Annotated in this window: 40 protein-coding genes, 1 pseudogene and 1 riboswitch (2 of these 42 running past the window's edge); of the genes and pseudogenes, 31 read left to right on the top strand and 10 right to left on the bottom strand. The window is 72.0% G+C overall.

Features of this window, described 5'->3' with window-relative positions; all coding sequences use genetic code 11:
* From AMK22_RS12575 to AMK22_RS12550, 6 genes are all read left to right on the top strand, one after another.
* Positions 1–599 carry the 3' end of an ABC transporter substrate-binding protein gene (locus AMK22_RS12575; protein WP_073784353.1) on the top strand. The gene continues 1,006 nt to the left of window position 1, outside the view, so the window shows 599 of its 1,605 coding nt (coding positions 1,007–1,605); the start codon falls outside the window, past its left edge; its stop codon occupies positions 597–599.
* A 23-nt stretch (positions 600–622) separates the two neighbouring features.
* Positions 623–1,588 carry an ABC transporter permease gene (locus AMK22_RS12570; protein ID WP_199883205.1) on the top strand — a complete coding sequence of 322 codons (966 nt, stop codon included), beginning with the start codon at positions 623–625 and terminating at the stop codon, positions 1,586–1,588.
* Positions 1,581–2,438, top strand: a complete 858-nt coding sequence (locus tag AMK22_RS12565) for an ABC transporter permease (RefSeq protein WP_073784349.1) — start codon at positions 1,581–1,583, stop codon at positions 2,436–2,438. The genes AMK22_RS12570 and AMK22_RS12565 overlap by 8 nt, the downstream gene beginning before the upstream one ends.
* 92 nt (positions 2,439–2,530) lie before the next feature.
* Positions 2,531–3,448 carry an oligopeptide/dipeptide ABC transporter ATP-binding protein gene (locus AMK22_RS12560; protein WP_079186123.1) on the top strand — a complete coding sequence of 306 codons (918 nt, stop codon included), beginning with the start codon at positions 2,531–2,533 and terminating at the stop codon, positions 3,446–3,448.
* Positions 3,441–4,145: an ABC transporter ATP-binding protein gene (locus tag AMK22_RS12555; protein WP_073784345.1), complete on the top strand. Its 705-nt coding sequence runs from the start codon at positions 3,441–3,443 to the stop codon at positions 4,143–4,145. The genes AMK22_RS12560 and AMK22_RS12555 overlap by 8 nt, the downstream gene beginning before the upstream one ends.
* Before the next feature lie 328 nt (positions 4,146–4,473).
* The gene (locus tag AMK22_RS12550; protein ID WP_073784343.1) at positions 4,474–4,668 is read left to right on the top strand and encodes a hypothetical protein; all 195 of its coding nucleotides are present in this window, start codon (positions 4,474–4,476) and stop codon (positions 4,666–4,668) included.
* 67 nt (positions 4,669–4,735) lie between these two features.
* On the opposite strand, the gene AMK22_RS12545 is transcribed toward AMK22_RS12550, so the two are convergent.
* A complete protein-coding gene (locus AMK22_RS12545) occupies positions 4,736–5,746 on the bottom strand; it encodes an alpha/beta fold hydrolase (protein WP_073784485.1) in 1,011 nt (336 codons plus the stop codon).
* 173 nt (positions 5,747–5,919) lie between these two features.
* The gene (locus AMK22_RS12540) at positions 5,920–6,258 is read right to left on the bottom strand and encodes a DUF779 domain-containing protein (protein ID WP_079186122.1); all 339 of its coding nucleotides are present in this window, start codon (positions 6,256–6,258) and stop codon (positions 5,920–5,922) included.
* Between the two features lie 670 nt (positions 6,259–6,928).
* Between AMK22_RS12540 and AMK22_RS12535 the strand changes: the two genes are divergently transcribed.
* The 7 genes from AMK22_RS12535 (at position 6,929) to AMK22_RS12505 (ending at position 18,483) form a co-directional block, all read left to right on the top strand.
* Positions 6,929–7,963 carry a pyridoxal-phosphate dependent enzyme gene (locus AMK22_RS12535; protein ID WP_073784342.1) on the top strand — a complete coding sequence of 345 codons (1,035 nt, stop codon included), beginning with the start codon at positions 6,929–6,931 and terminating at the stop codon, positions 7,961–7,963.
* A gap of 2 nt (positions 7,964–7,965) precedes the next feature.
* Entirely contained in the window at positions 7,966–9,195 is a 1,230-nt protein-coding gene (locus tag AMK22_RS12530) for an MFS transporter (protein ID WP_073784340.1), read from the top strand.
* Positions 9,196–9,256: 61 nt separating this feature from the next.
* Positions 9,257–10,330, top strand: coding sequence for an ornithine cyclodeaminase family protein (locus AMK22_RS12525; protein WP_073784338.1), 1,074 nt, complete (start codon positions 9,257–9,259; stop codon positions 10,328–10,330).
* A gap of 11 nt (positions 10,331–10,341) precedes the next feature.
* On the top strand, positions 10,342–11,157 hold the full coding sequence (locus AMK22_RS12520; RefSeq protein ID WP_073784336.1) for a class I SAM-dependent methyltransferase: 816 nt from the start codon (positions 10,342–10,344) through the stop codon (positions 11,155–11,157).
* Between the two features lie 5 nt (positions 11,158–11,162).
* A complete protein-coding gene (locus tag AMK22_RS12515; RefSeq protein ID WP_242433957.1) occupies positions 11,163–14,462 on the top strand; it encodes an amino acid adenylation domain-containing protein in 3,300 nt (1,099 codons plus the stop codon).
* Positions 14,459–16,213, top strand: a complete 1,755-nt coding sequence (locus AMK22_RS12510; protein WP_073784332.1) for a non-ribosomal peptide synthetase — start codon at positions 14,459–14,461, stop codon at positions 16,211–16,213. Before AMK22_RS12515 ends, AMK22_RS12510 begins: the two co-directional genes overlap by 4 nt.
* On the top strand, positions 16,210–18,483 hold the full coding sequence (locus tag AMK22_RS12505; protein WP_073784330.1) for a M20/M25/M40 family metallo-hydrolase: 2,274 nt from the start codon (positions 16,210–16,212) through the stop codon (positions 18,481–18,483). Before AMK22_RS12510 ends, AMK22_RS12505 begins: the two co-directional genes overlap by 4 nt.
* An 84-nt stretch (positions 18,484–18,567) precedes the next feature.
* Here AMK22_RS12505 and AMK22_RS37455 read toward each other — a convergent pair.
* A pseudogene (locus tag AMK22_RS37455) lies at positions 18,568–18,804 on the bottom strand (hypothetical protein); the annotation flags it as partial.
* Positions 18,805–18,825: 21 nt separating this feature from the next.
* Positions 18,826–19,671, bottom strand: a complete 846-nt coding sequence (locus tag AMK22_RS12500) for an MIP/aquaporin family protein (protein ID WP_073784328.1) — start codon at positions 19,669–19,671, stop codon at positions 18,826–18,828.
* Positions 19,672–20,020: 349 nt separating this feature from the next.
* On the opposite strand from AMK22_RS12500, the gene AMK22_RS40025 reads away from it, so the two are divergent.
* Entirely contained in the window at positions 20,021–20,236 is a 216-nt protein-coding gene (locus AMK22_RS40025; RefSeq protein WP_199883200.1) for a hypothetical protein, read from the top strand.
* A 331-nt stretch (positions 20,237–20,567) separates the two neighbouring features.
* Positions 20,568–20,747, top strand: a riboswitch (cyclic di-AMP (ydaO/yuaA leader).
* A gap of 2 nt (positions 20,748–20,749) precedes the next feature.
* Complete coding sequence (locus tag AMK22_RS12490; RefSeq protein WP_073784324.1) at positions 20,750–21,499, top strand: transglycosylase SLT domain-containing protein; 750 nt, start codon at positions 20,750–20,752, stop codon at positions 21,497–21,499.
* Between the two features lie 151 nt (positions 21,500–21,650).
* Here AMK22_RS12490 and AMK22_RS12485 read toward each other — a convergent pair whose 3' ends face one another.
* Complete coding sequence (locus AMK22_RS12485) at positions 21,651–21,968, bottom strand: hypothetical protein (protein ID WP_073784322.1); 318 nt, start codon at positions 21,966–21,968, stop codon at positions 21,651–21,653.
* Positions 21,969–22,502: 534 nt separating this feature from the next.
* Here AMK22_RS12485 and AMK22_RS12480 point away from each other — a divergent pair.
* Complete coding sequence (locus AMK22_RS12480; protein ID WP_073784320.1) at positions 22,503–23,900, top strand: APC family permease; 1,398 nt, start codon at positions 22,503–22,505, stop codon at positions 23,898–23,900.
* 254 nt (positions 23,901–24,154) lie between these two features.
* A complete protein-coding gene (locus AMK22_RS12475) occupies positions 24,155–25,054 on the top strand; it encodes a DMT family transporter (RefSeq protein ID WP_073784318.1) in 900 nt (299 codons plus the stop codon).
* 123 nt (positions 25,055–25,177) lie between these two features.
* Here AMK22_RS12475 and AMK22_RS12470 read toward each other — a convergent pair whose 3' ends face one another.
* Positions 25,178–25,768, bottom strand: a complete 591-nt coding sequence (locus AMK22_RS12470) for a lytic polysaccharide monooxygenase auxiliary activity family 9 protein (protein ID WP_073784316.1) — start codon at positions 25,766–25,768, stop codon at positions 25,178–25,180.
* A gap of 345 nt (positions 25,769–26,113) precedes the next feature.
* Here AMK22_RS12470 and AMK22_RS12465 point away from each other — a divergent pair, with 345 nt between their 5' ends.
* The 9 genes from AMK22_RS12465 to AMK22_RS12425 all read left to right on the top strand — a co-directional run bounded on the left by AMK22_RS12465 (position 26,114) and on the right by AMK22_RS12425 (position 46,819).
* Positions 26,114–27,439 carry a HEAT repeat domain-containing protein gene (locus AMK22_RS12465; protein WP_073784314.1) on the top strand — a complete coding sequence of 442 codons (1,326 nt, stop codon included), beginning with the start codon at positions 26,114–26,116 and terminating at the stop codon, positions 27,437–27,439.
* A gap of 164 nt (positions 27,440–27,603) precedes the next feature.
* Entirely contained in the window at positions 27,604–28,371 is a 768-nt protein-coding gene (locus tag AMK22_RS12460; RefSeq protein WP_073784312.1) for an SMI1/KNR4 family protein, read from the top strand.
* Positions 28,372–28,503: 132 nt separating this feature from the next.
* Complete coding sequence (locus tag AMK22_RS12455; RefSeq protein WP_073784310.1) at positions 28,504–29,364, top strand: Gfo/Idh/MocA family protein; 861 nt, start codon at positions 28,504–28,506, stop codon at positions 29,362–29,364.
* A gap of 1,059 nt (positions 29,365–30,423) precedes the next feature.
* The gene (locus tag AMK22_RS12450; protein WP_079186107.1) at positions 30,424–31,365 is read left to right on the top strand and encodes a sterol desaturase family protein; all 942 of its coding nucleotides are present in this window, start codon (positions 30,424–30,426) and stop codon (positions 31,363–31,365) included.
* A gap of 81 nt (positions 31,366–31,446) precedes the next feature.
* A complete protein-coding gene (locus tag AMK22_RS12445) occupies positions 31,447–41,013 on the top strand; it encodes a non-ribosomal peptide synthetase/type I polyketide synthase (RefSeq protein WP_073784308.1) in 9,567 nt (3,188 codons plus the stop codon).
* Positions 41,003–42,685 (top strand): phytoene desaturase family protein, encoded by a 1,683-nt coding sequence (locus AMK22_RS12440; protein ID WP_073784306.1) that lies wholly within the window; start codon positions 41,003–41,005, stop codon positions 42,683–42,685. Before AMK22_RS12445 ends, AMK22_RS12440 begins: the two co-directional genes overlap by 11 nt.
* Complete coding sequence (locus tag AMK22_RS12435) at positions 42,682–44,430, top strand: phytoene desaturase family protein (protein WP_073784304.1); 1,749 nt, start codon at positions 42,682–42,684, stop codon at positions 44,428–44,430. The genes AMK22_RS12440 and AMK22_RS12435 overlap by 4 nt, the downstream gene beginning before the upstream one ends.
* Positions 44,427–45,482 carry an MDR family NADP-dependent oxidoreductase gene (locus AMK22_RS12430; RefSeq protein WP_073784302.1) on the top strand — a complete coding sequence of 352 codons (1,056 nt, stop codon included), beginning with the start codon at positions 44,427–44,429 and terminating at the stop codon, positions 45,480–45,482. Before AMK22_RS12435 ends, AMK22_RS12430 begins: the two co-directional genes overlap by 4 nt.
* A gap of 194 nt (positions 45,483–45,676) precedes the next feature.
* Entirely contained in the window at positions 45,677–46,819 is a 1,143-nt protein-coding gene (locus tag AMK22_RS12425) for a cytochrome P450 (protein ID WP_073784478.1), read from the top strand.
* Between the two features lie 48 nt (positions 46,820–46,867).
* Here the strand turns inward: AMK22_RS12425 and AMK22_RS12420 are convergent, their stop codons facing one another.
* Positions 46,868–48,157, bottom strand: a complete 1,290-nt coding sequence (locus AMK22_RS12420; RefSeq protein WP_073784300.1) for a cytochrome P450 — start codon at positions 48,155–48,157, stop codon at positions 46,868–46,870.
* 331 nt (positions 48,158–48,488) lie between these two features.
* On the opposite strand from AMK22_RS12420, the gene AMK22_RS12415 reads away from it, so the two are divergent.
* Positions 48,489–48,995 carry a GNAT family N-acetyltransferase gene (locus AMK22_RS12415; RefSeq protein ID WP_073784298.1) on the top strand — a complete coding sequence of 169 codons (507 nt, stop codon included), beginning with the start codon at positions 48,489–48,491 and terminating at the stop codon, positions 48,993–48,995.
* Between the two features lie 50 nt (positions 48,996–49,045).
* Here the strand turns inward: AMK22_RS12415 and AMK22_RS12410 are convergent, their stop codons facing one another.
* Complete coding sequence (locus AMK22_RS12410; RefSeq protein WP_073784296.1) at positions 49,046–49,507, bottom strand: hypothetical protein; 462 nt, start codon at positions 49,505–49,507, stop codon at positions 49,046–49,048.
* A gap of 868 nt (positions 49,508–50,375) precedes the next feature.
* Here AMK22_RS12410 and AMK22_RS12405 point away from each other — a divergent pair.
* The 4 genes from AMK22_RS12405 (at position 50,376) to AMK22_RS12390 (ending at position 55,684) form a co-directional block, all read left to right on the top strand.
* A complete protein-coding gene (locus AMK22_RS12405; RefSeq protein ID WP_073784294.1) occupies positions 50,376–51,821 on the top strand; it encodes a glyceraldehyde-3-phosphate dehydrogenase in 1,446 nt (481 codons plus the stop codon).
* Positions 51,822–52,149: 328 nt separating this feature from the next.
* Positions 52,150–53,079, top strand: coding sequence for an LLM class F420-dependent oxidoreductase (locus AMK22_RS12400; RefSeq protein ID WP_073784292.1), 930 nt, complete (start codon positions 52,150–52,152; stop codon positions 53,077–53,079).
* 320 nt (positions 53,080–53,399) lie between these two features.
* The gene (locus tag AMK22_RS12395) at positions 53,400–54,038 is read left to right on the top strand and encodes an HD domain-containing protein (RefSeq protein WP_073784290.1); all 639 of its coding nucleotides are present in this window, start codon (positions 53,400–53,402) and stop codon (positions 54,036–54,038) included.
* A gap of 470 nt (positions 54,039–54,508) precedes the next feature.
* Positions 54,509–55,684: a cytochrome P450 gene (locus tag AMK22_RS12390; RefSeq protein WP_073784288.1), complete on the top strand. Its 1,176-nt coding sequence runs from the start codon at positions 54,509–54,511 to the stop codon at positions 55,682–55,684.
* A 376-nt stretch (positions 55,685–56,060) separates the two neighbouring features.
* Here AMK22_RS12390 and AMK22_RS12385 read toward each other — a convergent pair whose 3' ends face one another.
* Together AMK22_RS12385 and AMK22_RS12380 are read right to left on the bottom strand one after the other, a co-directional pair.
* The gene (locus tag AMK22_RS12385) at positions 56,061–57,362 is read right to left on the bottom strand and encodes a BNR-4 repeat-containing protein (protein ID WP_073784286.1); all 1,302 of its coding nucleotides are present in this window, start codon (positions 57,360–57,362) and stop codon (positions 56,061–56,063) included.
* A 222-nt stretch (positions 57,363–57,584) separates the two neighbouring features.
* Positions 57,585–57,671, bottom strand: the end of a protein-coding gene (locus AMK22_RS12380; RefSeq protein WP_073784284.1) for a sugar ABC transporter substrate-binding protein. It continues 1,215 nt past the right edge of the window; the window shows 87 of its 1,302 coding nt (coding positions 1,216–1,302); the start codon falls outside the window, past its right edge; it ends in the stop codon at positions 57,585–57,587.

Here is a 57,671-nt window from a genome sequence, read left to right as displayed (position 1 = left end):
AACGCGCCCACGACCCGGCCGCCGCGAAGGAGATCCTCGACGGCGCCGGCTGGAAGCCGGGCAAGGACGGCATCCGCGTCAAGGACGGCGTGCGCGCCGCGTTCCCGCTCTGGTACCTCACCGGCGACAAGCTCCGCCAGGACCACGCCCTCGCCTACGCCTCCGACGCCAAGAAGGTCGGCATCGACATCACCACCGAGTCCGGCACCTGGGAGGTCATCGAGCCCCGGATGAAGCAGGACGCGGTCCTCGCCGGCGGCGGATCGCCCGCCGACCCCGACTTCGACCAGTACTCCCTGCTGAAGTCCTCCCTGGCGGGCGACGGCTTCAACAACATGGCCCGGTACGAGAACAAGACCATCGACCAGGCCCTCGAAGAAGGCCGCAGGAAGGGCGACAAGGCCGCCCGCAAGGCCGCCTACGACACCGTCCAGCGCGAACTGGTGAAGGACCCCGGCTACACCTTCCTCACCCACATCGACCACCTCTATGTCGTGAAGGACCGGTTCGGCGCGCTCACCACCCAGGTCGAGCCGCACGACCACGGCCTGGCCACCGGCCCGTGGTGGAACGTCGAGGACTGGACGCCCAAGAAGTGAGCCGCCGCCTCCCCTGGGGGCCGATGGGCAGGATGGCGGGACGGCGGGCACTGCTCGCCGTCCCCGTCCTCCTCGCCGTGACGTTCGGCGTCTTCGCCGTCGCCGCCGCCTCGCCCTTCGACCCGGTCAAGGCGTACGCGGGCACCGCCGGGCTCACCGCGTCGCAGGAGAACCTCGACCAGCTGCGCGCCAATCTCGGCGTCGACCAGCCACTGGTGACCCGCTGGTGGAACTGGCTGACCGCCGCGCTCCACGGCGACCTCGGCGAATCCAGCGTGATGCGCCAGCCCGTCGCCGACGTCATCGGCGAGCGCCTCGGCTGGTCCGTGCTGCTCGCCGGGACCGCCTTCCTCGTCGCCATCGTGCTCGGCACGGGCCTCGGAGTCCTGGCCGCCCGCCGCCCCGGCGGCCTGCTCGACCGGTGCGTCTCCGCGGCCGCGTACACCCTCGAAGCCGCCCCGGCGTTCTGGCTGGGACTGCTCGCCATCTGGTTCTTCGCCCTGAAACTCGGCGTGCTCCCGGCCGGCGGCCTCACCGACGCGGCCAGCGACACGGTCACCTTCGACCAGGTCGCCGGTCATCTGGTGCTTCCCGCGTCTGTGCTCGGGATCTCGCAGCTGCCGTGGTTCTTCCTCTACGTGCGCCAGGGTGTCGCCGACGCGCTCGACGAGGACCCGGTGCGCGGTGCCCGCGCCCGCGGACTGCGCGAACGCACCGTGCTCCTCGGCCACGCGCTGCGCTCCGGGATGCTGCCGATGCTCACCCTCATCGGCTCCCGCGTCCCCGAACTGATCACCGGTGCCCTGCTCGTCGAGACGGTCTTCAGCTGGCCGGGCATCGCCGCGGCCACCGTGCAGGCCGCCACCTCCGTCGACTTCCCGCTGCTGGCCGCGCTCACGGTGCTCGCCACCGCGGCGGTCGTGCTGGGCAACCTGCTGTCCGATGTGCTGTACGCGCTCGCCGACCCGAGAGTGGGCTTCGATGGCTGAGACCGTTCTCGGATCCACCCGCCGTACCAGCCGCCGTGTCCGGCTGCTGTGCTCCGCCGGGATCGTCGCCGCCGTCCTCCTCGCGGTCCTCCTCGTCCCCCCGCTGGTCCAGCTCGACCAGCAGGCCGTCGACCTCTCGGCCCGGCTCCGGCCACCGTCCTGGGAGCACCCGTTCGGCACCGACGACGTCGGTCGCGACCTGTTGCTGCGCTGCGTCTACGGGCTGCGCGTCTCGCTGCTCGTCGGCGTCGTCGCCGGCCTCACCGCCACCGTCGTCGGCACCGCCGTCGGCGCGCTCGCCGCCGCGTCCGGCGGCTGGGTCGACCGGGTCGTCATGCGGCTCGTGGACACCTTCTCGTCCGTACCGCACCTGCTGCTGGGCATCTTCATCGTGGCCATGTTCCGGCCCGGCGTCGGCCCGGTCATCGTCTCCATCGCCCTCACCCACTGGCTCTCCACCGCGCGCATCGTCCGGTCCGAGGTGCTGTCGCTGCGTTCCCGGCCGTTCATCGACGCGGCGATCTCCGGGGGCGCCTCCCGGAGCCGGGTCGTCGTGCGGCACCTGCTGCCCGCAGTGCTGCCGCAGGCCGGTCTCGCCGCGGTGCTGATGGTGCCGCACGCCATGTGGCACGAGTCCGCCCTCTCGTTCCTGGGACTGGGGCTGCCCGCGCACCAGGCGAGCCTGGGCAACCTCGTGCAGACGGCGCGCGGTTCGCTGCTCGCCGGGGACTGGTGGCCGACGCTCTTCCCCGGCCTCTTCCTGATCGTCCCGACCCTCGCCCTGGCGGGCCTCGCCGGTGCCTGGCGGGAACGGATCAACCCGCGCCGCCGATCGGAGCTGATGCTGTGACGACCACCCCGCGACCGCCGTCCCCGGACAGCGGGACCCCGGCCCCCGCGGCCCCGGTCCTCTCCGTCCGCGGGCTCTCCGTCCGCTTCCGGATGCGCGGCGGACGGCACATCGCGGCCGTCACCGACGCGCACTTCGACCTCGCGGCGGGGGAGTGCCTGGCCCTCGTCGGCGAGAGCGGCTGCGGCAAGTCCGTCCTCGCCTCCGCGCTGCTGGGACTGCTCCCCGGCAACGCGGAGACCGGGGGCTCGGCGGTCCTCCAGGAGGGCACCGACCTCCTCACCGCCGACGAGAAGACCCTCGCGCGCACGGTGCGGGGCCGCCGCGTCGGACTCGTCCCGCAGAGCCCCGCGGCCCACCTCACCCCCGTGCGCACCGTCCGGACCCAGCTGGAGGAGACCCTCCGCGAACTGACCGGCACCCGCAGGCAGGAGCTGCGCGCCGCCGCCGAACGGGCCGCCGAACGCGCCGCGTTCCCGCCCGGCCACCTGGACCGCTACCCGCACGAGCTCTCCGGCGGCCTCGCCCAGCGCGCCGCCACCGCGCTCGCCCTGATCGGCGACGCGCCCCTGCTCCTGGCCGACGAACCCACCACCGGGCTCGACCGCGACCTGGTCGAGCGGACCGTGGACGAACTGCGCCGTCACACCGACGGCGGCCGGGCGCTGCTGATCATCACCCACGACCTGGCGGCGGCCGAACGGATCGCCGACCGCGTCGCCGTCATGTACGCGGGCCGCATCGTCGAGATCGCCGACGCCGGAGGGTTCTTCGGGAAGCCCGGGCCACGCCACCCGTACGCCCGCGGGCTCCTCGACGCGCTGCCGGAACGCGCCTTCCTCCCCATCCCCGGAATGCCGCCGGAGCTCGGGGCGCTCCCCGACGGCTGCGCGTTCGCGGCCCGCTGCCCGCGCGTCGACGACCGGTGCTCCGTACCACCCCCGTTCGACGGCCGTCTCGCCTGCCACCACGGTGCGCCGGCGCACGCGCAGGAGTCCGCCCGTGCTTGAACTGACCCGTATCACCGCCGGGTACGACCGTCGTACCCCCGTGGTCCGTGACGCCTCGCTGGCCATCGAGCCGGGGGAGTCCGTCGGGCTCCTCGGTCCCAGCGGCTGCGGCAAGTCCACCCTGGCCAAGGTGGCCGCCCTGCTGCACCGGCCGGACGCGGGCACGCTCACCCTCGACGGCCGGCCGGTACGCGGCTGGCGGCACCGGGCCCCGAGGGAACAGCGCACCGCCGTCGGCGTCGTCTTCCAGCAGCCCCGGCTCTCCGCCGATCCCCGGCTCAGCCTGCGCGAACTCATCGCCCAGCCGCTGCGGGCCACCGGCCGGCGCGCCGAGGTGGCGGACCGGGTGGCGGAACTCGCCCCGGCCGTCGGGCTCACCGCCGAACTGCTGGGCCGCCGCCCCCACGAGGTGAGCGACGGACAACTGCAGCGCGCCTGTCTCGCCCGGGCGTTGGTGCTGCGCCCGCGCTGGCTCATCTGCGACGAGATGACGGCGATGCTCGACGCGTCGACGACCGCCGCACTGGTTGCGGTCGTCGAGGCGTACCGGCACGAGTCGGGCGCCGGACTGCTGGCCGTGGGCCACGACCGGGTCCTGCTGGAACGCTGGTGCGATCGCACGGTCGGCTGGCCGGAGATCTGCGGGTCCGGCCCGGGGACCCCCGCACCCCGGGAGGGCGCGCGCCGGGCGGGATGAGCGAGGACCGCGCCCGCGGGACCGCCGCCGTGACGAGGCCGTCGGCTCCCCGTCGACCCCGCGCGCAGAGCGGTCGGGCCGGGGAGGAACCAGCGGCCGGCCGCCTCGACACCGATGACCCGCGGACCCGGAGCACTCCCTGCGCACGCCCGACGCGGGCACCCGCAGCGACGGGACCGGCCCCGGCGGCCGTTCCGGCGCGCCGGGGCCGGTACGTGACAGCCGGACAACACCCGGATGGCGGACACGCCAGTCCACCGGACGGCCTCCCCGCTACGCCACACTGGCGGCCGAATGCCGCATTCCGGCGCGGCGGAGGAGGTTGGCCATGGCCATTTCGATCTCACTGGTGCTGCTTCTGCTGATCCTCGCGGTGATCTTCCTCCGCAACGGGGGGCTGAAGGTCTCGCACGCGCTGGTCTGCGCCCTGCTCGGGTTCTTCCTCGCGGGCACGAGCATGGCGCCGACCATCCAGGACGGCCTGACGGCCACGGCCGACGTCGTCAGCAGCCTGGGCCCCTGACGCCGACGGTCCTTCGGCGACCACGTCGCCCCGGCCGTGCCGGCCGGTCGTGCGGCGCGCCGTGCGCTCACCCTGCGGCGCGCACCTGCGGGGAACGCAGCCAGGCGACGAGCAGGCGGTTAACCTCCGCGGCACGTTCCTGCTGGAGCCAGTGTCCGCAGCCCGGCAGGATGTGGGAGGAGACCAGGCCGGGGAGCGTGGTGGGGAAGGCGGCGATCGCCTCGGCCGACCAACCGGTCGACGGGTCGAGTTCACCGCCGATGAAGAGGGACGGCGGGGTGAGCGGCGCCCCGTCCAGGCCGGCGAGGTCCTCCCAGTCCCGGTCGACGTTGCGGTACCGGTTCAGCGCACCCGTCAGCCCGGTCCGCTCGAACTCCGCCGCGTAGAAGTCCAGATCGGCCTCGCTCAGCCAGGAGGGGAGCACCCCGGCGGGGAACCGGTCACGCATCCGCGCCCCCGGCGGCACGAGGAAGGGACTGTCCGCCCCGGATGGCGGCATCGTGTCGGCGGAGAGCGCGGCGTAGAACCCGGCCAGCCATCCGCGCACATCGGGCTCGATCTCCGCCTCGGCCCGTCCCGGTGCCTGGAAGTAGCCGACGTAGAACTCGTCGGCGCCGCCGATGCGGGCGAACACCTCGGTCGGCCGGGGGCCGCTCCTCGGGGCGTACGGGACGCCGAGCAGCCCCACGGAGGTGAACACGTCGGGCCTCAGCAGCGCGCTGCCGGACGCGATGCCCGCCCCCCAGTCGTGGCCCACGATCGTCGCGGTCCGCTCTCCGAGCGCCCGTACCACCCCGACGTTGTCGGAGACGTGGGCGGGCATCCGGTACGCCTCCGCCTCCCCGGGGCCGGACGAACGGCCGTACCCGCGGACATCGATCGCGACCGCGCGGAAACCCGCCGCGGCGAGTGCCGGAAGCTGATGGCGCCACGAATACCACGACTCGGGAAAGCCGTGCACCAGCAGAACCAGGGGGCCACTGCCCTGTTCGACCAGATGGATGCGGCCGCCGGGCACCTCCACCAGCCGGTGGACGGCGGCCGACGGAGCGGGGATGGGCAGGTCGGTGGACGGCACGGTTCTCTCCTCGCAGACGTGGGCGGCGGCGGTCCGGCCGTGGGCGCTGGGCACCCGAGCGCGCCGGTGCCGCCGATGCCACGATCATTCGGCCGTGCCCGCCGCGGCCACAAGGATCCTTGCCGTTGTGGCAAACGCCGGCACGGGGTGCCGTCTCCCGGCGCGCCGCGCGCTCACGGACCGACGAGCCGGGAACGGATCAGGAAGCGCACCCCCTCCGGAGCCTCCAGCGAGAATCCGCTGCCCCGTCCCTCCACCACGTCGACGATCAGCCGGGTGTGCGCCCACACCTCGAACTGACTCCGCGAGATCCAGAACGGGATGCTCTCCGGCACCCCGTCGACGCGGAGGGAGGCCAGCAGCACATCGGAGCCACCCGTACGGAACTCGCCGTCCCGATAGCACATGGGCGCGCTGCCGTCGCAGCAGCCGCCCGACTGATGGAACATCAACGGGCCGTGGGCCGCGCGCAGCAGTCGCAGCAACTCGGCCGCCGCGGGGGTGAGCTCCACGGCCGCCGCCCCGGCCGCGCTCACCGCGGCGTCCCGGGACCGGGAAACGCCGGTGCGCGCCGGGACGGCGGCCGACTTCTCGTCGTCTGCCACCGGCTCGTACTGATCCGGTCCATGTCGTGTCGGTCCATGTGCGTGTCCCTCCACCTCTGCGCGGGAAACGGGGCGCGGGCGCGACGGCCGTGGGTCTCCCGGCCCGTCCCCGCCCACGCGGCACGGTCCCGGGCCGACCCCGGTGTCACCGTACTTCAGGGGCGGGCCGGGGCCGAGGCCCGTGCGACGGTCCCGGCCCCGGCCCGGGAAGACCGTCCGCGCGAACGTACGGGCCACCCGCGCGGGCCGGTGCCGCACGCCGCGCGCGACGCCGCGGCCGGTGCCGCACACGGCGTGGCGCGCGGCGTGCGGCAGAACCGAACCGGCCATTTCGAGTTGCCCGCCGCGCCCCGACCCCACCGGACCGCCCTGGGGCGGCCGTCGGCGCGGGGACCGGACCGGCCGGAAGCGGGGCGCCGACGGTACGTCAAGCGCGGTTCTCGCCAACAGCGGTGGGGCCCGCGCGGAGCGGCATGGTGACAGCGGGGCGGGCCCGCTTAGTGTCTGAGGTCGCACAGCGAAGGCATCCCGGCCGGACCACCGGAAGGGCCGACGACCCATCGCACGGGGGGAAGCAGTGACACCTGTCCAACCTGTCCTCGCGCGGGCCATCCATCGCACTCCCTTACTCCTCCTGGACGTCGCCCACCGGGGCCGGGTTCGGCGTCTGGGACTGAAGCTGGAGGAACACGGCCCCACCGGATCGGTGAAGGACCGCAGCGCCGTGGCCCTCCTGCGGGCGCTGCACGACGAACGGCCGCTCACCCCGGGCACGGTGGTGGTGGAATCCACCTCCGGCAACCTCGGCCTCGCCCTGGCCCGGCTGCTGCCGGCCATCGACTGCGTGTTCCTGGCCGTGGTCGACCTGAAGACCCCGCACACCACCCTCCGCACGCTCACCGAGCGCGGCGCACGCACCATCGTCGTCGACGAACCGGACGGCCAGGGCGGATACCTGCTGACCCGGCTGCGCACGGTCCGTGAACTGTGCGCGCGCCACCCCGCGTACCGCTGGCCCAACCAGTACGAGAACCCCGCCGCGCCCGACATGCACCGCCGCACCACCGGCCCCGAGATCACCGAGCAGGCCGGCCCCCTCCTCGGCGCGGTCTACGTACCGGTCTCCACCGGCGGCACCCTCGCCGGTATCGGCGCCCACCTGCGGCAACGCCGCCCGGACGTCGCCGTCGTCGCCGTGGACGTCACCGGCTCCACGGCCGTCTCGGGCAGCACCGGGCGCCGCCTGATCCCCGGCATAGGAGCCAGCCGGCCCTCCGCACTGCTGAAGGGGCCGGACAGCTACGACCGCGCCGTACGCGTCGACGACATCGAGGCGATCGCCGTCTGCCGGATCCTCGCCGAGGACACGGGACTCGTGCTCGGTGGCTCCAGCGGTTGCGCCGTGCGCGCGCTGCTCAGCGACCAGGACGACGGTCACGCCGACGACCGGATCGCGGTCTGCCTGGCCGCCGACGGCGGCGTGAAGTACCGCGACACCCTCTACTCCGACGACTGGGCGGGCGAGCGGGGCATCGTGAAGGAGATCGCCGCGGCCATGGAACGGCTGCGCCGCGAGGGCCTCTTCTTCGACAGGAAGCACCAGGAGCACTGACCATGGGCACGAGCACCACCACTCCCGCCCGGCAGGCGCAGGACACCGGCTACCGGCAGTTCCTGCCGCTGGTCCAGGGCGCCACGCTGATCGAGTGGACCGGTACGGGACTGTTCCTCGCGGTCTCGACCATCTACTTCGTCAAGGTCGCCCATCTCAGCACCTCCTCCGTCGGCGCCGGGCTGACGATCGGCGGCGCCGTCGCCGTCGCCGCCGCCGTCCCCATCGCGCGGCTGGCCGGGCGATGGGGACCGAAACCGGTGCTGATCGGGGTGATGCTGCTGCGCGCCCTGGCCACGATCGGATATCTGTGGGTGGACGGCTGGTGGAGCTTCCTCGTCGTGGTCGCCCTCGTCGCCGTCACCGAGCAGTCCTCGCCCCCGCTCGTGCAGTCGTACGTCGGCGCCCGGGCCCCCGAGAGCCTGCGCGCCAAGGTGATGGCCGTGCAGCGCACCGTCGTCAACCTCGGCATCAGCCTGGGCGGACTGATCGCCGGGGCCGCGCTCGGCTCCGGCGCGCCGGGCGCCTTCCGGCCGTTGCTCATCGGCGGCGCCGTCGCCTACGTCGTGGTCGCCGGGGTGTACGCCACCGCACGGGCGGAGGAGGCCGCGGCCACCGCCGGCAGCGCCCGGGTCGCCCCGCTCCTCAAGGACCGCGCGCTGCTCGGGTTCACCGCCTACAACGCGCTGGTGTCGCTGTGGATGCCGGTCCTCAACGTGGCGTTCCCGCTGTGGCTCGTCACCGAGACCGACGTACCGGAGCGCTATGTCGGCATCCTGTACGCCGTCAACACCGTGCTGTGCATCGCCCTCCAGTACCCGCTCAACCGCTGCTACGGCACCACCCGCCGGGCGTGGTACTCGTACGCGGCCGCGGCCCTGCTGCTCGCCCTCGGCGCCCTGGCCTTCGCCGCCGCGCCCGGCTTCGGCCGCACACCGGCCCTGCTGGTGCTCGGCGGCGCGGTCGTCCTTCTGACCTTCGCCGAACTGCTCCAGGTCGGTGCCTCGTGGACGCTGTCCTTCGAGCTGGCACCGCAGGGGGCGCGCAGTGCCTACCTGGTGCTGTTCAACACCAGCCGCACCGTCGCCAACCGCGTCGCCGGTCCGGTGCTCATGACCGGCGTCGTCCTCGCCCTCGGCACGGCCGGCTGGATCGCGCTCGCCTGCGTGCTGCTGCTCGGCGCGCTCGTCCCCTTCGCGGTGCTGCGCGGACCGCGCGCCACCGCCGGCTGAACCACCCCCGCACGCCTTTCCTCGTCAGTATCGGACCTCACGCCAAGGAGCCCCGCCCACCATGGACTTCGAGCACTATCCCGACAGCTGTTTCCGCTATCTGACCCGTGCGGACGTCATCGAGGCCGCCCGCGGCGTCGACATCGTGACGGCGGTGGCCGAGGCGCTCACCCTGCACTCCGCCGGACAGTCGGTCCTGCCCGAGGAGGCGTACCTCGGCTGGACCACCCCGGACGGCGACCAGGCCCGGCTGCTGGCCATGCCCGGCGCGCTCGTCCAGGACGGCCGGCCGCCGGTCATCGGCATGAAGACCATCAACGCCTCGATCGGGAACCCCGGCCGCGGCATACCGCGCTCCCAGGGCTTCACACTGCTCCTGGACCCGGAGACCGCCCGCCCCCGCGCACTCATGGAGGCCGCGTACATCAGCGCGATGCGCACCGCGGCGGTCACCGCCCTCGCCGTCCGCCATCTGGCGGTGCCGGAGCCGCGCTCACTGGCGCTGATCGGCTGCGGGGCACTCGCCCAGGCACACGTGGCGCTGCTGCTGGAGACCGTGCCCACCCTGCGGCGGATCGCCCTGTACGACCTGGCGCCCGAGCGTGCGAAGGCCGTCGCCGCGTACATCGACTCGCTCCCCGGGGCCGCGGGCATCGAGACCGTGCTCGCCGAGGATCCGCGCGAGGCCGTGCGGGACGCCGAACTCGTCGTGCCCGTCACCACGGTGACCGAGGGCTACATCGAGCCCGACTGGCTGAGGCCGGGCGCCCTGGTGTGCCACGTGTCGCTCGACGACCTCACCGAGGCGGCCGTGCTCGCCGCCGGCACCGTGATCGTCGACGACTGGAGCCTGGTCCGCGACGACCCGCGCCGGCTGCTGGGGCGCATGCACCGGGCCGGCACCCTGCTCGGCCCCGACGGCACCCCGCGCGAGGGCGTCACCGCGCGCTCCGGCGCCCGCCGAGTCGACGGCACCCTCGGCGACGTGCTGACCGGCCGTCACCCGGGCCGCCGCGACCCGGAGGAGACCGTGATCAGCAATCCGTTCGGCATGTCGATCCTCGACGTGGCCGTCGCCGACAGCGTCCTCGCCCGTGCCGAAGCCGTCGGCGTGGGTGCCCGGCTCACGCTCTGAAGGGGATCCGCATGACGATCGACCGGAACGTCCAGGAGATCAACCGCACCATGTGGTCGTACGGCGAGTACCGGCACGTCGCCGACCTGCTGCGGCCCGGGGCCGACGAACTCGTGGACCGGCTCGCCCCCGCACCGGGCACCCGCCACCTCGACGTCGCCACCGGCAACGGGAACGTCGCCCTGCTGACCGCCCTGCGCGGCTGCATCGTCACCGGCCTCGACCTCACCGACGAGTTCTTCCCCGACGCCCGCGAACGGTTCGCGCAGGCCGGTGCCGAGGTGGAGCTGCATCGCGGCGACGCCCAGGAACTCCCCTTCCCCGATGCCTCGTTCGACCTGGTCACCTCCACCTACGGGATCCAGTTCGCGCCCGACCACGCCGCCTCGTCGGGCGAGATGGCCCGGGTGCTGCGGCCCGGCGGCCGGATCGGCATGTGCAACTGGACGGCACGCAGCTGGACCGCCCACTTCCAGGAGATCCTCTCCGCCTACTTCCCCTCGCCCAACGGGCACCAGGGACAGCCCATGCTGTGGGGCTCCCCGGACTACCTTGCCGAACTGCTCGGCCCCGAGTTCACCGTCACCGCCGAACGCCGGGAACTCTTCTACCCGTTCGCCACCGCCGAGGACCTGGTCGCCTTCTTCGAGAACTGCTTCGGCCCCTGCATCGCGGCCAGGAACACCATCTCGCCGCCCTCGCGCTGGAAGGAACTGCGGGCGGAGATGGCCGAGATGACCGAGGGCTTCCACACCACCGACGCACGCGGCACGGGCGTGCCCGTCGAATACCTGCTCGTCGTCGCCGAGAAGAAGGGGGCCAGGTGACCGGCATGCCCGGGCACTACCCGGTGCTCCCGTTGGCCGAAGGGGCCAGGGACGCCGCCGTCGCCGCCGCGCTCACCCGGAGCGAACCCTACGAACTCGGCGAGCCAGTCCACGCGTACGTCGAGCGGCACGCGCGGGCGCACCCGGACCGCACGGCCGTCGAGGACGGCGACACCGCCCTCGGCTACGCCGCACTCGCGGACCGCGCCCGCCGCATGGCCGGGCACCTGGCCGCCACCGGGGTCTCGGCGGGCCGGATCGTCGCGGTCGGCGGCCGGCGCGGCGGCGACGTCGTCACCGCCCTCCTGGCGCTGGAACTGCTGGGAGCCGTCTACCTGCCCCTCGACGCGAGCTGGCCCGCCGGCCGCGTCGAGTCCCTCCTCATCGACAGCGGCGCCGTCCTCCTGCTCACCACCGGCGGACCCGAGGACCACGGCGAACTGGTCAAGGGGGCACGCGCCGCGGGCGTCCCCACCACGACACCCCGCCTGGCGGACGCCCCGTACACCCGGACCGCCCCGCTCGCCCCCGACGAGGTGCGCTACATCCTCTACACCTCCGGCTCGACCGGTCGCCCCAAGGCCGCCGTCGTCGAGCACCGGGGCATGCTCAACCACCTCTGGGCCAAGGCCGACGACCTCGCCCTCACCGCCGACGACCGGCTCGCCCAGACCGCGCCGCTGGCCTTCGACATCTCCGTCTGGCAGATGCTCACCCCGTTCCTCGTCGGCGGCCGGGTCCAGGTCCTCGACGACGAGCGGGCCCAGGACGGCGCCCTGCTGCTGGCACACGTGCGGCGGAGCGGAACCACCGTCCTGGAGACCGTGCCCACCCTGATCCGCTTCCTGCTCGACGCCCACGACGCCGAGGGAATCCGGCCCGGGGCACTGCGCTGGATGATTGCCACCGGCGAGGAACTGCCGCCCGCCCTCGCCGCGCGCTGGCACGACACCATGCCCGGCATCCGGCTCCTCAACGCCTACGGCCCCACCGAGTGCTCCGACGACGTCACCCACGCCGTGCTCGGCAGGCCCGCCGCGGACACCCGCCACCTGCCGATCGGCTCGCCCGTCGGGAACGCCGCCCTGTACGTGCTGCGCCCCGAGGACGGGCTGTGGCACGCCTGCGCGCACGGCGAGACGGGAGAACTCTTCGTCGGCGGCCCCGTCGTCGGCCGGGGGTACCTCGGTGACCCGGAGCGCACCGCCCGCGCGTTCTTCACCGACCCCTTCGGCGACGGCGACGGACGCCTCTACCGCACCGGGGACGCCGTGCGCGTGCTGCCCGACGGCCAACTGGAGTACCTGGGCCGGGTCGACCGCCAGGTCAAGCTCGGCGGCGTACGCATGGAACTCGCGGAGATCGAGGCCGTGCTCGGCGGCCACCCCTCGGTCGCCGCCTGCGCCGTCACCGTCCACACCCCGGACGACGACGGCGCGCTGGTGGCCCGCGAGAGCGCCCACACCCCGGCGGCCGGCCGAACGCCCCGTCTCGTCGCCTACGTCACCACCACCGGGGACGAGGCACCCGAAGCGGCACTCCGCGCCCACCTGGCCGAACGGCTCCCCGCACCGATGGTGCCGCACACCTTCGTCGCCCTGCCCCGCATCCCGCTCACCCGCAACGGCAAGACCGACTACAAGGCGCTCCCGGCACCCCCGCGCCGCAGCCGCCCCGACGACCGCCCCTACACCCCGCCGCGCGACGCGACGGAGACCGCGATCGCGGCCCTCGTCGCGGAAGTCCTCGGCACCGGGCGGGTCGGGCGCGACGACTCGTTCCTGGCGCTGGGCGGCGACTCGCTCCAGGCCATGCGTCTGGTCGCGGCACTGCGCCGGACGGGAGCCGCGGCGGCCCTGCGAGACGTGCTGCGCGACGGCAGCCCCGCCGCGCTCGCCGCTCTCGCCGGGCCCGGCAAGAGCGGCGAGCCGGTGGAGGACCCCCGCGCACGGACGGCGGACCCGCACGCCCCCCGCACCCGCGCGCTCACCCCGCAGCAGGCCGGGGTCTACTTCCACTGGCGGCTCGATCCCCTCAGCCCCTACTACAGCTACCAGGGCTCGCTGGAACTGGACGGCCCCCTGGACGTGCCCCGGCTGGCCGCGGCCTGGCGGCAACTGCTTGCCGAGAACCCCCAGCTCCTCGCCCGGTTCGCGGAGACCGACGAGCCCGGCACACAGGAAGTGGTGCAGCACTACCCGCACTGGGACGTGCCCCTGCCCGGCCGGGTGCGCGAGACCACCGAGGAGGGGTTCCGGGCGACGGCGTCGCGGGAGGCGGCCGGCCCCTTCGACCTCCTGACCGAACCGGCCCTGCGCGCCGAACTGTTCCGGCTGCCCGGCGGACGGCACCGGCTGCTCGTCACCATGCACGAACTGCTCCTCGACGGCTGGGGCGCCACCGTACTGTTCCAACGCCTCGCCGAACTCTACGAACGACGCCCCGCCGCCCCCGACCCGGAACGCGCCACCCGCTACGACCACTACCTCGACCACCTGGAGGCCCGGCTGGCCTCCGAGGAGGTCGCCGAGGCGGGGGAGTACTGGCAGCGCCGGCTCGCGGGCGAACTCCCCGCACTCCAGATCGCGCAGAAGCCACGCCCCGCCGCACCCACCTACCGGGGCGGCATCACCGAGGCGGTGCTCGACGAGGACCTGACGCGGCGGCTGCGCGACACCGCGCTGTCCGCCTCCGCCACCGCCTTCGTGCCGCTGCTCGCCGCATACGCGCTGGCCCTGAGCTACTACTCCGACGCCGACGAGGTGATCGTCGGCGCGCCGATGGCGGGCCGGGAACGGCCGGAGGCCGCCGAGGTCCCGGCGTTCACCCTCGCCATGCTGCCGCTGCGGCTGCCCGTCGACCCGTCCGCCACCCTCGCCGACTTCACCGCCCGGGTCGCGGAGACGGTCTACGACGCGTACGCCGCAGCCGAGTACCCGTTCTCCTGGACCCTGCGACGGCTGCCCGCGGCCTCCCGCAGCTCCGCGGCGACACCGGTCTTCCAGACGATGCTGAACATGCTGCCGTACCCGGCCCGCGCCACCACCGCCGCGGGCGTCGGCTTCCGCTTCGTCGAACTGGACACGGGATTCACCAAGTACGACTGCGCGCTCTACGTCCAGCCGCACGGCCCCGAGCGGCTGCTGCTCCAGTACGCCCACCAGCGGGACCTGCTCGACGCCCCGGCCGCCCGCAACGTACTGGAGTCCACCCTGATCGCGCTGCGCGCCCTGACCGATCCCGGGCGCGCGCGGCACACCACCATCCGCTCCCTCGACCTGCTGCCCGGAGGCGACCACCGATGACCTCGCCGACCCTGCTGGAACGCTTCGCCGAGCAGGTGGCGGCCCGCCCCCGGGCCGTAGCCCTGCGTCACGGCGGCACCACCCTCACCTACCGCGAACTCGACGACTGGAGCGGCAGACTGGCCGCCCGGCTCGCCGCCCGGGGCACCGGCCCCGGCAGCCTGGTGGCCCTCGCCGCGCAGCGCGGCCCCGCAGCCGTCGCCGGAGTCCTCGCCGTGCTCAAGACCGGCGCCGCCTACCTCGGACTGGACCCCGCGATCCCCGTGCGACGCCAGCGCCGCATGGTGGAGGAGACCGGACCGCACTGCGTGCTGGCCGAACCCGGACTCGACCAGTTCCCCACCCTGGACGCCCCGCGCGTCACGCTCGCCCCCCTCAACGACGGCCCGCTGCACCAGGCGCCCGAGGAGGAGCCCGACGACGACGCCCTCTTCCACATCGTCTACACCTCCGGCACCACCGGGAACCCCAAGGGCGTGCGCGTCAGCAGGCGTTCGGTGCGCGGCCGGCTGGAGTGGATGTGGCAGGACCACCCGTTCCCCGGGAACGCGGTGCTGGCCGTCCAGAAGTCCCTCGCCCTCGTGGCCTCGCCCTGGGAAATCCTGGGCGGACTGCTCCGGGGCGTCCCGTCCGTCGTGCTCGGCACCGACGAACTCCTCGACCCGGTCCTGTTCGCGGCCACCGTCCACCGGGAGCGGATCACCCACCTCTTCCTGACCCCGCATCTGATCGCGGGCCTGCTGGAGGAGAGCGCGAAACAGCCCGACCGCCACCAGCCCGTCCTGGTCACCAGCGGCGCCGACACCCTGCCCGTCGACACCGTCCTGCGGCTGCGCGAGGTCTGGCCGGACGCCACCCTGCTGAACCTGTACGGCATGACGGAGACCGCCTCCAACGTCGCCGCGTACGACACCGCGGCGCTTACCGCGGACGCCGAACGGGTCCCCGTCGGCACCCCCGTGGCGGGGGCCTCGCTCTCCGTCCGCGACCGGCTCGGCCGACGCCTGCCGCCCGGCACGACCGGCGAGGTATGGGTCTGCGGACCGCCGCTCGCCCTCGGCTATCTCGGCGGCGACGGCGAGGACCGCTTCCTCACGGACGACGACGGCGTGCGCCACTACCGGACCGGCGACCGGGGCCGGCTGCTCCCGGACGGCGCGCTGGAGATCACCGGCCGCACCGACAACCAGATCAAGATCCGCGGCTACCGCGTCGAACTGGAGGAGATCGAGGCCACCCTCCGCAAGGCACCGGGCGTCACCGACGCCGGGGCCTACGCCGAGACCGAGGACGGCGAGGCACGCGTCGTCGCCTGCTGCACGGCCGACGAGGAGATCGCCCCCGCCGCCCTGCGGGGATACCTGCGCGACCGGCTGCCCGACTACATGCTGCCCGCCCGCCTCCAGCAGGTCCCGACGCTGCCCGTGAGCACCAGCGGCAAGCTCGACCGCACCGCCCTGCGCGCCCTCGTGAACGGCATCGGGCGGGAACGGACGACCGGCTTCACCCCGTCCGACGCCACCGAGGCCGCCGTCGCCGCCCTCTGGGAGGAACTGCTCGGCGCACCGCCCGCCTCGGCCGACCAGAACTTCTTCGACGCGGGCGGCCACTCCCTGCTCGCCGTACGGCTCGCCAACCGGCTCGTGGCGACGGCCGGCCGTCGCGTACCCCTGCGCCGCATCCTCGGCGCGCCCACCGTCACCGCCATCGCCGCGCTGTGCCGCGAGACCCCGCAGGAGGACCAGGCATGAGCACCCCCTGGCTCGGCACACCGGAGAACGAACCGGAGGGTGGGGGCACGACCGGCACGCTCGTGGTCTGCTTCGCCCCCACCGGCGCCCACGGCTCGACCTTCGCGGGCTGGCGCGGCCGGCTCCCCGCGGACACCGCGCTCGCGCTGGTCACACCGCCGGGACGGGGCACCCGCATCGACGAGGAACCGGTCGTCGACATGGCCGTCTACGCGGACGCCGTGGCGGCCGAGGTGCGCGCGGCGCGCGGCGGGCGGCGCCTGGTGCTGATCGGCGTCAGCCTCGGCGCGCTGCTGGCGTACGAGACGTGCGGCCGCCTGCTCGACGCCGGGGTGCCGGTCGCACGGCTGTGCGCGGTGGCCGGACAGTGCCCCGGCGACTTCCACGGCGACGGCGACGAGGTCACCGTCGAGGACGCGCGCGCCTTCGTCGCCGGGACCGGGCTGACCGATCCCGAACTCCTGGCCGACCCCGAGTTCGAGGAGGTGCTGCTGCCTCCCGTCATCGCCGACCTGCGGCTGTGCGGACGCTACGACGGCGGCCGGACCCCCGTGCCCGACGTCGAACTGCGCGCCGTGTGGGCCACCGACGACCCGCACGTGCCCGAGGTGACGGTGCGCCGCTGGGCCGATTGGACCCGGGGTACGTGCACCTTCCGGTCCGTCGAGGGCGGGCACTACGCCCACCAGGAGAACCCGGACGCGGTGATCTCCGCCTGCCTGGACGGCCCTGCCGGCACCCGCCCGTCCCGCCGGTCCGTCCTCGGAGCCGGTGCGACGGCCGTCGCGGGCACGCTGCTGGGCCTGGGCGCGGCCACCGCCGCCGCGCCGCGCGCCTCGGCCGCCGCGCGCACCGCGGGCGCGGCGGCCTCCGACGGCGACCCCACCGACCCCGTGGAGCTCGCCGTCGCCATGATCCGCCAGGACACCAGCAACCCCGGCGACGGAGCGCTCACCGAGCCGTACGCCCGGATGCTCCAGGACATCTTCCGGGCCGCCGGGGTCGCCACCGAGATCGTGCCCACCCCCAAGGAGGGCAACGTCCACTTCTTCGCACGCGTACCGGGCAGCGGGACGGCCCGGGAGAAGCCACTGGTCCTGCTCGGCCACTCCGACGTCGTGCCCGCCATCGGCGACGCCTGGACCACGGACCCGTTCGCCGGCGCGATCAAGGACGGCAAGCTGTACGGCCGCGGCGCGCTCGACATGAAGGGCGTCAACGCCGCCTTCGTCGCCGCTCTGTTGCGGCACGTCCGCGAGGGCGCGACCTTCGACCGCGACATCGTGTTCTGGTCCGACTGCGACGAGGAACAAGGACCCTACGGGGTGCGCTGGTTCCTCGCCGAGCACCCCGACAGGGTCGAGGCGGGCGCGGTCATCACCGAGGGCGGCTGGGTCCTCGACCAGCGCGACGGCACCACCCCCATGATCGCCTCCCTCACCTGCAACGACAAACGGTCCCTGCTGCTGCGGCTGGAGACCTCCTCGTACGCCACCCACACGTCCAAGCCGTTCACCGGGCAGGCCGTGATCCGGCTGGGGGAGGTGCTGGAACAACTGGGGGACTGGCGGGCCCACATCCGCCCCAACGCGCTGTCCCTGCGCTACTTCGCCGAACTCGCCGGGGCCACCACGGACCGTCGGCTCGCCGAGGCCGTCCGGCAGATGCTCGCCGCCCGCGGCGAACAGGAGCGGGACCGGGCCGGTGAGGCGGTGATCCGGCTCAGCGGGACACCGGAACTGCACAACGCGATGCTGCGGACCACCCTCGCCTTCACCGCGGCCCGGTCCGGCTACTACCCGAGCATCGTGCCCGGCACGGCGACCGCGGAGTTCCGCGCCGCCTTCCTGCCCGGCGCCGACGACCCCGGCCGTATCGTCGCCGAACTGCGCTCCCTGATCGGCAACCGGGCGACACTGACCGTCGTCGGGAACCCCGGCGAGAGCGAGCAGCAGGCACTGGACCGGCTGCGCGGCTACCTCGCCACGCCCGATTCCACGCACGACACGGACGTCTTCCGCGCCTGGCAGGCGGCCGTGCGCCGCACGCACCCCGGAGCGAGGGCCACCGCCTGCCAGTTCGAGGCGGTCACCAGCGCCGTCCCGTTCCGGGAGCAGAACATCCCCGTCTACGGCATGTACCCGTTCACGGTGGACCGGGACATGCTCAAACGCATGCACGGAACCGACGAGCACATCGGCGTCGAGGCCCTGCGGCGGGGCACCGACACCGTCTACCACCTGCTCGCCGGACTGCGCACCGGTACCTGACGCCCGAGCGCATGGTACGGGCGTGTCCCCGGCCACGTCCGTACGTCCGGTACTCCGCACCGGCTGTCCGACGGGAGGGCCGGGTCAGGGCACCCGGACCCAGTCGAGGGAGCGTTCGACCGCCCGTTTCCAGTCCTCGTACCGCTCGGAGCGCCGTTCGTCGTCCCACTGCGGTTCCCAGCGCCTCGACTCCTGCCAGTGCTCCCGCAACTCGCCCTCGTCCTGCCAGAAACCGGTGGGCCTTGTGTGGTAGCGGGCGAGCCCGACGACCGCGCCCCGCGCGTCAGAGCGCCAGTACGGGGCGAAGAGGCCCGAGAACGCCGACCGGTGCCGGATCCGCCGTCATCTCTCCGGCGGCGTCGGGATGCTGCCCTCCGGCTCCGGTTCCGCGGCGGGGATGAACCGGCCGACGAGGTATGTGTAGAGAAAGGCGCCGACCGGGCCGCCCACGAGCGGGCCCACGATCGGCACCCAGAAGTAGAGGTTCCCGTACTGGTCCCGCCACGCCTCCCCATAACCCGTCAGAAAGCTCGCCAGTCTGGGCCCGAGGTCACGGGCGGGATTGATCGCGTATCCGGCATTGGTGCCGAATGCCATGCCGATGGCCACCACGACGAGCCCCACGATGAACGGACTCAGGTTGGCGCCCGGTGGTGTATTGAGCAGATCCGTGACCGCGAAGATCAGCAGGACAAGAATGGCGGTTCCGATGATCTGGTCCCGCAGTGCTCCCCATTCGGTGACGGGGAGTGCGGTATTGCCGTTGGCGGGCAGGGTCGAGAAGACCCCTTGCGTTTTGATGGTGTGTCCGGGATCCGCTTTCGCCAGTGCCTCGGTGTAATTCCAGCGCACCACCAGTGCGGCGACGAAGGCGCCCGCCAGTTGTGCGAGGGAATAGGGTGCGACCTTCCTCCAGGGGAAATCCTTGAACGCCGCGAGCGAGAGTGTCACGGCCGGATTGAGGTGAGCACCGCTCAGTCGGCCCGCCACATAGATGCCCAGGGTGACTCCGAGCCCCCAGGCCCAGGCGATGCTGTCGTGGTTCCCGAGTCCGCCCGGTGGGTCGGTGAGCGCGCCGCCGGCCGCGACCTGGGCCACCACCCCGCAGCCGAAGAGAATGAGAATCAGCGTTCCGGCGAATTCCGCCGCGAGTTCCCCGCCGAGTCCCGACAACCCGCGCCGTTCCATGGGGATCTCGCCTCCTGTCGGGTCACGGCCGTTGGCGGCATTGATCCAGATCTGAGCGTAGGTGCGCGGGTCCGCTTCCGCACGCGGTGCTGCGGCGGTGGTGTGAGGGCGGTCCTCGGCCCGCCCCCGCCGGTCCGGACGGCTCCCGGTGCCGGGGTGGCGCGCAGCCCGGGACGCGGGTGTTCCACGGTGGCGAGGGCCTGCACGGTGGTCGCCACGTCCGCGGCCCCCGCACCTGCTCGGCGCCCAGGCCTGGGCGCGGGGTCCGCTCCACGCGCCGACGTACGCCGCGGGCGGCCGGGAGCCCGGGCGGGAAGGGCTGAAGGGCCCTGGGGGCCGGACGCCGTGCGTGGACCTCTTGACGGTGGTCGTCGCTCTCGGGGCGGCGGCGATCGGGCAGGTGCCGGCTGATCGACGGGCACACCGGCCGGGCAGCGGCCGGACCCGTCGTCGGCGGGAGGAGGACGGCCGCACCGCCGTGCTGGTCACCCGCGACGACGCCCGCCCGGCTTACGGGGGTGTTCAGGTGCGCCGCGCCGAGGACCCGTGCGACCGGTTCCGTTGAGCATGCGACAGGACGAACGAAATGTCCCATTTGCCTCTATTTAAAGTGAATTGCAAATTTGGCCGGTAAGGCCGCTTTCGGTAATTTTCGCACTGTTTGAGGAGCGGGTGGAACGCCCCTTTTGTCGCTTCGTGGTGTGAGTCACGTAAAGACCCGCCGGAGGGTCGGTCCGCGATTCTGCTCCCCTTGCAGCGCAAGGAGAGTCGAGTTCGATCTGTGAGGTGGATTACTGCGAATTCCATGAATTGATCATGCGAATCAATTGTGATCAAAAAATTCGGGCTTGTTCCGCTCCGCTTTTCTCGCCTACGGTCACCGTCAATCCGGACGGAACGCCGAATCCTGCCGCCGTCCGAGAAACCGACCCACTTGTCCATGGCAGGAGCGGGGGAACCAGGTAAGCCGCCGGTCCGGTATCCGGAACGGCTCGGGGTGAAGTCGCATTCCGTGCGGCCAGACATCTCCAGTCTGAACCCGACAGCTCACCTCGCAGGCGACGGAGAGGAATTCACCATGACCGCAACGGGTACGTACCGTCGCCGCTCGTCCACTTCCCGGACCCGTGGCCTCATCGCCGCGGCCACGGGCGGAGTCGCCCTGGTGCTTCCGCTGATCGGAGCGGGTTTCGCCTCGGCCGCCCCGGCCCAGGCCGCCACCACCGAAAAGGCCGCGGTGTCGGCCGCCGTCACCACCGGAAGCGTTTCTCCGCAGAAGGCCGCGACCTTCACGCATTCCGTGATCTCCGGGGACACCCTTTCCAAGATCGCGCAGAGCTATTCCGTCGAGGGCGGCTGGCAGAAGCTGTACGAGAGCAACCGGGAGATCATCGGGAGCAATCCCTCCCTCATCCGCCCGGGAATGAAGCTGGCCGTCGGTGCCGAGGCCGCCACCGGTGCCTCCGGCGCCTCGTCCGCGACCGTCACCGCCGCCCCGGTCTCCTACACGGACAACCTGGACGGCTGGATCAGGGAATCGCTGGCCATCATGGCCCGGCACGGCATCCCCGGCAGCTACGACGGCATCCACCGCAACGTCATGCGTGAGTCCTCCGGCAACCCCCGGGCCATCAACAACTGGGACTCGAACGCCGTCGCCGGAACGCCGTCCAAGGGTCTGCTCCAGGTCATCGACCCGACGTTCCGCGCCTACCACGTGCCCGGCACGCTGTTCGACAGCTACGACCCGGTCGCCAACATCACGGCAGCGTGCAACTACGCCGCCGACAAGTACGGCTCCATCGACAACGTCTTCGGCGCCTACTGACCCACACCGGCCCGGCTCCGTGCCGGTTCGGAAGCGACGGGATGCGCCCCCGGGAAGCCGCACGGCTCCCCGGGGGCGCATCCCGTCGCGTCGTACCGGGGCCCCGTCGCTTCCCCGCCCCGCCCGCCGGCGGGGCGCACCTCGCCCGTGGTCACTCCAGGGCGGTGCCCGTCGGCCGTTGCGGTCGCTGCAGCGGCGGTCTGGGGACCGTCGCCGCCGCGCCCTCCCGGACGGAGTGCACCGCCGCGTCGTGAAGACGCCTGCTGTCCTCCTCGGAGCAGCAGGGTACGGGGCTGCCCGACATGGTGAACCAGTCGATCGCACCCGTGTACTGCACGGTCACCTGAGCCGTGTCGTCCGCCCAGGTCGTGTGAACGGTCAGGTCCCCTGTCAGGACACCGACCTCGTCCGTGAGCACGCCTCCACGCCCCGAGAACACACCACGAGTGGTCCATGACGCCCAAGCCATGTACCCAGGCTGACACCAGGTCCGCGGATCCGCGACCCGCCGGAGCGCGCCGCTGACAATCGTGGGCGAGGTCGTGAGGTCGTAAAGGCTGTCCCGTAATCCCCGGCGGGCGCGCGACGACAGCTACGGCACCTCGCCGCGTTGTCGAAACACCCGAACACGTCCAGTATGCGAACGTCCCTCCGCCTTGCGATGCCCCGCATCCGACGCCGCGCGCCGATCCGCCAGGGATTACGGGACGGCCCTCAGGTGCCCCGGAGTCCGTTCCGGAATGCGGAACGGGCGAAACTTTCCCTCCGGGCCGACTGCGGTTCCCGCACCCGTCAATCGCCCGCGAATTGACGCACTTCTAACGCCAAACCGTCGGATCCTCGCTCTGAAACAACGGATTCCGTAGCGAAACAGCTCTTGACCTACGGAACTCGTCGGGATTGCATGTCGCGCTGGGAGCGACGAAACCACTCATCACGTCCTCGTCTGGAGGCGATACCGCTCCCGTGCTCAAACACCGCACCTGTTGATCGGAAACGCACGATGACCGAAACGCTCAGCGCTCCCCAGGCGCTCGCGCCGGCTACCGGCCCCACCCCGCAGAAGCTCAAGCGCTCCATCGGCGTCGTCGGCGGGACACTGCTGACGCTGTCCTGCGTGACGCCCGCCTCGACCCTCTTCGTGGTCGTACCGGACCTGTTCTCCAGCCTCGGCACGTACACCGCCCTCACCATCGCCATCGGCTCGCTGCTCTGCATCGCGGTCGCCTTCTGCTACTCGGAGCTGGGCACCCTGATCCCGAGCGCGGGAGGCGAGTACGCGATGGTATCGACCATGGCGGGGCGGCTGGCCGGCTGGCTCGTCTTCGTGCTGTCCCTGCTGGTCGTGATGATCGTGCCTCCCGTCATCGCCATGGGCACGGCCGACTACCTCGCCCCCGTCGTGCACATCCCGGCCCCCGTCGCGGGCGCCGGTGTCATGTTGCTCGCCACCCTCGCCGGTCTGCTGGACCTGCGGGCCAACGCCTGGATCACCGGCATCTTCCTCGTCCTCGAGGTGATCGCCGCGGCCGTCGTCGCCGTACTCGGATTCGCGCACTCCGAGCGTGGGGCGTCCGCCCTCGTGCACGGTCAGGTCGCTTCGTCGGACGGCACGACCTCCACGGTCACCGCGATGATGGTGGTCTCGGGGCTCGCGATCGCACTCTTCATCACGCAGGGCTTCTCCACCGCCGTCTACCTCTCCGAGGAACTGGAGAACCCCCGCCGCAACGTGGCCCGCACCGTGCTCGCCACCCTCGCCATCTCCTCGGCGGTCATCCTCGTCCCCGTCATCGCCATCACGCTCGGCGCCCCGGACCTCGCGGCGCTCACCTCGGGCGACCTCAACACGATGGTCGCCGCCTGGTCCAACTCGGCCGTCGGCACGTTCGTCAGCCTCTGCGTGGCCCTCGCCATCGTCAACGCGGGCATCGTGATGGTCATCCAGAACTCACGGGTCCTGTTCGCCTCCGCCCGGGACAAGGCATGGCCCCAGCCAGTCAACAACGCACTGTCCCGGCTCGGCCGGTTCGGTTCCCCGTGGGTGGCGACCCTGCTCGTCGGCGTCCCCGGCGCGGCACTCTGCTTCGTCAACCTGGACACGCTGTACGGCGTCACCGGCGTCTCCGTCACGGGCATGTACCTGCTGGTCGCCGTGGCCGCCCTGCTCTGCCGCCGTGGCGCGCACCGCGACGTCCAGGCCTGGCGCATGCCGCTGTGGCCGGCGATCCCGATGCTGCTCATCGTCGTGCTCGCGTACATCCTGACCCAGCAGGAGACCGAGTACCTGCTGTGGACCGGCGGGATCACCGCGGTCGCCACCCTCTACTGGGCCTTGTACCTGCGGCCCCGCGCGCAGACCCGCTGGCTGGTCAGCATCCCGGAGGACACCCACGTCTGACCGGCCCACCGCCTGACGGCCGGACCGCCCCGAGCGGCCGGGCCGTTAGGGCGCGGACGGCCCGCACCTCCGCGCGACGAGAATCGGCCGCCGCCCCGGACGGATGTCCCGGAGGCGGCCGCTTCGTGTCCGGAAGCGGTGGACGTTCCCGGGTGCCGCGCACCATGATGGGCGGCCGGACACGGGCCGCGCCTCCCGGTACCCGGCCCGTCCCTGAACACGCCGCCCATGAGCCGTCCACGAAAGGTCGCGCAGTGCCGGTCGTCCTCGTGCTGCTGCTCGCCGGCACCTGGCTGCTCTCCGGCGCCCTGGTCGCCGGGACCGACCCGCTGATCGTCGCCGTGGGACGCACCGCGGTGTGCTGCGCGGCGCTCGCCGCCGTCGCCGCGTCCCGTCCGGCAGGCAGGGACGCCCTGCGCCGGGCCGCGGCGGCTCCGGGCATCGTATGGCTGCTGGGCCTGCTCGGATTCGCCGGATACGCGGCCGGCACCCTGCTCGCCATCCCGCGCATCGGCACCTCGCTCACCAACCTCGTCGTCGCGTTGATGCCCTGCGCCTCGGTGGCGGTGGGTGCGGTGTTCTTCGGCGAACGGCCCGGGGCGCGCGGTGCGGCCGGGGCGGTCCTGGCGTGCGCGGCGGCGGCCGGGTACGCGGCGCTCGGCGCGGACGCGGGGGACCTGGACGGCCCGGGCCTGCTGCTGGTGGGCGCCGCGACCACGGCCTTCGCGGTCTACGGCTTCCTGTACCGGCGACGGCTGCCGGGACTGCCGCCGCTCGCCGTGCTTCCGGTACTGCTCGCCGCCGCCACGTGTCTGCTGCTGCCGATGTCCCTGCCCGCACTGATCGGTCGCCCGCCGACGATCACGGCGACCGTCGGCATCGTGCTGCTGGGCGCGGCCGTCTACGCCCCCGCCTACGTCGTGCAGCACCGGCTCATCCTGCAGCGCGGGCCCGTCCTCACGGCCGCGATCCAGCTGGCCGTGCCGTTCACGGTGCGCCTCGGCGACTGGGCGCTGCGCACCGCGCCCGCGCCGTCGGCCACCGAACTGCTGCTCCTCGCCGCGTGCTGCGCGGGCATCGCCCTCGTCACCGTCCGGCCGGCCGGACGACCGGCAGCGGCCGAACGACCGCCCGGCCGCCTTTCCGGCACCTGACGTACGGGTCCGCCTCCGCCTCCGCCGGGCGCGTACACCGCTCCGGGGCCGCAGCGGCGCCCGGCGCACCGGCCCGCGCGTGACGAGCTGCGGGCCGGTGCGTGCGTGCGGCCACGGCCGGGCTCAGAAGTTCACGTCCGAGCAGGCGTAGAAGGCGTTGCCGGTGTCGGCGATCGTCCAGACACCGAGGATGAGGTGCTTGCCCGACTTCTGCGGCAGAACTCCGGAGTGGCTCACCGTGGAGCCCGGCAGACGGCCGCCGAAGGGCACGGTCAGGAAGGGCTGTGGGTCCAGGTCGGCCCGGGTGAGGGGCTTGGTGGGGTCGTAGCCGTCCTTGGTGATGTAGTAACGGAAGTCGGTCGTGGCGTGTCGGGCCGTGATCCGCCAGCGGAAGGTGTACTCCTGCCCGCCGGTGACCTCGGTCGCCGGCCAGTTGCCGCCGCGAGGGTCGTCGAGTTCGGAGAAGCGGCCGATGCCGCCGGCGCAGATCGTGCCGTCGACCGGACCCCGGGCGGGAAAGCCCTTCGGTCCCTCGACGCTCGGCGGCTCCCACTGGATCTGGCCGCAGTTGCGCACGGTGCCGTTGCCGCAGAGCTGCTGACGGCTGATGGGGGCGTCGGTGTATCCGTGGCCCTGGGCGGTGCCGGTGGTGGCGACGAGAGAGGCTCCGGCGACACCGAGCCCGAGCAGTAACGAGGTGATCCTTCTGCGCATGCTTCGCTCCTGAGGAGGTGGGGGGCGCTGCGAGACGGGTGGGGAGGACAGGTCTCCTCCGCCGAGGCCGCGACCGGAACATGACCACGAGAGGCACTAGGTCTAGACCAAGTTCGAGAGTAGTCGGAGAGATTGGTCATGTCCATACCAGATGTCCCGTGGTGGTGAAGCGGCGGGCCGCACCCGAACGCCGGGCGAGGGCACGGTGGATGAGACACCGACGGATCCCGGCGATCCGGCCTCGTCCGCACTCGGAGGAAGCGGACGTGCCCACTACGGAGCGGGGACCAGGGGCGGGACGGCGACGGGCGCTGCGTTGTCACACCCCTGTGCGACGCTGACGACGTGCTTGAGACTCTCGACGCCCCGGATTGGGCGAACCTGGCCCATGCCTACGGACGCGCCACCGACGTCCCCGATCAGATCCGCGCCCTGCGCTCCCCCGACCGCACCGTCCGGGAGAAGGCCCTGGGCGAGCTGTACGCGAACGTCTTCCACCAGGGCACCCGTTACGAGGCCAGTGCCGCCGCGGTGCCGTTCCTGCTGGAGCTGCTCGCCGATGCCTCGACGCCGACGCGGCCGGCTCTCCTCGGGCTGCTGACCGGCCTGGCGATCGGCTACGACGAGGCGCATCTCCCCACCGGATACGAGATCGCCGCCCACCGGGAGGCCGCCGAGGGCGGGCCGGAGCTCCTGGCGGGCACCGCGGCGCGCGTGTCCGCGGAACAGGACCGGCCGGACACCCGCCCCGAAGCCGGTGACGCGGCCGACGAAGAGGAGGACGACGAGGAGGAGGAAGACGAGGAGGAGGAAGACGAGGAGGAGGACGACGAGGAAGAGGACGAGCTCCCGCCCCTCTACGCGTACCTGGACGAGCTCACCGAGCCCGAACAGTGCCGCGTGCACGCCTTCTTCGAGCTCGCCACCTACGACGCCGTGCGCGCCGGGCTGCCTCTCGTCCGTGACCTGCTCGGCGCCGAGGACCCCGCGATCCGCGCGGCGGCCGCCCACACCCTGGCCTGGTTCCCGGAGGAGGCCCCCGCCGTCCTTCCCGCCCTGATACCCCTGGCCGACGACCCGGACCCGGTCGTCGCCGCCACCGCCCTGGTCGCCGTCGGACTGCTGGCCACGCCCGGGACGGGGAGCGTGATGCCCCTGCTGGAGGCCGTGCTCGACGACCCCAGGGAGCTGGTGCGCTGGGGCGCCGCCACGGCTCTGGTCCGGCTGAACGGGCCGGGGGCGGGACACCGGGCGGCCGAGGAGCTGCGGTCCCGGCTTGCGGGGCTCGCGGAACGGGGCGACGAGATCCCTTTCTTCGACGGCGACGTACGGGGACACGCGGCGCTGTCACTGTGTCTGCTCGACGACGCGTACACGGAGGACACGTTCACCGCGCTGCTGGCCTCGCTGCCGGAGGTGTCCGGCACCGAGGCGCTGCCCGTGGCCCAGGCCGCACTGCGACTGGCGTTTCCCGAACGCGCCCTGCCCGAGGAGACCCCGTTCGCCGCCCTCGACGACCGTCGGCGACGTCTGGTCCGCGTGCTCGCGGAGTCGCCCGGGACCTGGCTGCTGGGTGGCAGACGCTTCGGCAACTTCATGATGCTCGTGCGCAGTTACGGTCTGCCGGGCGACGTGGAAGCGATGGCCGCGTACATGGCCGGCACCCCGTAGCCCCGCGGGGCACGGCGACGTACACATGAAGCACGCGACGCGTGCGTTGCCCGACGACCGGCGGGGCGGTGCGCCGCCCCGCGCCGACCGTTTCGTCCGGTCCTCTCCCGCGCGGTCCCGCCACCCGTCGCACGGGCCCGGCGGGGCCTGGCAGACTCCGCGTCGTGAGACCTGATCTGACTCAACTTCGGGACATGATCGACGGGGCGCCGGAATCCGCCCGCGGGCGGGCCGTCGCCGCGCCGGAGGCGCTGATCCGGCGGGCCGAGGCGCGCGTCGGCCCGCTGCCGCCGTCGTACCGGTGGTGGCTGGCGCGGTTCGGCCACGGCCGCGCCGGGCGCGCGGAGATCGCGTCCGTGCCACCGGGCGACTGCGCCGACGACGTGTACGAGTCCATCACCGCCGACTGGCGTCTGGACGGCGCCCGGCTGTGCTTCGCCGTCGAGCCCGACTGCGGCGACAGCTACTGCTTCGCCCTCGACCGGAACGGCGAGGCGGGGGACGGGGAATGCCCGGTGGTGTGCCGTGACGGAACGGACGGCGAGGAGTACCCCGTCGCGGAGTCCTTCGCCGGCTTCCTCACCGTCCAGGAAGCGCTCGCGCGAGGACTGCGGGACGGCCCCAATCCCGCGGTCGCCCGCCTGTGGCGGTCGACGCCGGGAGTCCTGCTCGACAACGGCGTCCAGATCTACGGACCGCACAGCCTCACGGAACGCAACGAGACCTTCGAGGTCGGCCAGTATGCGCCCCACTGGGTGCTGATCGGCGACGACAGCGGGGGCCATGGACTGTTCATGCGCCGTCACGGCCGGGACCGCACCCGTGTGTTCCGCCTGGATCTCGGGGCGATCGACGAGCACATCGAGACGAACGGCGACCTGATGACGGACGACCTGCTCGGCTGGCTGCGCGCGGGTGGCCCGTCGGCCTGACGGGACGGCCGATGCGACGACGCGCGGCGACCGGCCCCCGCGACCGGCGCTCGCGCGGTCGGCACATCACCGCCCGGTGGCCACCGGGGAGCCCGGCCGGTCGGCTCGACACCGTGGAGGTAGCCTCTCCCGATGCGCATTGGGATCGTCGGAACCGAGAACAGCCACGTCGACCACATCGTCGACCACCTCAACGTCCGCCGCGCGGGTGGCGACGCCCGTGTCGTGGCCCTGAGCGGCGGACGCAGCCCACGCAACGAGGCACTCGCGGCCACCGGCGGGACGACGAGGATCGTCGACACCCCCTCCGACCTGCTCGGCCTGGTGGACGCCGTCGTCGTCGCGGACCGCAACGGCGCGCACCACCGCGACCACGCGATCCCCTTCCTCGCCGAGGGGCTGCCGGTCTTCGTCGACAAGCCGCTGGCCTGCACCGTCGAGGACGCCCAGGCCATGATCGACACCGCGCTGGCCCACGACGCGCCGCTCACCTCGTCCTCGGCCCTCCGCTGGATACCCGACGCCGAGGCATTGGTGGCCCGGTCCACGCGCGGCGGCCGGCCGCACCTGGTCGTCGTCTCCGGCCCCGCCGACCCCGAAGGCGAACACGGAGGGATCTTCTTCTACGGAATCCACCCGGTGGATCTCGCGCTCAGGCTCGCCCCCGGAGAGATCTCCGACGTGCGTACGGACACCACCGACACCACCGTCACCGCCACGTTCACGGCGGGCGTCACCCGTGTCGTCGTGAATCTCGTCAAGCCCACCGGCACCCACCAGATCCCCTTCCACGGAATGACATTCACTCAGGACACCATGGCCGAGCAGACCCTCGCCCTCGACGCGCACTACTGCGTGCCGGGCCTCGAGGCGTTTCTCGGAATGGTCCGCACGGGCAGGCCCCCGATCGCCTACGCGGACCTGCTGCGCCCCGTCCAGGTCCTGGAATCCGTGGCCACCGTCCTGCGCACGCGGCGGGACGCGCCCCGGTGAGGTGACGCACGTCGGGGCGTCATCTCCCACCATGCCCCGGCCACCCCGCCGCGGCTGTCGCGCGCGGTCGGGCGAACGGGCTGCCGTCCGCCTCGCCGTGCGTCGGCAACGCCGCGATGCGTACGGGCTCCTCCTCGTCGGTCACGTCCACGAACTCTCGCGGCAGACGTGCGGCGAGTCCGTCGTGCAGCCTCCGCCCGCCGCCCTCATGGTCCTGTGACGGGGATCGGCTCTCTCCGCCCGGAAGAATGCGGTGCCCGTTTCGGGGTGACGCCCGAAGGCCCGGCGAGGGGGCGAGCGGGTTCACCGTCTCCGGCCGACGGCAGGGGCATCGGAACGGGTCGACGCCACAGAACGCCCGTACGCCGCCGGGGGCGTCCCCCGGCGACGCGAACCGGGTCTGAGTCACGCTCAGGATCCGACGCTAATGAGCCATCCCGGAACGCTTTGGTGCCCGGTGCGTCGCCCTGCTCGCGCCGGCGGTCGAGGTGTGGCCCGGAAGGTGCCGACACCGCCTGTCGCGTGGTGGATTCCGGCGACGAACCGCGCGTTCGCCCCGGTTTGCACGGACGAGAGCCCGGTGGGCGCACGGATTTTCCGTTCCGGCGCGGCCTGTTCCGGGACATCTGTCGCCGATCTGCCATGGAGAGCGATGCGCATGAGGCATTGGAAAATATGAAAGCCAATAAGTAATCAATATGATTAGCAGTCCACTTGGGGTGGGGTGAATTTTCCCATTCCGCCCGGCTGGTCCGTCTGGTTCATTGAAAAGCAGACAGCTGACGGGGTGTCCGGTGTCCGCGCACCCCGCCGATACGCGGCTGGAATCCGACGGTTGGCGGCGTCGGGAGGGGAAAAGAAAAGGAGCGGGTTCGCTCGGTGACCCCGCCCGGCGGTGCGGGGGGTCGTGAAGCGGTCCGTATCGGTCCCCGTACGTCAATGGCTCATGCGTGAATACCGGCTTCCGTTCGCCGGTATCGCGTGCCCGCAGGAAAGTCGTCAGTCCGCTATTCGTGGTCTGCGCATTTTCTGTGCCGTAATTCATGAAGGTGCTGCCGGATGGAAAATTGCGAACCCGTGCCGGGTGGTGGTCCGGAACCGGGCGCCGGCCCGGCGGAGGGGAAGGGTTCCCCCGCTTCCCGGGCGCGTGGCCTGCTCAGGGTGTCGGCGTACCCGGTCCTGCTGCTCGCCGCGATATCGGTGGCGACGGCGGCACTGCGGTTCGACTGGGAACCGGGCAGCGTGAGCACGATCTTCCTGCTCGGCACCGTCGCCTACCTCACCGCCCTCGAAAGGTTGATTCCCTATCAGCGTTCCTGGCATCCGAGCCCCGGTGAATGGCGCTGGTACGGCGTCTATTTCCTGCTCACGATGGCGGCCAGCGGAATGGCCCAGTACATGGTCACCGCGACCGTATCCGTGCTGACGCCCGAAGAGCCCGTGCTCGACCTCTGGGAAGAAATCCCCGCCGCACTTCTGACGGGCTCGCTGGCGAGTTATATCGTGCACCGGCTCGGTCACACCAACCCGATATTGTGGCGATTCCACGGCGTGCACCACGTGCCGGACAAGGTCAACGTCGCCAACAACGGCGTCAATCACGTCATGGACATCGCGCTCGCCCAGGGTTTCGTCCAGCTGGCTCTGGCGCTGGTCGGGTTCTCGCGCGAATCCGTGCTCGTCGTGGGACTTTTCGTGGCAGCCCAGGGATATTTCGTCCACGCCAACATCGACGTGCGCATCGGCCGGCTCAACCATGTGCTCGCCAGCCCCGAACAGCACCGTCTGCACCACAGCACCGACCTGTCCGAGGCGGGCCACTACGGGTCGGACCTGTCGATCTGGGACCACCTCTTCGACAGTTACACCTGGCGGCCCGGCAGGGAACCGGTCGCGGTCGGACTCGTCGACCCCGCGTCGTTCCCGCCGACAGGTGAGATCACCTCCACCCTTCTCCACCCCTGGCGCCGCACGAAGAGAGCCGGGCCCGGTCCCGTCTGACCGTTCCCGATCGTCCGGACGACCCGGACAGCCCTCCCGATACCTGCCGTGCCCCGGCGCCACGACTTGAGGAGTACGACCTTGCCCGACGTGAACAGTGCCTCTGTGAGCGACAAAGTAGCGATCATCGGCATGGGCTGCCGACTGCCCGGCGGTGCGTCCGACCACCGCACCTACTGGCAGAACCTCATGGAGGGCAAGGACTGCATCACATCGACGCCGGCCGACCGCTACGACGTCACGACGCTGGGCAGCCGGCACAAGGACAAGCCGGGACGCCTCGTCGGCCGCCGGGGCGGATACATCGACGGATTCGACGAGTTCGACCCCGGGTTCTTCGGCATCAGCCCGCGCGAGGCCGACCACATGGACCCGCAGCAGCGCAAGCTGCTGGAGGTGGCCTGGGAGGCGTTGGAGGACGGCGGCCAGCGGCCCGCGGAGCTCGCCGGGAGCAACGCCGCCGTGTTCGTCGGGGCGTTCACGCTCGACTACAAGATCCTCCAGTTTTCCGACCTGGGCTTCGGTTCACTGGCCGCCCACACCGCCACCGGCACCATGATGACGATGGTCTCGAACCGTCTCTCGTACTGCTTCGACTTCCGGGGACCCAGCCTGTCGATCGACACCGCCTGCAGTTCCTCCCTGGTCGCGGTGCACCTCGCCTGCCGGAGCCTGCACCACCGCGAGACCGACCTCGCGCTGGCCGGCGGCGTGCTGCTGCACATGGCGCCGCAGTACACCATCGCCGAGACGAAGGGCGGCTTCCTGTCGCCCGACGGCCGCTCGCGCACGTTCGACGCCGCCGCCGACGGCTACGTACGCGCGGAGGGCGTGGGCATGGTCGCCCTCAAGCGCCTCGACGACGCCCTGCGGGACGGCGACCCGATCCACGCGGTGATCCTCGGTACGGGCGTCAACCAGGACGGCCGCACCAACGGCATCACCGTGCCCAGCGCGGACGCCCAGGTCCGGCTCATCCGGAGCGTCTGCGCCGGAGCCGGGATCACGCCCGGCGAGCTGCAGTACGTGGAGGCGCACGGTACCTCGACCCCGGTCGGCGACCCGATCGAGGCGAACGCGCTGAGCCGCGCGCTCGCCGAGGGCCGCAGACCGGGCGACCCGTGCTACGTGGGGTCGGTCAAGACCAACATCGGGCACACCGAATCGGCGGCGGGCGTCGCCGGACTCATCAAGACCGTGCTCTGCCTCAAGCACCGCCGGATCCCGCCCCACATCAATCTGGACCGGATCAGTCCGGCCGTCGACGCCGCGTCCGCCCCGTACCGGATCCCGACCGAGCCGACCGACTGGCCCGCGCACGAGGGTCCCGCCCGGGCCGGTGTGAACTCCTTCGGATTCGGCGGCACCAACGCGCACGTCGTCCTGGAAGAGGCACCCGAACGGGAGGCCCCGCGCACCGCGCACGAGGAACGGCCCTGGAACGTCCTCCCGCTCAGCGCCAGGACCCCGGAGTCCCTGCCGGACGTGGCGGAGGGCATCCGCCGCGAACTGGCCGGCGCACATGGGCCGACGGCACCGCTGCCCGACCTCGCCTACACGCTCGCCCGCCGTCGCCAGCACCTCGAATCCCGGCTCGGCGTCGTGTACTCCTCACCGGCCGAACTGGACGAGGGGCTCACGGCCTTCCTCCGTGGCGAAACCCACCCCAGGGTCGTCCAGGGCCGAAGGCTCGACCCCGAACAGCGCGGCCTGGTCTGGGTCTTCACCGGAATGGGACCCCAGTGGTGGGGCATGGGACGTCGGCTGCTGGAGGGCGACGCGGCGTTCCGGGACGCTGTCACCCGCTGCGACCGGGCGATCCACGAGCTCGCGGGCTGGTCCCTGATCGACGAGATGACGGCCGACGAGGCCGATTCGCGCATGGCCGAGACCTGGCTGGCGCAACCGGCCAACTTCGCCCTCCAGCTCGGACTCGCGGCGATGTGGCGCCGCCACGGAGTGCGGCCCGACGCCCTGGTCGGTCACAGCACCGGCGAGATCGCCGCCTTCTACGAGGCGGGCGTCTACACGCTGGACGACGCGGTGAGGATCGTGGTGCACCGCAGCCGGCTCCAGCAGATGCTGACCGGCACCGGCACCATGCTCGCGGTGAGCCTGCCCGAGGAGGAGGCACAGACCCGGGCGGCCGCGTACGGGGACCGGGTGTCCGTGGCCGCGGTCAACAGCCCCTCGGCCGTCACCCTGGCCGGCGAGCGCGACGCCCTCGCCGAACTGGCCGAGGAACTGCGGGCGGAGCAGGTTTTCGCCAAGTTCCTGACCGTGGAGGTGCCTTACCACAGCGCGGGCATGGAGGCCATCAAGGACGAGTTGCTCGCCTCGCTGGACGGGCTCGAACCACGGCCGGCGACCGTACCGCTGTATCTGACCGGCCAGGAGGGCACGGCACACGGCCCCGAACTGGACGCGGAATACTGGTGGAAGAACGTCCGCGACCGCGTGCGGTTCCGGTCGGCGGTGGACCGGCTCGCCGACGACGGATACCGCCTGTTCCTGGAGATCGGCCCGCACCCGGTGCTCGGCCACTCCATCCGCGAATGCCTCGACGGCCGGGGAACCACCGCACGCACCCTGCCCTCCATCCGCCGCCAGGAGAACGAGCCGGAACGCTTCGCTGCCTCGCTGGCGCACCTGCACACCCTCGGTGTCCCCATCGCCTGGGACACCCTGCACCCGGCGGGCACTCCCGTGACCCTGCCCCGCTACCCCTGGAAGCGCGACCGGTACTGGACGGAACCCGGCCCCGTCGCGCAGGTCCGCCTCGGCCGCACCGACCACCCGCTGCTGGGCCGCCGCACCACACACACCGAACCGACCTGGCACACCGCACTCGACACCGAGCGGCTGCCCTACCTCGACGACCACCGCATCCAGTCCACCGTGGTCTTCCCGGCGGCCGGGTATCTGGAGATGGCCATCCAGGCGGTCCGCGCCCTGACCGGCGGCGCCCACGCCGTGCTCACGGACATCGAACTCCGCAAGGCACTCTTCCTGCCCGAGGGCGAGGACCGCGCCGTACGCCTGACGCTCTCGTCGCGGAACGCCTCGTTCACAATCGCCTCGGCGGGAGAGGACGAGAACGACCGTGCGGTGCACGCGAGCGGAGTCGTGCGCTCCGGCCAGCCACGCCCGTTCGGCCCCCCGGCCGACATCGAAGCCGTCCGGGCACGCATGCGGCGCCGGCTGGACAGCGAGGGTTGCTACGCGGAACTGGCGGCCCTCGGGTACCACTACGGTCCCGCGTTCCGTGCCGTCGAGGAGGTCCGGATCGGCCACGGCGAGGTGCTCGCCCGGCTCCGCCCGCCCGCGGTGATCGGCGACGACGCGGCCGGCCACCACATCCACCCCGTACTGCTCGACGGCTGCTTCCAGTCGCTGCTGACGACGCGGCTCCTCGACGACGGCACCGACCGCCCGAACTCCGGCATCCGCCTGCCGCTGTCGATCGACGAGGTGTGCCTCGCCCCGGTCGGGGACCGGCCGCTCTGGGTGCACGCCACGGTGACCCGCGAGGACGCGGACGAACTCGTCGGGAACATCGCCGTCTACACGGACGACGGCGAACCACTCGGGAACATCCGGGGATTCCGCGCCGCCGACGTGGAGAAGGCGTCGACGGCGGTCGGCCTCGGAACGATCGACTCCTGGCTGGCCGAGACCGTGTGGACCGAACTGCCACCCCTCGGCGAGAACGAGAACACGGACGAGAACCGGAAGCCGGACGCGGACGAGGCACGGACCGGAACCGACCGCGCCACCGGGGGCGGCTGGCTGGTGTTCGCCGACAGCCGCGGCGTCGGCGACGCCCTGAGCGCCCTGCTCGCCGCGCGCGGCGAGCGGTGCCACCTCGTACGACCGGGGGAGACGTACCGGAGATCGGACGACGGAAGGGAGTTCACGATCGCCCCCGGCTCCGTCGTGGACCTGGAACGGCTCCTCACCGACCTGGCCGGGGCCGGACACGGCGAAAGCGGCCCTCGGACGGGATCGCACGGAACGGACGGAACACCCGCGGCGGACGGACGCGACGGCGCGGCGCCGCTCCCCACCACCGTCGTACACCTGTGGAACCTCGACCTGCCGCGCCTCGCGGAGGCGACACGACGCGACCTCGCACACCACCGCGACACCGGCGCATACTCCCTGATCACGCTCGCCCGGACGCTGCTGCGCCACGGAGCGAGCGGGCGGCTGCACATCGCGACCCGCGGCGCACAGCACGTCGAGCCCGCCGAAACGGTCGAACCACTGGGAGCACCCGCGTGGGGCGTCGGCCGGGTGCTCCGGCACCAGGAACTGCTCAGCCACCCCGGCAAGCTGATCGACCTGGACCCCCGCCCCGGGGCGGGCGAGGGCGCCCAGGCCGAGGCCGCCGCGCTCCTGCGGGAGATCCTCACCGAGGACGAGGAGGAGATCGCGCTGCGCGGTACGCGCCGCCTCACCAGCAGGGCCCGGCGCGCCGAGGGACTGACCCGTCCCCTGCCGCTGCGCCTGCGCGCCGACGGCGACTACGTGGTCACCGGCGCCTTCGGAGCGCTCGGCCGACTGCTCTGCCGGACCCTGGTACGACGCGGAGCGCGCGGCCTCGTCCTCATCGGACGCACCACGCTGCCGGACCGCACCGCCTGGCGCGATCTCGCCCCCGACACCGCCGAGGGCCGCGCCGCCGCCTTCGTCAAGGAACTGGAGGCGCTCGGCGCCCGCGTCGTCATGGCACCGCTCGACATCACCGACGAGGAGGCGTTCACGGCCTGGCTCGACGCCCACCGGCGCACCGACCCGTTGCCGGTCCGCGGGGTGTTCCACCTGGCCGGGCAGGTCCGCGACACCCTCGTCGCGGACATGGACCATCGCACGTTCACCGACGCCCACGACCCCAAGGCCGTCGGCGCGTACCTCCTCCACCGGCACCTGCGCGACGAACCGCTGGACCACTTCGTCCTGTTCGCCTCGATCGCCTCCCTGCTGACCACCGCCGGCCAGACCAACTACGCCGCGGGGAACGCCTTCCTGGACGCACTGGCCCACCACCGCAGGTCGCTCGGCCTGCCCGCCCTGAGCGTGGACTGGGGGCCATGGGCCACCGGCATGATCGAGGAGCTGGGCCTCGTCGGCCACTACCTCCACAGCCGGGGGATGAGCTCCCTCGCACCGGATGTCGGCATGGCCGTACTGGAACGCGTCATCGGCCAGGACCGGGCGCAGTTGCTCGTCGCGACCGTCGTCGACTGGCCGGTGTTCCTGGCCTGGTACGCCTCACCGCCCGCGCTGGTGGGCGAACTGGCCGCGACCGCCCGCGCGGCCACGGCCGACGCGGGGGCGGGCGACGGCCTCCTGGACACCTTTCGCGAAGCGGACGCGGCCGAGCGCCTGGCCCTGGTGACCCGACGGTTCACCGCCGTCGCCGCCTCCGTGCTCCGGGCGGGCCCCGAGCAGATCGATCCGCAGGCGGGTCTCAACGCGCTCGGCCTCGACTCGCTCCTGGCGATGGAGCTCCGCGCCCGGCTCGGCGCCGAGCTCGGGGTGGCCCCGCCCGTGGTGGCGCTGCTCAGCGGTACGACGGCCGGTGAACTGGTCGTACAGCTCCACGACAGCCTCGCCGAGGCGGTGGCTCTGGAGGCCGGAGGCGGCGACAAGGCGGCGGTGGAGGTGTTCGAGGACGAGTTCCGCCACCCGCTGACGCAGAACCAGAAGGCGCTCTGGTTCCTCCGCCAGCTCAACCCCGAGGGCTACGCGTACAACATCGGCGGCGCGGTCGAGGTCAGGGTCGCCCTCGACCCCGACCTGATGTTCGAGGCCGTCCGCCACCTCGTCGCACGCCACCCCGCGCTGCGGACCAACTTCCTCACGGTGGACGGGCTGCCGATGCAGCAGGTCTCGCCCGACCCGAGCCCGGACCTCGCGCTGTTCGACGTCCAGGACCAGGAGTGGGAGGACATCCACCGCACGATCGTGGCCGAGTACCGCAAACCGTACGACCTCGCGCACGACCCGCTGTTCCGCTTCCGCCTCTTCAAACGTGGTCCCGACCGCTGGGTGATCATGAAGGCGGTCCACCACATCATCTCCGACGCGATCTCGACCTTCACCTTCATCGAGGAACTCCTCGCGGTGTACGAAGGGCTGCGCCAGGGCCGCGCGCCCTCACTGCCCCCCGTCGCCGCGCGCTACCTGGACTTCCTCAACGCGCAGAACCGGTTCCTGGCCGGGCCCTCGGCGCAGCGCATGCTCGACTACTGGCGGTCGCACCTGCCGGACGAGGTACCCGTCCTGGAACTGCCCACCGACCGGCCCCGCCCCGCCGTCCAGACCCACAACGGCGCCTCGGAGTTCTTCGTCCTGGACACGGCCCTCACCGCCCGTGTGCACGCCCTGGCCCGCCGGCACGACGTGACCCCCTTCATGGTGCTGCTCGGCGCCTACTACGTGCTGCTCCAGCGCTACTCCGGACAGGACCACGTCATCGTGGGCAGTCCGGTCACCGGCCGCACCGAGCAGGAGTTCGCCTCCGTCTACGGCTACTTCGTCAACCCGCTCCCGCTGCACGGCGACCTCTCCGGCGAGCCGTCGGTCGCCGAACTCCTCCAACAGGTCCGCACGACCGTACTGGGCGGCCTGGACAACCAGGAGTACCCGTTCGTCCTGCTGGTCGACCGACTGGGCCTGCAGCACGACCCCAGCCGGTCGGCCGTGTTCCAGGCCATGTTCATCCTGCTCACGCACAAGGTCGCCACCGAGAAATACGGCTACCGGCTCGAATACATCGAACTCCCCGAGGAGGAAGGACAGTTCGAGGTCACCCTGTCCGTCTACGAGGACGAGGCGGACCACCGTTTCCACTGCGTCCTCAAGTACAACACCGACCTGTTCGAGGCGGAGACCATGCGGCGGATGGCGTCGCACTACACGAGGATCCTCGACAGCATGACCCGGGCGGCGGCCGAGCACCCCGTCACCCGGCTGGAGATGCTCGGCGCCCGGGAACGCGAACGCCTGGTCGGCGAGTGGAGCGGCGCCGGACGCCGCACCGCGTCCCCGGAGCCGGAGAAGCCCGGCACCGGCGGAGTCCGGCCGGTGCACGAACTGATCGTCGAGGCCGCCGCCCGGTGCCCCGACGCGGTCGCCGTCACCGTACCGGCACCCCGCGGCCCGGCCCTCCGGCTGACGTACGCGGAGCTGGACCGCCGCTCCGACCACCTGGCGTCACGGCTGCGGGAACAGGGAGCCGGGGGCGGTTCGACCGTGGCCCTGTGCCTCGACAAGTCGCCCGACCTCGTCGTGGCGCTCCTCGCGGTGCTCAAGGCCGGCGGTGCCTACCTCCCGGTCCCGCCCGACCACCCCGCCGACCGTGTCGCCCGCACCCTGCGGACGGCCGGCGCCACCCTCGCACTGGTCGAGGACGGCATCGCCCGAAAGCGGTTCGCCGGACTGCCGGTCCGGGCACTGACCCTGCACGACCTGTACGAGGCAGCGCCCGCGTCGCAGGACCGGCAGGCGTCCGCATCCGGTTCCGGACAGCCGCCGGCTCCCGACACGCCCCCACCCGCCGCCGTACCCCCGGTGGACCTCGACGCGCCCGCCTACGTCATCCACACCTCCGGCTCGACCGGACTGCCCAAGGCCGTCCAGGTCAGCCACCGCAACCTGGCCTCCGCGTACCGCGCGTGGCTGGACGAGTACCGGCTCGACCGGGACGTGCGCGTGCACCTCCAGATGGCGGCCCCCTCCTTCGACGTCTTCACCGGCGACCTGGTGCGCGCGCTGTGCTCGGGCGGCACCCTCGTACTCGTCGACCGGGACCTCCTCTTCGACACCGAACGCCTCCACCGCACCATGCGCGAGGAACACGTCGACTGCGCCGAGTTCGTCCCCGCCGTCGTGCGCGGACTCATGGACCACTGCGAACGAGAGGGCCACAGGCTGGAATTCATGCGCCTGCTGGTCGTCGGTTCCGACGCCTGGAAGGTGGGGGAGTACCGGCGGCTGCGCGACCTGTGCGGCCCGCACACCCGAGTGCTCAACTCCTACGGGCTCACCGAGGCCACCATCGACAGCGCCTGCTTCGAAGGACCCGCCGACGACCTCGAACCCGGCCGGACCGTGCCCATCGGACGCCCCCTGGGCAACAGCACGCTCCACGTCCTCGACCGGCACGGCGAACCGGTCCCGCCCGGCGTCCCGGGCGAACTGTGGATCGGCGGCGAAGGCGTCGCCCTCGGCTACGCCGGCGATCCGCGGCAGACGGCGGAACGCTTCGTGACCCGGACCCTCGGCCGGGAACCGGAGGCCCTACCCCTGCGCCTCTACCGCACCGGGGACGCCGCACACTGGGACACGCACGGCGTCGTCCACCTGCTCGGGCGCGTCGACGGCCAGATCAAACTCCGCGGCCACCGCATCGAGATCGGCGAGATCGAGACCCACCTCGCCGGGTGGCCGCAACTGGCCCGCACGGTCGTCACCGTCCGCCCCGACGCCCGGGGTGAGGACGCGCTCTGCGCGTACTGCGTACCGGTGCCGGGAGCGGAACTCGACCGGCGCGCGCTGCGCCGACACCTCGCCGACCTGCTGCCGGCCCACATGATCCCCGCGCACTTCGTCACCCTGGCGCAGCTGCCGCTGACCGCCAACGGAAAGGTCGACCTCGCCGGCCTGCCCGAGCCCCGGCCCGACACCGCCGAGGAACCCGAGGAGACGCCCGGCACACCGTTCGAGGTCAGCATGGCCCGGCACTGGAGGGAACTGCTCGGGCTCGAACGGGTCGGCGCCACGTACGAGTTCTTCGAGGCGGGCGGCAGCTCCATCAAACTGATCGAACTGATCCACCGCCTGCGGCAGGAGTTCGGTGTGGGCATCCCCGTCAGCCTGCTGTACCGGGTCACCACCCTGCAGGGCATGGCCGCGACCGTGGAACGCCTCGCCACCGGCGGCCTCGCGGACGACCTGTCCTGCCTGGACTTCAACACCGACCGGGAACAGACCCTGTTCTGCTTCCCCCCGGCCGGCGGCCACGGACTCGTCTACCGGACCTTCGCCGCCGGGCTCACCGAGCACCGCCTCGTCGCCTTCAACTACGTCCCCGGCGAGGACAAGACGGCCCGCTACGCCGACCTCGTCGAGTCCATGCAGCCCGAGGGCGGCATCCGGCTGCTCGGCTACTCCCTCGGCGGTAACCTCGCGTTCGAGGTGGCCAAGGAACTCGAAGGCCGCGGACGCGATGTCGCCCACGTGATCGTCCTGGACTCCCACCGCATCACCGAGCCCTACGTCCCCGGCCCCGAACACTTCGAGATCTTCGAGGCGGAACTGGCCGAACACCTGCTCAAGCACACGGGATCGGAGATCGTCGCCCGAGAGACCCTCGAGCACGCCGCGGAATACCTGGCCTTCTGCGGGCGTCACCCCAATCTCGGCACGGTGTCCGCGACCGTCAGTGTCGTCACGGACGAGGAGAAGACCGCCCTCTACACCGCCGACGCGCGGGGCACCTGGCACGGCAGCTCCGCCACCGCCACCGCCGTGCTCCGCGGTTCCGGGATCCATGCCGACATGCTCGACCCCAAGCACGCGGCCCGCAATGCCGACCTCGTCCGCGGCATCCTCCAGGAGGGCGGCGGCCATGACCGATGACACGGACGAGACATGGAGCCGCGACGGACGCGCGGCGGACGGCGCGCCCCGGGTCATCGTCATCGGCGCGGGAATCGCCGGACTGTCCACCGGGTGCTACGCGCAGATGAACGGCATGAGGTCGCGCATCCTCGAGAAGCACGTACTGCCCGGGGGCTGCTGCACCGCCTGGTCGCGCGACGGCTACATCTTCGACTACTGCATCGAATGGCTGATCGGCACGGCCGCCGGCAACGAGGCCCACCAGGTCTGGCGCGAGCTCGGAGCGCTCGACGGCAAGACCGTCACCAACTTCGAGATGTTCAACCGGGTCGTCGACGAGACCGGCCGGTCGGTGGTCTTCTACAACGACCCGGACCGGCTGGAGAAGCACCTGCTCGAACTGTCGCCCGCCGACGCCCGCCTCATCCGCTCGTTCTGTCGCGACCTGCGGCGGTTCACCGCCATCGAGCTGTACCCGTTCCTGACCGCGCCAGCCCTGCGCACCCTGCGCGAGAGAGCCGCGACGCTGCGCACCGTGCTGCCCGCGTTCCGCCTGTTCTGGCGCACCGCCTCCACCCCGATGCACGAATTCGCCGACCGGTTCCAGGACCCGTTGCTGCGCCGGGCGTTCCGCAACATCTTCTTCCAGGACCCCGAGGGCTTCCCCCTCCTCCCGTACCTGTTCAACATGGCCAGCGCCCACCACCGCAACGCGGGCTTCCCACAAGGGGGTTCGCTGGGCCTGGCCCGGTCGGTCGAGGAACGCTACACAGGACTGGGCGGCCGGATCGACTACCGGGCTCGGGTCGAGAGGATCCTGGTCGAGGACGGACGCGCCGTCGGCGTCGAACTGCGCAACGGCAGGCGGTACTACGCCGACCACATCGTCTCCGCCTGCGACGGCCACACCACCATCCACGGCCTCCTCCAGGGCCGGTACACCGGACCTCGCATCGACAAGCTCTACAACGACCTGCTGCACCGCCGCGGCGCCCTCTTCCCCGCCGTCGTCTCCGCCTTCGTCGGGATCCGCGGCGACCTGGGACGCGACCGGGCACACAGCACCACCTACCTGCTCACCCCCGAGGACGCCGCACGCCTGCCCGGAGCGCTCCAGAGCAGCCTGGTGGTCCAGCTGCGCTCCGACTACTCCGACGGATTCGCTCCGCCCGGCCGCTCGGTGATCCACTGCACCTACTTCAGCGACTTCGCCCACTGGAGGGAGCTGCGCGCCGCCGACCGCAAGGCGTACCGCGCGCAGAAGCACGAAGTGGCCGAATTCGTCAGGGGTTTCCTGGAACGCCGCATGCCAGGCACGGCCGAACGCATCGAACTCGTCGACATCGCCACCCCGGCGACGACCCGCCGCTACACCGGCAACCACGACGGCTCGATCCTCGCCTGGAAGGCGTTCTCCGAGGCCGACGACGTCGCGACCAAGCTCGTCGGCAAGGACCGCATGCGCCTGCCCGGACTGAGCGGCTTCTCCATGGCCGGGCAGTGGGTGGGCCTGGGCGGCCTCATCCGCGCCGCGTCGACCGGCCGCTTCGCCGTCCAGTACCTCTGCGACGAACTGGGACGCTCCTTCACGGCGCACGAGAGCCGGGGCGACGAACCCTGGCACCCCGGGAAGCTGGGCCGGCTGCCCCAGCTCGACCGATGGTCCACCCGCGGGGAAACCCGCACATGAACACCGAGGAGACCACGCGCGTGTCGCGTTCCCGACGAGAATCGATGATCATCATCGGCGCGGGGCTCGGCGGCCTTTCCACCGGTTGCTACGCCCGGATGAACGGCTACCGCACCCACATCCTGGAGATGCACGAACTGCCGGGCGGCTGCTGCACGGCCTGGGACCGCGGCGACTTCACCCTGGACCCCTGCGTCAGCTGGCTCCTCGGCAGCGGGCCGGGCAACGAGATGCATCAGATCTGGCTGGAACTGGGCGCGTTGCAGGGCAAGGAGATACGGCATTTCGACGTCTTCAACGTGGTACGCGGCCGGTGCGGCCGGGCCGTGTACTTCTACTCGGACCCCGACCGTCTCCAGGCCCACCTCACGGACCTCTCGCCCGTCGACGCACCGCTGATCCGAGGCTTCTGCAAGCAGCTGCGTGCCTTTCGCAAGTGCCTCGCCGTCTACCCGTTCCTCAAGCCGGTCGGGCTGATGTCGACGCCGGAGCGCTGGCGCATGCTGGCCGGCTTCATTCCCTACTTCAACGCCGTGCGCAAATCCATCGGTATCCTCATGAGCGACTTCTCGGCCAGGTTCAAGGACCCCCTGCTGCGCGAGGCGTTCAACTTCATCCTGTACGAGAAGCACCCGGCCTTCCCGGTGCTGCCGTTCCACTTCCAGCTCGCCTCGCACGCCAATCTCTCCGCGGGCGTCCCCGAGGGCGGATCGCTCGGCCTCGCCGAGTCCATCGAGCGCCGCTACCGCGCGCTCGGCGGTGAAGTCACCTACAACACCAAGGTCGAGGAGGTCCTGGTCAAGGACGACCGGGCGGTGGGGGTGCGGCTGAGCGACGGCGAGGAACTGCGCGCCGACATCGTCGTCTCGGCCTGCGACGGCCGCACCACGATGATGGACCTGCTCGGCGGGCGCTACCTCGACGACGCGTACCGCCGGCTCTACACCCGCACCATCCTCGAACCCGGCATGGTCTTTCCCGGGTACTTCATCCTCTTCCTCGGCCTGCGCCGGGACTTCCCCGACGCCGATCCCTGCACGACCCACCTGCTCGACGACGAGGTCGCCTCCGAGCTCACCGGGATCCGTCACCCGAGCATCAACGTCCAGTTCCGCAGCAGGCACTTCCCGGAACTCTCCCCGCAGGGGACGAGCATCGCCTACGTCACCTACTTCTGCGACATCGCACCCTGGCGGGCTCTGGACGAAGGACCGGAGCAGGTGACCCGCAGCCGCGGCGGCCTGAGGCTCCACACGCTGCCGGTCCGTCACGGACGCGGCTACTACGCCGCCAAGCGCCGGGCCCGCGAGGCGCTGATCACGTTCTTGGAGCGGCACCACCCCGGGATCAGGGACGCGATCGCCGTCCGTGACGTGTCGAGCCCGCTCACCCAGGTCCGCTACACGGGCAACTACGACGGTACGGTGCTCGGCTGGCAGCCGTTCGTGGAGAGCGGGGAGACGCTGGAGACGCTCATCAAGAAGCACGGCCCCGGCCTTCCGGGACTGCGCAACTTCTACCAGTCCGGTGTCTGGGCGACGACGGGCGGCCTGATCCGGGCGGCTGCGGCGGGCAGACACGTCATGCAGTTCATCTGCCGGGACGACGGGCGGAAGTTCACCGCCTGCGTCGACGGGAGCGGGCCGCCACCGACCCATCGCGTCATCCCGGTGGGACCCCGGCCGGACACCCCGCCCGGCACGGCGGACCGTTCATCCCTCGTCGAGAGAAAGGGAATGCGATGAGGACCAGGAAGTGGGTCGTGCAGGAGCACATCGAGGGCGTGCCCGACGTCGACCGGGTGTACGGGATGGTCGAGGAGGACCTCGACACCGACCTAGCCCCCGACGAGATGCTGCTGAGGACGCGCTACGTGTCGGTGGACCCCTACCTCCAGGGCATCGCGCTGGACACCCCGATCGGCGCCCACATGGGGGCCGACTCGATCATGGAGGTGCTGGACGCGGGACCGCTGGCAGCCCACCGCCCCGGCGACCTGGTGCAGGGATTCGGCGGCTGGCGCACCCACCTCGTCAGCGACGGCAGTGCGACCCCCTGGCAGACCGGGACGTTCCCGATGGTCTTCCCCGCCTTCCGGCGCCTGGACCCGCACTGGTACGACGATGCGCTCCCGCTGGCCACCGCGCTGAGCGTCATGGGCGGCCCCGGCATGACGGCCTGGGGCACCCTGACCAAGTTCATGTCGGTCCGTCCCGGCGACACCGTCGTGGTCAGCGGCGCCTCCGGCTCGGTGGGTTCGCTGGTCGGGCAGCTCTCCAAGCTCGCGGGCGCCCGCGTGGTGGGCACGACGTCGACGGCGGAGAAGGCGGACTACCTGGACGAGCTGGGATTCGACGCGGTCATCGTCTATCGCCACGGGGACAGCTGGGAGGCGGTCCGGGAGGCCCTCGGCTGGGTGGCACCCGACGGGATCGACAAGTACTTCGACAACCTCGGGGGCACGGTCACGGACGCCGTGTTCTCCATGCTCAACGTGGACAGCCAGGTGGCCGTGTGCTGGCAGTGGGCCACCCAGGTCGGCCGGGAGGCGACCGGCCCGAGGCTGCTGCCGTACATCATGTTCCCGCGCACCTGCGTGCGCGGCATCTTCTCGCTGGAGTGGTTCACGGAGCAGAACTGGCGCGCACTCCATCACGAGCTCGGCGGCAGGATCCGGCGGGGCGAGGTCCGCTTCGGCCACACCGTCCACCGCGGCTTCGAGAGCATTCCGGACGCCTACCGGAGCCTCTACGAGGACACGGGAGGCCACCGCGGCAAGGTGCTGGTGCAACTCTGACCCCCGGTCATCCGCACCCGGGCCGGCCGTCCGTCGCGCCCGCCCCCGGCCTGCGAGTCCGCGCGCCCCCGCGCCTCCGTCCGCCTGCCCGTACCCGTGTCCGTGATCCACCGACCCGCACCCGTGGAGGACCCGTGTCCCGCCCCGACGACAACGACGCGATCACCGGCCCGCCGACGCTCCCGCTGCATCGAATGGAATTCGACCCGCCCGGTCCGCCCCGGCCCGTCGTACTGCCGGACGGCACCCGGGCCTGGCAGGTGACCCGCTACGACGACGTGCGCAAGGTCCTCACCGACCCCCGGTTCGGACGCGCACGGCTCGGCATATCCGACGCCGCGCCCCTGTCAGGGCAGGCGGGTCTCGTCGCCAGTACGGACCTGATGTTCAATCAGGACGGCGAGGACCACATGCGCCTTCGCCGCACCCTGCGCGGCGCGTTCACCCCGAGGGCCGTCGCCCGCTGGCGGCCCTGGATCGCCTCGATCGTGGAACAGCGGCTGGACACGCTCGCGGACGGCGGGCCCCCGGCGGACCTGGTCGCCGGTTTCACCCTGCCCCTCCCGGTCGAGGTGATCAGCCGGCTCATGGGTCTCGGTGCCGCCGCGCGGGAACGGCTGAGCCACTGGAGCCGGTACGCGTTCTCCGACGGCTCCCACGCGGAGGAGGACATGGAACGGGCACTGGCGGAGTTCGCCGGGTTCGGAGCGGCACTCCTGGAGGAGCGGCGCAAGGACCCCGGCGAGGACCTGACCAGCATGCTCGTCCGCGCGGCGGACGACGAGGGCGGCATCCCCGAGGGTCAACTGGTCGACCTCGTGTGCGGACTGGTGGTGGGCGGTCACGACAGCACCATGACGATGCTCAGCAACTCCCTGCTCTACCTGCTCGGTGAACGCCCGGAGTGCTGGCCCCGCATCGGGGCGGACGAGGACGCCGCGGGAGCGGTCGCCGAGCGGTTGCTGCACCTCGTTCCGCTCGGCGACGACCGGGGGACCGCACGGCACGCCGCCACGGAGACCGAGGTCGGCGGCGTCGTCATCCCGGAAGGAGCGGTGGTGCTGGCCGACTGTGGCGCGGCCAATCGTGACCCGGAGGTGTTCTCGCCCCGTCAACTGGACGATCTGTTCAGCCCGTTGGAAGCCCCCACCCTGGCGTTCGGCGCCGGTCCGCACTACTGCCTCGGAGCCTGGCTGGCCCGGCTCGAACTCCAGCTGTCCCTGCACCGGCTGGCCGCACGATTCCCCGGCCTCCGCCCCGCGCGTCCGGACGACGGTGTCGAGTGGCGTCGCGGCAGCACCTCCCGCAGCCCTCAACGCATCGCCGTCACCTGGTAGTCGGCCATTCCGGGCGACGAGGCGTGCCCGTTCGGCGTGCACGCGCGCTCAGTCCAGGTGCACCGGCAGCGTCTCGACGCCGTACACGATCGACAGCTTGCGAAAGGACAGGTCCTGGGGCGCCACGGCGAGCCGCATGCGGGGGAACCGCCGGGTCAGGGCCGGGTAGGCGGTGCGCAGTTCCATGCGGGCCAGTTCGGCGCCGACGCAGCGGTGGAATCCGTGACCGAAGGCGAGGTGCGCGATGGGATTGCGGTGCGGGTCGAAACGTCCGTCGTCCCCGACGTACGAGGCGTCGCGGTTGGCGCCGCTGAGCGAACAGAGCACCATGTCGCCCTCGGGGATGATCACCCCGGCTATCTCTATGTCCCGCCGGGCGAACCGCGGGAACGCTATCTGCACCGAGGAGGTGTACCGGAGCACCTCCTCGACGAACGGGGAGGCCGCCGCATCGTCCGTCCGTATCCGCTCGAACACGTCCTCGTTCCGCAGCAGCACGAGAGACCCCAGGGCGATCGTGCTGGCGGTCGTCTCGAATCCACCGGTGAGCACACCGTCGGCGAGGCCGGCGAGTTCCTCGTCGTCGATGTCGTCGCCGTGCTCCTTGACGATCATACCGAGCAGCCCGTCGCCCGGCTTCCGGCGCTGCTTGGCGACCACGTCCCTGAAGTACGCCAACGACTCCGACATGGCGCCGAAGGGCGCGGTCGTCCCGGCGAAGAGATCGAACCGGTCCATGGCCAACTGCTGGAAGTCGTGGCGGTCCTCGTAGGGCACCCCGAGCAGTTCGCAGATGGTGAGGGAGGGGATCGGCAGCGCGAATTCCTTGACCAGGTCGACCGGGCCGCTCCGGGCCTGCATCGCGTCGAGACGCTCCGCGGTGATGGCGTCGATCCGGGGCGCGAGTCGGCGCAGCCGGCGCATCGTGAACTCGGGGGTCAGGATGCGGCGCAGCCGTGTGTGCACCGGGGGATCACTGAAACCGAGTCCGCCCGGGCTCTGTTCCGCCGCGACTCCGGCATTCGTGGCCAGGTGGGCGAAATCGGTGCTGAAGCCGTCGGGCGATCCGAGAACGGCCTTCGACTCCTCGTAACCGCTGACCACCCAGGCGTCCATCCCGAACGGCAACGAGACCTTGTGCACGGGTGAGTTCGCCCGGAGCACGGCCAGCCTGTCCACCGGGTCCAGACCGTCCCTGCGCAACAGCGCCAGCAGATCGTCGGGCAGGAGGCGGATCGTGGAGGAGCCGATTCCGTACTTCTGGATCCTGGACAGGTAGGTGCGCCCAAGCCGGGCGGTGATACGAGAACGGAACCTCGTCCTCAACGTGTTCTCCATGGGTCGTCGCGCGGTCCGCACCGTCGGGGCGCGGAGGTGAGAGAAGGGATGCAGCGGGCTCGGAAACGGACATGGGCAGGCGCTGCGACGCCTCGTCCCGCGGATGACGTGCCGTCACCCGGGGGACGAGCCGGAGGAGCGCTGATGGCACACGGTAGCGTGAGTGGGCCCGACGGTTGTTCGACAGTGTTCGATAGCGGTCGGGTGTGCCGGAAGCGATGCCGACCCGACGTGTGCGTGGTGGCACCCTCCCGTGCCGTGCGTGATGACGGCGCGGGTCGCGTCCGAATCCCGATCGACCGGCCCGGTGCGAAGAATTATCCTCGTCGCCGTGATCGAGACTGAGCGACTGTCACTGCGGCCTCTCCGGCTCTCCGACGCCGACGCCTTCGTCGAACTCCACGCCGACCCGAGAGTCAACCGGTTCGTCGGAGCCTATTCCCGTCCACGGGCGCTGGAACGGCTCGCCGCCATCGAAGGCCAGTGGGCCGAGCGGGGGCACGGACTGTGCGCGGTCCTGCTCAGGTCGAGCGGTGAACTCATCGGCCGGAGCGGCCTGCAGCACTGGGCCCAGTTCGACGAGGTCGAGCTGGGCTGGACGTTCCGGGCGCAGCACTGGGGAAACGGGTACGCCACCGAGGCGGCGCGGGCGTGCCTCGACTGGGGCTTCGCCACGCTCGACGAGGACCGATTCACCGCGTTCATCCGGCACGGAAACGATCCGTCCGTGAGAGTCGCCGAGCGCCTCGGCTTCACGCCGCGCCGAGAGGACACCGTCAACGGTCACGCCGTCACCGTGTACGCGGTGGACCGCCCGGACGCCCCCGCGTCCCCGTGACGGCCCCGGCAGGACCCTCGCGTCCGGCGAGGCGGGCCATGCCTCGATCCTCAGTCCCAGAGGGTTTGGTACGTGACGCGCTGCGCCTGCGCCGGTACGCCGTCGGTGTAGACGAGCCGCAGCCGGGTGAACCGTTGGATCCCCGGATCCTTCTGCCAGCTCGTCGGGCGGTCGAGCCGCACCTTGACGGGATACGTGTGGAACGTGCCCGCGGCGCAGTAGGGCCGGCAGTCGTTCACCGCGTCGAGCCCCGTGCCCACGGCGGAGGACGGGCCCCAGTCGGTCCAACGCAGCGAGACGAGGCGGTTGTTGCCGTCCCCGCAGGCGAGCAGGAAGTCGCCGGGACGGACGCGCGCCTTCGAGAAGCAGTCGACGGCCACTGCGCGGGCCGTGGAGGACTGGGAGGAGGACCGTACGGGCGACGCGGCGGGCGCGGCCGTCGGTACCGCCACCACCGCGAGAGCCGAGGCCGCGCACAGCACGACCGTGTTCCTGAGTCCGTGTCCGCGCATGCCGTCTCCCCAACTGTTCCTCGGGCACCGCGGGCGGCCCCGGCCGATCCGCTCGCGGGGTCCGCGCCGTGTGCCGTACGGGCGCACCGCGTCCTGGTACGGGTGTGCCGGAAGCGGCCACCGGTGCCGCGGTTCCGTTGATCCCCGGCACCGCTCTCGGCCGGTCCGTCGCGGGAGCCCCAGTAACCGTCTCCTCAGTCGACGGTACGACCGGGCGCGTGCGCGCACCACCTGTGCCTGCCGTGCCCCTGCGGTGCGGCCACCGCCGAACGCCGGCCCGACCGGTGCCCGCAGGGAGGCCCCGGACGCCTCCACGGCGCCCCACGCCGGGCGGCGCGCCGCCTCCGCACCGCACCATCCAGTCAGGGGCCCGTCCGTGTACAGGCATGACGACCTCGCCGGTCCGCAGGGGGTGTGTCGTGACCTCGTCCCACCCCGCGCTCAGCTCACCCGGTCCCAGCGGCAGGGCCGGGGCGGTACGCAGCCGCCGCGTCGCGTGCGTGGTGAGCAGCAGCGGTGCCGGATGCCCGCGATCGACGATCCTCACCGCATCCCCGCCGGGTGGGAACTCCAGCGGCTGGGCCGAGGCGGGAGCACCATCGCCACAGCGGTCCGCCCGCTTCACCGACATGTGAGGGACTTCATGCGCATGTCTTCCTTCTCCGGCGCTGCCGTCGGCCGTTTCCGCCGTCGCCGCCGACCGCTCGCTCCCGGGGCGAGGGCGTGTCCGCACGGGCGTCGGGGATGCCCGGTTCCGCGCCGGGCACCGGCGCAGGACCCCCTGCCTGCCGCCCGAACGGCACCCCGTGAAGGGCCGAAACGTGGTCGGGTTAGCATATGAGCGCCGCCTAGCTCGAAAGATAAATCTGTGACTGTCAACGAGGACTCGTTCACCAACTGGAAGAACCGTGAGGAAATCGCGGAGTCGATGATCCCGATCATCGGGAAGCTGCAGCGGGAGCGGGACGTCACCGTCCTGGTCCACAGCCGCTCCCTGGTGAACAAGTCGGTGGTCAGCATCCTCAAGACCCACCGATTCGCGCGCCAGATCGCGGGCGAGGAACTCTCGGTCACCGAGACGCTGCCGTTCCTGCAGGCTCTGACCACCCTCGATCTCGGCCCGTCCCAGATCGACATCGGCATGCTCGCCGCGACGTACAGGAACGACGGCCGCGGTCTCTCCGTGGCGGAGTTCACCGCCGAGGCCGTCGCCGGTGCCGCGGGCGAGAACAAGATCGACCGCCGTGAGCCGCGCGACGTCGTCCTGTACGGCTTCGGCCGCATCGGCCGTCTCGTCGCCCGCCTGCTCATCGAGAAGACGGGCTCCGGCAACGGCCTGCGGCTGCGTGCCATCGTCGTCCGCCGGGGCGGTGACCAGGACATCATCAAGCGCGCCTCGCTGCTGCGTCGCGACTCGATCCACGGCCAGTTCCACGGCACCATCACCGTCGACGAGGCGAACAGCACGATCGTCGCCAACGGCAACGCCATCAAGGTGATCTACGCCAACGACCCGTCGGAGGTCGACTACACGGCGTACGGCATCGACGGCGCCATCCTCATCGACAACACCGGCAGGTGGCGCGACCGCGAGGGTCTGTCCCAGCACCTGCGGCCCGGCATCGCCAAGGTCGTCCTGACCGCTCCCGGCAAGGGCGACGTCCCCAACATCGTCCACGGCGTCAACCACGACACCATCAAGCAGGACGAGCAGATCCTGTCCTGCGCGTCCTGCACCACCAACGCGATCGTCCCGCCGCTGAAGGCGATGGAGGACGAGTACGGCGTGCTGCGCGGTCACGTGGAGACCGTCCACTCGTTCACCAACGACCAGAACCTGCTGGACAACTACCACAAGGCGGACCGGCGCGGCCGTTCGGCGCCGCTCAACATGGTCATCACCGAGACCGGCGCCGCGTCGGCGGTCGCCAAGGCGCTGCCCGACCTGAAGGCGCCGATCACCGGCAGCTCGATCCGCGTCCCGGTCCCGGACGTCTCCATCGCGATCCTCAGCCTGCGTCTCGGCCGCGAGGCCACCCGCGAAGAGGTCCTCGACTACCTCCGCAACGTGTCGCTGACCTCCCCGCTCAAGCGCCAGATCGACTTCATCACGGCGCCCGACGCGGTCTCCAGCGACTTCATAGGCTCGCGCCACGCCTCGATCGTCGACGCCGGCGCCACCAAGGTCGACGGCGACAACGCGATCCTCTACCTGTGGTACGACAACGAGTTCGGCTACTCCTGCCAGGTCATCCGGGTCGTCCAGCACGTCTCCGGGGTGGAGTACCCGACCTACCCGGCCCCGGCGGTCTGATTCCCGGCCCGTCCCGCACCGTCCCCGTCCGTCCGGCGTCCCGGCCGGTGAGGACGGTGCGTGGCCGGGACCCCGGGGCAGGCGCCGGAAGGCGCGGAACCCGGTACCGGACCTCCCACGAGCCCCCGCCCGTCCTCCGACGGGCGGGGGCTCCGTCGTGACGACGCGCGCCGGGACGCCGACGGCCGGGGCGGACCGGACGGCACGGCCCGCCCGCACCTCGGCCCGTACCGCGCGGAACCCCGACCACGTTTCGACCGTCATCGAACACGGAACAAGTCGCTGATCCGGGGAAGCCGCCCCGCCGTCGTCCCGAAGGAGCGCACCCATGCTGATCCCGCTCGGTCTCGGTCTCCCGCAGATGAAGCAGTACGACATCGGCCGCGATGTCGCCACCGTCGCACGTGCCGCGGAGGAGGCCGGATACGAGAGTCTCTGGGTCTTCGAACGCATCCTGTTCCCCGAGCCCGCGACCCAGGGGCTCTACGGCGTACCGGGACTGCCCTGGCCCGACCAGTACCGCGGTGTCGCCGACCCGCTGGTTACGCTCACGCTGGCAGCCGCGGCCACGGAGCGCCCCCGGCTCGGCACCAGCGTCCTGGTCGCGCCCCTGCACGTACCTTTCCAACTGGCCCGCTCCCTCGCCTCGTTGGACGTGGCGAGCGGCGGCCGGATGATCGCGGGAATCGGCACGGGATGGTCACTGGACGAGTACGCGGCGGCGTCCGTCGCCCCCTTCGAGAGGCGCGGCGCGGTCCTGGACGAACTCCTCGACGTGTGCGCTGCCGTCTGGGGCCCGGACCCCGTGGCGTACGAGGGCGAACTGACCACGATCGTCCCGTCCGCGGTCGGTCCCAAGCCGGTGAGCCCCATCCCGGTGTACCTGCCCGCGAACAGTCCGCGCGCCACCCGCCGTCTCGTGGACCGGGCGGACGGCTGGATGCCCGTGGCGGCGGGCCCCGCCCAACTGGCCGAGCAGTGGCGGCGGGTGCGGGACACGGCCGCCGAACGCGGCAGGGAACGCCCGCTCGACGTCTGCGTCCGTGTCAACGCGCGCCATACCGCCGAGCCGGTCGGGAGCGAGGGACGGCAGCCCTTCCACGGCAGCGTGGCGCAGATCGTCGAGGATCTCGCGGCACACGCCGGACCGTACGTGACGACGTTCGTCCTGGACCTCCAGGGCACACCGCGCGACGCCGCGGAACTCGTCGACGTGGCGGCCGAGGTGTACGAGGCGGCGCGAGCGGCGGGCATCTGACGCCCCTGCCCGGGACCGGGTGGCGGACAGGCGTACGGGCAGAGGCACCCGCCGAAGGGGTGCCGGGGGAGTGCACCCCTCCGCCTCGCCCGGCGCTCTCCCCCCGCTCGCCCGGGCCGGGTACGGACGCGACCGCGACCCGGTTTTGCCCCCGGCGGGACACCGGCCGACGCCCGGGCTCGTCCGCATGGAGCAGCGCCTCGGAGGAACCACGCGCAGGACCACGCCCCGCTCGGCGGTTTTTCAGGACGGGAACGGCAATCTCTCAAGAGGGTGCCGGACGCCCCCGGACCAACCACCGAGAAAAGCACGGAGACACCATGAGCGAATCGATCGCGGATGTACGGATCCCGGACAGTGCCATGGCAAGGGAGGCCACCGAACTGGTCCGCGAGGCGGCCTCCCAGCTCTTGTTCGATCACTCGCGGAGGGTCTTCCTCTGGGGCGCGCTGCGGGGGCGCGAGGAGGGGCTGCGGTACGACCCGGAGCTGCTGTACGTGGGGGCGATGTTCCACGACCTGGGCCTGACGGAGCGCTACCGCCGCACCGACCAGCGATTCGAGATCGACGGCGCCGACGAGGCGCGGAGGTTCCTGCACGCCCACGGCATCACCGACGAGGAGGCCGACCGGGTCTGGACGGCCATCGCCCTGCACACCACACCGGAGATCCCGCTCCACATGGCCCCCGAGATCGCCCTGGTCACCCGGGGAGTGGAACTCGACGTGCTGGGCATCGGCTACCACGCGGTCTCCGACGAACAGCGCGCGGCCGTCGTCGCCGCCCACCCCCGCTCCGACTTCAAGAAGCGGATCCTGGCCGCGTTCACCGACGGCATCAAGGACCGCCCCGATACGACGTTCGGCAACGTCAAGGCAGACGTCCTCGCCCGCTTCGTGCCCGGATTCGAACGGGGAGACTTCGTCGACGTCATCCTGGACTCCGACTGGCCGGAATGATCCTCGGGCCACGGCTTCGACACCGCCGGTACACCGCTCGTCCCGTCGGGTGGCAGTGCGCCGTCCGGCGGCCGTCCGTTCGCCGCCCGCGCGGGAGGGACGGCCGCGGGGACACCGCACACCCGGTGACGGCCCGGCGTCCGACCGGCCCGTCCGGCCCGCCCACCACGTGCGGGTGAATTCGCTCGTGATCCACGACCACCTGAACAGCACGGCCATCCCCATGGCCGAGGATCTGCACAGGCTCCCGCAAGGGCCCGGAGGACGGACTCCGGCCCGAGCGCGTCAGCCGCGGTCGTACGAGACCGCGCGAACAGACCTCCATCCCCTGCCCCGAAACGGGCGCGGGGGCATCCGCGCACGTGGATGCCCGCTGTGGGCCCGCCCGTCGGCCCCACGGCGAGTCCCACCCAGCAAACAGCCGAGTCGATGCCGCAGCCCGTCGCTCCGGATCGGCGGGCAGGAGATTCATGCCCATCACTGACGAACGCGTCCCTCTGCACCGTCTGACATTCGCCCCGCCCGGTCCGCCCCGGCGCACCGACCTGCCCGACGGCCGCCCCACCTGGTTGTTCACCCGCTACGCCGACGTCCATCAGGTCATCAACGACAGCAGGTTCAGACGGACCGTGCTCCGCACGCCGGAGGACAGCGCCTCCGCCCTCGTGGACTCGCCCGATGCCGTGGGCAAGCTGGACGACGTCCAGCACCTCCGCCTGCGACGCACCGTCCAGCGCGCGTTCGGCCCGCGCGCCGTCGCGCGCATGACGCCCTGGGTGGCCGACGTGGTCGACGAACTGGCCGACGCGCTCGCCGACCACGGCTCCCCGGTGGACCTGGTCGCCCACTACACCCGTCCGCTGCCCATCGCGGTCATGAGCAGGCTGACCGGCGTGCACGACGTGAGCGACACGCGCCTCCTGCGCTGGACCGAGCACGCCTTCGCCACCGATGCGAAGGACCCCGCGGAAGTCGCCGAGGTCACGAGGGAGTTCACGGAATTCACCAAGGGCCTGCTGGCCGACCGGCGGCGCACCCCCGGCCAGGATTTGATCAGCTCGCTCGTCCGGGCGGCCGACGGGGAGGGCGGCGTCCTCGAACCGCAACTCGTCAACCTGGTCAGCACCCTCGTGGTGGGCGGCTACGACACCGCGATGACCATGCTGGGCAATTCCCTCCTCTACCTGCTCCACGAACGCCCCGAGGTCTGGGCCCGACTCGCCGCGTCCGACGAGGATGCGGCCGGGCGGCTGACCGAGCGCCTGCTGCACCTGATCCCGCTCGGCGATCCCGCCGCCCACGCCAACCCCCTCCAGGCCATGGAGGACGTCGAGGTCGGCGGTGTCACCGTCCGGACCGGCGAGATCGTCACCGTCGACCGCGGCGCGGCCGGCCGGGATCCGGCAGCGTTCTCCGGCGCCCCCTTCGGCGACCTGTTCGCGCCACTGGAACACCCGACCCTCGCCTTCGGCGGAGGACGGCACTACTGCCTGGGCACCTGGCTCGCCCGCGCCGAACTGCGCCTGGGACTGCACGGACTGGCCGCCCGCTTCCCGCGCCTACGCCTCACCACGCCCGTCGACACGGTCACATGGCGCCACGGCACCATCACCCGCAGCCCGCTGCACCTCCCGGCCGCCTGGTGACCCGCCGAGGAGGCTTAGCCACCGCGGACCGTCGCGGGCGGTCCTGCCGAAGGCCCGGGCGGCAGGGCTCGCGGTTGCCGGAGGAAGTCCGATCGCCCGGGGCCGATCCCGCCCGGTTCGGCCCCGAGGGACCAGGACCGGGGGACCAGGACCCGGGGACGAGGGCCAGGGGACCGGGCACCGAGGCGGATGCGGCGTTGTCACAGCCGTGCTGGAGAACGCCGACCGACGGACACCGGCGTCCGACCCCCGCGGCGCGCACGCCTGGCGTGTGCCGGAGCCGGCCCCGGGCCCCTGGAGCGGGTGTTCCCGGCCGGTCACCCGCACCGGACGTGCCCCGTTCCCCCGCCGCCGGGAGCGCCGACGGCGCGGGGCCTCAACGGCGCCCGTAGTAGAGCGTGTTGTGCGCGGTGTCCGGGAGGTACAGCACGTCGTTCCCGTCCGAGTCCCGCCGCACCGCGAGCCGGTCCGCGCTCACGCCCGGCGCGGCGGACTGCGCGGTCCAGGTGCCGCCCGACTCGGTCGCGGCGAAGACGCGGTCGGTGCCGGAGCCGGTCACGTAGTAGACCCGCTTGGTGTCCGTCTCGTCCCAGGTGATGCCGAGGGCAGCGGCGGTCTGGCCGCCGGCGTACACGGTCTGGCGGGCCCAGCCGCCGCCGCTCGGATACGCGTAGTACACGCGGAAGTTGCCGCCGCTGTCGGCCGAGCGGTAGCGGTAGGCGACCTTCGGGGTGGAGCCGTCGAGGGTGAGTTTGGCGCTCTGCACCGCCGGACCCGTGTAGGCGTTGTCGATGCTCCATTCCTCACCCGCGGTGAGCTCCTGGATCACGTCGGACGTGCCGGGTGCGACCGGCGTGGTGACGGCCGCGCCCGCGCTGTTCGCGAAGGCGCCGGTCGCCGGGTCGTGGCGCAGGTAGGAGAGCTGGTGCCGGAACCCGGTCGCCGGGGCCTTGGCCCACTCGTACAGGAGGTGCACGCGGCCGGCTGCGTCCACCATCAGGTCGTCGGGGTACACGGAGCGGTTCAGCGCGCCGGCGAACGTGGCGACCACGCTCCAGCGCGCGGTGGCGTTGTCCCAGCGGTACAGCTTGCCGGGACGCTGGTCGGCGCCGGCGCCGACGCGGGCGGCCAGGTAGAGATCGCCGTTGGGTGCGGTGGTCACGATCGGGTAGGTGATGCCCTGGCCCTGGTCGGGCAGTTCGGCCGCGTGGTCCGTGACGTCCCCGCCGGGAGCCTCGGTGCGGAAGTAGCGCCAGGCGTTGGCGTGCATGGAGGCGAACACGTGCAGCCGGCCGCTGCCGTCGCGCGCGACGGACGGCTGGTTGTGGCCGTTGTCGTCGGGGAACTCGGCCTGCTGTCCGTTCCGGTCGAGCAGCGGCAGACGGCTCCAGACCCCGTCCGGGTCGCGCCGCGCGATGGCCGGGCGGTGCGTGGCGGCCGTCGAGCCGGGCTCGTTGAAGGCGAAGTACGTGTACTGGCCTCGGCCCTTGTACGTGGCGACCGGCGTCCACCAGGCGGCCTGGTTCGACGAGTCCATCGCGTACGGGACCTTCTCGATCACCGTCGCCGCGGCTGCCGAGGGGGCCGCGGTGTCGGCCTGGGCGGCCGGGACGGGCATGAGCAGGGCGGCCAGGGCCGCGGCCGAGGCGGTGTACGCGCGTGCCGTGGGACGACGCAAGGTGAACTCCTTCGCGGGCGTGATGGGAGGTGGACGGGAGCGGCCCCGCGGGCCGGTCCACCCCTCCGCTGCGCCGGAAACCTACAGCAGATCCCGGATCGTGAATAGAGATTGCACAATGCGGATCTGAGATACGTCTTGAGGAAGGCGTGTGCGGCACGGCGAAGGGCCCGGTGAAGGTCGTTCGACCTCCACCGGGCCCCGGGATCCCCGCGCGTCCGCTCAGCGCTTGATGAGGGCGGTGACCTCCTCGCCCGCCTTCCTCATCGCGTCCTTCGGCTTCGACCTGCCGACCAGGACGGCCTGGAC

The organism is Streptomyces sp. CB01580 (assembly GCF_001905795.1).
Lineage (GTDB): Bacteria > Actinomycetota > Actinomycetes > Streptomycetales > Streptomycetaceae > Streptomyces.
This window is presented reverse-complemented; position numbering and strand designations above follow the sequence as displayed.

Excerpts from the sequence above, each read along its gene's own strand:
- AMK22_RS12570 (WP_199883205.1), top strand. The coding sequence starts at position 623 with ATGGGCAGGATGGCGGGACGGCGGGCACTGCTCGCCGTCCCCGTCCTC.
- AMK22_RS12565 (WP_073784349.1), top strand. The coding sequence starts at position 1,581 with ATGGCTGAGACCGTTCTCGGATCCACCCGCCGTACCAGCCGCCGTGTC.
- AMK22_RS12560 (WP_079186123.1), top strand. The coding sequence starts at position 2,531 with ATGCGCGGCGGACGGCACATCGCGGCCGTCACCGACGCGCACTTCGAC.
- AMK22_RS12550 (WP_073784343.1), top strand. The coding sequence starts at position 4,474 with ATGGCCATTTCGATCTCACTGGTGCTGCTTCTGCTGATCCTCGCGGTG.
- AMK22_RS12530 (WP_073784340.1), top strand. The coding sequence starts at position 7,966 with ATGGGCACGAGCACCACCACTCCCGCCCGGCAGGCGCAGGACACCGGC.
- AMK22_RS12525 (WP_073784338.1), top strand. The coding sequence starts at position 9,257 with ATGGACTTCGAGCACTATCCCGACAGCTGTTTCCGCTATCTGACCCGT.
- AMK22_RS12520 (WP_073784336.1), top strand. The coding sequence starts at position 10,342 with ATGACGATCGACCGGAACGTCCAGGAGATCAACCGCACCATGTGGTCG.
- AMK22_RS12515 (WP_242433957.1), top strand. The coding sequence starts at position 11,163 with ATGCCCGGGCACTACCCGGTGCTCCCGTTGGCCGAAGGGGCCAGGGAC.
- AMK22_RS12510 (WP_073784332.1), top strand. The coding sequence starts at position 14,459 with ATGACCTCGCCGACCCTGCTGGAACGCTTCGCCGAGCAGGTGGCGGCC.
- AMK22_RS12505 (WP_073784330.1), top strand. The coding sequence starts at position 16,210 with ATGAGCACCCCCTGGCTCGGCACACCGGAGAACGAACCGGAGGGTGGG.
- AMK22_RS12500 (WP_073784328.1), bottom strand. The coding sequence starts at position 19,671 with ATGGAACGGCGCGGGTTGTCGGGACTCGGCGGGGAACTCGCGGCGGAA.
- AMK22_RS12490 (WP_073784324.1), top strand. The coding sequence starts at position 20,750 with ATGACCGCAACGGGTACGTACCGTCGCCGCTCGTCCACTTCCCGGACC.
- AMK22_RS12485 (WP_073784322.1), bottom strand. The coding sequence starts at position 21,968 with ATGGCTTGGGCGTCATGGACCACTCGTGGTGTGTTCTCGGGGCGTGGA.
- AMK22_RS12480 (WP_073784320.1), top strand. The coding sequence starts at position 22,503 with ATGACCGAAACGCTCAGCGCTCCCCAGGCGCTCGCGCCGGCTACCGGC.
- AMK22_RS12470 (WP_073784316.1), bottom strand. The coding sequence starts at position 25,768 with ATGCGCAGAAGGATCACCTCGTTACTGCTCGGGCTCGGTGTCGCCGGA.
- AMK22_RS12455 (WP_073784310.1), top strand. The coding sequence starts at position 28,504 with ATGCGCATTGGGATCGTCGGAACCGAGAACAGCCACGTCGACCACATC.
- AMK22_RS12450 (WP_079186107.1), top strand. The coding sequence starts at position 30,424 with ATGGAAAATTGCGAACCCGTGCCGGGTGGTGGTCCGGAACCGGGCGCC.
- AMK22_RS12440 (WP_073784306.1), top strand. The coding sequence starts at position 41,003 with ATGACCGATGACACGGACGAGACATGGAGCCGCGACGGACGCGCGGCG.
- AMK22_RS12435 (WP_073784304.1), top strand. The coding sequence starts at position 42,682 with ATGAACACCGAGGAGACCACGCGCGTGTCGCGTTCCCGACGAGAATCG.
- AMK22_RS12430 (WP_073784302.1), top strand. The coding sequence starts at position 44,427 with ATGAGGACCAGGAAGTGGGTCGTGCAGGAGCACATCGAGGGCGTGCCC.
- AMK22_RS12425 (WP_073784478.1), top strand. The coding sequence starts at position 45,677 with ATGGAATTCGACCCGCCCGGTCCGCCCCGGCCCGTCGTACTGCCGGAC.
- AMK22_RS12420 (WP_073784300.1), bottom strand. The coding sequence starts at position 48,157 with ATGGAGAACACGTTGAGGACGAGGTTCCGTTCTCGTATCACCGCCCGG.
- AMK22_RS12410 (WP_073784296.1), bottom strand. The coding sequence starts at position 49,507 with ATGCGCGGACACGGACTCAGGAACACGGTCGTGCTGTGCGCGGCCTCG.
- AMK22_RS12400 (WP_073784292.1), top strand. The coding sequence starts at position 52,150 with ATGCTGATCCCGCTCGGTCTCGGTCTCCCGCAGATGAAGCAGTACGAC.
- AMK22_RS12395 (WP_073784290.1), top strand. The coding sequence starts at position 53,400 with ATGAGCGAATCGATCGCGGATGTACGGATCCCGGACAGTGCCATGGCA.
- AMK22_RS12390 (WP_073784288.1), top strand. The coding sequence starts at position 54,509 with ATGCCCATCACTGACGAACGCGTCCCTCTGCACCGTCTGACATTCGCC.